The organism is Actinomadura rubrisoli (assembly GCF_004349215.1).
Lineage (GTDB): Bacteria > Actinomycetota > Actinomycetes > Streptosporangiales > Streptosporangiaceae > Spirillospora > Spirillospora rubrisoli.
In genome coordinates, this window is record NZ_SMKU01000035.1 from 1 (window position 1) to 43,068 (window position 43,068).

General features: G+C 74.0%; 37 protein-coding genes and 1 pseudogene. 23 read left to right on the top strand and 15 right to left on the bottom strand.

Going from position 1 to position 43,068, the window contains the following annotated elements; genetic code table 11:
- From E1298_RS10140 to E1298_RS10150, 3 genes are all read right to left on the bottom strand, one after another.
- Window positions 1-1,060: sensor histidine kinase (locus E1298_RS10140; RefSeq protein ID WP_131891626.1), on the bottom strand; the 1,060-nt coding region annotated here is incomplete at its 3' end.
- Window positions 1,015-2,424: a sensor histidine kinase gene (locus E1298_RS10145; protein WP_131891629.1), complete on the bottom strand. Its 1,410-nt coding sequence runs from the start codon at window positions 2,422-2,424 to the stop codon at window positions 1,015-1,017. The genes E1298_RS10140 and E1298_RS10145, both read right to left, overlap by 46 nt.
- Window positions 2,421-3,077: a response regulator transcription factor gene (locus E1298_RS10150; RefSeq protein WP_131891632.1), complete on the bottom strand. Its 657-nt coding sequence runs from the start codon at window positions 3,075-3,077 to the stop codon at window positions 2,421-2,423. The genes E1298_RS10145 and E1298_RS10150 overlap by 4 nt, the downstream gene beginning before the upstream one ends.
- A gap of 160 nt (window positions 3,078-3,237) precedes the next feature.
- Between E1298_RS10150 and E1298_RS10155 the strand changes: the two genes are divergently transcribed.
- From E1298_RS10155 to E1298_RS10170, 4 genes are read left to right on the top strand one after another with little or no spacing between them, the layout of a single operon-like run.
- Window positions 3,238-3,801, top strand: coding sequence for a hypothetical protein (locus tag E1298_RS10155; RefSeq protein WP_131891635.1), 564 nt, complete (start codon window positions 3,238-3,240; stop codon window positions 3,799-3,801).
- 14 nt (window positions 3,802-3,815) lie between these two features.
- Window positions 3,816-4,844 (top strand): peptidoglycan-binding protein, encoded by a 1,029-nt coding sequence (locus tag E1298_RS10160; protein ID WP_207944545.1) that lies wholly within the window; start codon window positions 3,816-3,818, stop codon window positions 4,842-4,844.
- Window positions 4,841-5,527, top strand: coding sequence for an ABC transporter ATP-binding protein (locus tag E1298_RS10165; protein ID WP_131891641.1), 687 nt, complete (start codon window positions 4,841-4,843; stop codon window positions 5,525-5,527). The genes E1298_RS10160 and E1298_RS10165 overlap by 4 nt, the downstream gene beginning before the upstream one ends.
- Window positions 5,524-6,792, top strand: a complete 1,269-nt coding sequence (locus tag E1298_RS10170) for an ABC transporter permease (protein WP_131891644.1) — start codon at window positions 5,524-5,526, stop codon at window positions 6,790-6,792. Before E1298_RS10165 ends, E1298_RS10170 begins: the two co-directional genes overlap by 4 nt.
- 421 nt (window positions 6,793-7,213) lie before the next feature.
- Here E1298_RS10170 and E1298_RS10175 read toward each other — a convergent pair whose 3' ends face one another.
- Window positions 7,214-8,512: an alpha/beta fold hydrolase gene (locus E1298_RS10175; protein WP_131891647.1), complete on the bottom strand. Its 1,299-nt coding sequence runs from the start codon at window positions 8,510-8,512 to the stop codon at window positions 7,214-7,216.
- 134 nt (window positions 8,513-8,646) lie between these two features.
- Here E1298_RS10175 and E1298_RS10180 point away from each other — a divergent pair, with 134 nt between their 5' ends.
- Genes E1298_RS10180 through dinB form a run of 3 tightly spaced genes read left to right on the top strand, consistent with a single transcriptional unit; the run spans window position 8,647 to window position 11,685 of the window.
- Entirely contained in the window at window positions 8,647-9,804 is a 1,158-nt protein-coding gene (locus E1298_RS10180) for a sensor histidine kinase (RefSeq protein ID WP_131891650.1), read from the top strand.
- A complete protein-coding gene (locus tag E1298_RS10185) occupies window positions 9,801-10,484 on the top strand; it encodes a response regulator (protein WP_243725494.1) in 684 nt (227 codons plus the stop codon). Before E1298_RS10180 ends, E1298_RS10185 begins: the two co-directional genes overlap by 4 nt.
- Window positions 10,485-10,509: 25 nt before the next feature.
- Window positions 10,510-11,685 carry a DNA polymerase IV gene (gene dinB / locus E1298_RS10190; protein ID WP_243725495.1) on the top strand — a complete coding sequence of 392 codons (1,176 nt, stop codon included), beginning with the start codon at window positions 10,510-10,512 and terminating at the stop codon, window positions 11,683-11,685.
- Window positions 11,686-11,702: 17 nt separating this feature from the next.
- Here dinB and hpaD read toward each other — a convergent pair whose 3' ends face one another.
- The 4 genes from hpaD to E1298_RS10210 form a co-directional block, all read right to left on the bottom strand.
- Window positions 11,703-12,719, bottom strand: a complete 1,017-nt coding sequence (hpaD, locus tag E1298_RS10195) for a 3,4-dihydroxyphenylacetate 2,3-dioxygenase (RefSeq protein WP_131891659.1) — start codon at window positions 12,717-12,719, stop codon at window positions 11,703-11,705.
- Between the two features lie 9 nt (window positions 12,720-12,728).
- A complete protein-coding gene (hpaE, locus tag E1298_RS10200; protein ID WP_131891662.1) occupies window positions 12,729-14,225 on the bottom strand; it encodes a 5-carboxymethyl-2-hydroxymuconate semialdehyde dehydrogenase in 1,497 nt (498 codons plus the stop codon).
- 64 nt (window positions 14,226-14,289) lie between these two features.
- Entirely contained in the window at window positions 14,290-15,210 is a 921-nt protein-coding gene (dapA, locus tag E1298_RS10205; protein WP_131891665.1) for a 4-hydroxy-tetrahydrodipicolinate synthase, read from the bottom strand.
- 47 nt (window positions 15,211-15,257) lie between these two features.
- Window positions 15,258-16,688, bottom strand: coding sequence for a fumarylacetoacetate hydrolase family protein (locus E1298_RS10210; protein WP_131891668.1), 1,431 nt, complete (start codon window positions 16,686-16,688; stop codon window positions 15,258-15,260).
- A gap of 197 nt (window positions 16,689-16,885) precedes the next feature.
- Between E1298_RS10210 and E1298_RS10215 the strand changes: the two genes are divergently transcribed.
- A complete protein-coding gene (locus E1298_RS10215; protein WP_131891670.1) occupies window positions 16,886-17,626 on the top strand; it encodes an alpha/beta fold hydrolase in 741 nt (246 codons plus the stop codon).
- Between the two features lie 53 nt (window positions 17,627-17,679).
- Window positions 17,680-18,366 (top strand): GntR family transcriptional regulator, encoded by a 687-nt coding sequence (locus E1298_RS10220; protein WP_131891673.1) that lies wholly within the window; start codon window positions 17,680-17,682, stop codon window positions 18,364-18,366.
- An 86-nt stretch (window positions 18,367-18,452) separates the two neighbouring features.
- On the opposite strand, the gene E1298_RS10225 is transcribed toward E1298_RS10220, so the two are convergent.
- Both E1298_RS10225 and E1298_RS10230 read right to left on the bottom strand, forming a co-directional pair.
- Entirely contained in the window at window positions 18,453-19,190 is a 738-nt protein-coding gene (locus E1298_RS10225) for an SDR family NAD(P)-dependent oxidoreductase (protein ID WP_131891676.1), read from the bottom strand.
- Window positions 19,187-20,176 carry a class I SAM-dependent methyltransferase gene (locus tag E1298_RS10230; RefSeq protein WP_131891679.1) on the bottom strand — a complete coding sequence of 330 codons (990 nt, stop codon included), beginning with the start codon at window positions 20,174-20,176 and terminating at the stop codon, window positions 19,187-19,189. The genes E1298_RS10225 and E1298_RS10230 overlap by 4 nt, the downstream gene beginning before the upstream one ends.
- Before the next feature lie 104 nt (window positions 20,177-20,280).
- On the opposite strand from E1298_RS10230, the gene E1298_RS10235 reads away from it, so the two are divergent.
- Window positions 20,281-21,273 (top strand): aldo/keto reductase, encoded by a 993-nt coding sequence (locus tag E1298_RS10235; protein WP_131891682.1) that lies wholly within the window; start codon window positions 20,281-20,283, stop codon window positions 21,271-21,273.
- A 62-nt stretch (window positions 21,274-21,335) separates the two neighbouring features.
- Here E1298_RS10235 and E1298_RS10240 read toward each other — a convergent pair whose 3' ends face one another.
- On the bottom strand, window positions 21,336-22,712 hold the full coding sequence (locus E1298_RS10240; RefSeq protein WP_131891685.1) for an amidohydrolase: 1,377 nt from the start codon (window positions 22,710-22,712) through the stop codon (window positions 21,336-21,338).
- 119 nt (window positions 22,713-22,831) lie between these two features.
- Between E1298_RS10240 and E1298_RS10245 the strand changes: the two genes are divergently transcribed.
- The 7 genes from E1298_RS10245 (at window position 22,832) to E1298_RS10275 (ending at window position 30,514) form a co-directional block, all read left to right on the top strand.
- Window positions 22,832-23,779, top strand: a complete 948-nt coding sequence (locus E1298_RS10245; RefSeq protein WP_131891687.1) for an alpha/beta hydrolase — start codon at window positions 22,832-22,834, stop codon at window positions 23,777-23,779.
- The gene (locus E1298_RS10250; RefSeq protein ID WP_131891690.1) at window positions 23,779-24,531 is read left to right on the top strand and encodes an ABC transporter ATP-binding protein; all 753 of its coding nucleotides are present in this window, start codon (window positions 23,779-23,781) and stop codon (window positions 24,529-24,531) included. The genes E1298_RS10245 and E1298_RS10250 overlap by 1 nt, the downstream gene beginning before the upstream one ends.
- Complete coding sequence (locus E1298_RS10255; RefSeq protein WP_131891693.1) at window positions 24,528-26,282, top strand: branched-chain amino acid ABC transporter ATP-binding protein/permease; 1,755 nt, start codon at window positions 24,528-24,530, stop codon at window positions 26,280-26,282. The genes E1298_RS10250 and E1298_RS10255 overlap by 4 nt, the downstream gene beginning before the upstream one ends.
- A gap of 46 nt (window positions 26,283-26,328) precedes the next feature.
- Window positions 26,329-27,486 carry an ABC transporter substrate-binding protein gene (locus tag E1298_RS10260; RefSeq protein WP_207944546.1) on the top strand — a complete coding sequence of 386 codons (1,158 nt, stop codon included), beginning with the start codon at window positions 26,329-26,331 and terminating at the stop codon, window positions 27,484-27,486.
- A gap of 61 nt (window positions 27,487-27,547) precedes the next feature.
- A complete protein-coding gene (locus tag E1298_RS10265) occupies window positions 27,548-28,420 on the top strand; it encodes a branched-chain amino acid ABC transporter permease (RefSeq protein WP_131891696.1) in 873 nt (290 codons plus the stop codon).
- Window positions 28,421-28,439: 19 nt separating this feature from the next.
- Window positions 28,440-29,546 (top strand): zinc-binding dehydrogenase, encoded by a 1,107-nt coding sequence (locus E1298_RS10270; protein WP_131891698.1) that lies wholly within the window; start codon window positions 28,440-28,442, stop codon window positions 29,544-29,546.
- Window positions 29,547-29,554: 8 nt separating this feature from the next.
- Complete coding sequence (locus tag E1298_RS10275; RefSeq protein ID WP_243725496.1) at window positions 29,555-30,514, top strand: aldo/keto reductase; 960 nt, start codon at window positions 29,555-29,557, stop codon at window positions 30,512-30,514.
- Window positions 30,515-30,634: 120 nt separating this feature from the next.
- On the opposite strand, the gene E1298_RS10280 is transcribed toward E1298_RS10275, so the two are convergent.
- The gene (locus E1298_RS10280) at window positions 30,635-31,264 is read right to left on the bottom strand and encodes a hypothetical protein (protein WP_131891702.1); all 630 of its coding nucleotides are present in this window, start codon (window positions 31,262-31,264) and stop codon (window positions 30,635-30,637) included.
- Between the two features lie 732 nt (window positions 31,265-31,996).
- Between E1298_RS10280 and E1298_RS10285 the strand changes: the two genes are divergently transcribed.
- The 3 genes from E1298_RS10285 to E1298_RS51550 all read left to right on the top strand — a co-directional run bounded on the left by E1298_RS10285 (window position 31,997) and on the right by E1298_RS51550 (window position 36,579).
- A complete protein-coding gene (locus E1298_RS10285; protein ID WP_165975396.1) occupies window positions 31,997-33,802 on the top strand; it encodes a sensor histidine kinase in 1,806 nt (601 codons plus the stop codon).
- Window positions 33,793-34,467 carry a response regulator transcription factor gene (locus E1298_RS10290; RefSeq protein WP_131891708.1) on the top strand — a complete coding sequence of 225 codons (675 nt, stop codon included), beginning with the start codon at window positions 33,793-33,795 and terminating at the stop codon, window positions 34,465-34,467. The genes E1298_RS10285 and E1298_RS10290 overlap by 10 nt, the downstream gene beginning before the upstream one ends.
- Window positions 34,468-34,797: 330 nt before the next feature.
- The gene (locus E1298_RS51550) at window positions 34,798-36,579 is read left to right on the top strand and encodes a sensor histidine kinase (protein WP_341770611.1); all 1,782 of its coding nucleotides are present in this window, start codon (window positions 34,798-34,800) and stop codon (window positions 36,577-36,579) included.
- A 51-nt stretch (window positions 36,580-36,630) separates the two neighbouring features.
- Here E1298_RS51550 and E1298_RS10295 read toward each other — a convergent pair.
- Window positions 36,631-37,491, bottom strand: a pseudogene (locus tag E1298_RS10295) (EamA family transporter); the annotation flags it as partial.
- Here E1298_RS10295 and E1298_RS10300 point away from each other — a divergent pair.
- Complete coding sequence (locus tag E1298_RS10300; RefSeq protein WP_131891714.1) at window positions 37,490-38,395, top strand: LysR family transcriptional regulator; 906 nt, start codon at window positions 37,490-37,492, stop codon at window positions 38,393-38,395. The pseudogene E1298_RS10295 and the gene E1298_RS10300 overlap by 2 nt on opposite strands.
- A 31-nt stretch (window positions 38,396-38,426) precedes the next feature.
- Here the strand turns inward: E1298_RS10300 and E1298_RS10305 are convergent, their stop codons facing one another.
- Window positions 38,427-40,064: an ABC transporter permease gene (locus E1298_RS10305; protein WP_131891717.1), complete on the bottom strand. Its 1,638-nt coding sequence runs from the start codon at window positions 40,062-40,064 to the stop codon at window positions 38,427-38,429.
- Window positions 40,061-40,990: an ABC transporter ATP-binding protein gene (locus E1298_RS10310; protein ID WP_131891720.1), complete on the bottom strand. Its 930-nt coding sequence runs from the start codon at window positions 40,988-40,990 to the stop codon at window positions 40,061-40,063. Before E1298_RS10310 ends, E1298_RS10305 begins: the two co-directional genes overlap by 4 nt.
- Window positions 40,991-41,103: 113 nt before the next feature.
- Between E1298_RS10310 and E1298_RS10315 the strand changes: the two genes are divergently transcribed.
- Both E1298_RS10315 and E1298_RS10320 read left to right on the top strand, forming a co-directional pair.
- Entirely contained in the window at window positions 41,104-41,610 is a 507-nt protein-coding gene (locus tag E1298_RS10315; protein WP_243725497.1) for a GbsR/MarR family transcriptional regulator, read from the top strand.
- Window positions 41,611-41,728: 118 nt separating this feature from the next.
- Window positions 41,729-43,068 (top strand): coiled-coil domain-containing protein (locus E1298_RS10320; protein WP_243725498.1); only part of this gene is annotated, 1,340 nt, incomplete at its 3' end.

Here is a 43,068-nt window from a genome sequence, read left to right on the forward strand (position 1 = left end):
CCGACCTCCCATCAAGGTGCTCGCCACCGCGCCGTCCATCGCCAGGCCGCCCGCTGTCGCCGTGCCTGGCGTCTTGGCGCCCCCCATCCCAGCGCCCGCCGTCGTGGCGCCCGCTGTCGCGGGGGCGGGACTCGGCGGGCCGTCCGTTGTCGGTGACCTCTACCGTCAGCTCGTCGCCCCAGCGCACGGTGACACGGACCGCGGTCGCCCCCGCGGCGTGCTTGCGGACGTTCGTCAATGCCTCCTGGACGATCCGGAAGGCCGCCACGCCGACCTCCGGCGCGACCGGCCGGGGCTCGCCCTCCACGGTCAGCGTCGCCGGGACCCCGGACCCGGTCACCAACTCGGGCAGCGTCGCGAGGCCCGGCTGCGCGCCGCCCCCGGGGACGTCGCGCAGGGCGTCCAGGAGCGAGCGCAGCTGGGTGAGCGCGCCGCGCCCGATGTCCGCGATGCGTTCGAACGCCTCGTCGGCCCGCTCCGGACCGCCGAGGGGGGCGGCCTCGGCCTGGACGACCATCAGCCCGACCGAGTGGGTGACGATGTCGTGCATGTCGCGGGCGATCCGCGTCCGCTCGCGGACGACCGCCGCCGCCCGCTCCTGCTCCAGCCGCCGCGCCCGCTCGGCGTGCTCGGCGGCCTGGGCGCGCCGGGCCTGCTCGGCCGTCCCCAGCGCGAACGCGGCGGCGAACGCCGTTCCGAGCAGCGGATAGACGTCGGCGTCCTCGTCCGGCAGGACGATCGAGACGTACACGGCGACCGCGAGGATCGGCACCGACAGCAGCCGCAGCAGCGGCCGGCTCNGCGCCGCGATCGTGTAGGCGGACACGAGCGGCCCCCAGGGCAGCAGCAGCGGCTTCTGCCACACCACCAGCGCGGTCATGGCGAGCCCGACGATGAGCCCGGTCAGCAGCGGCGCCCGGCGCCGCCACAGCACCGGGACCGACGCGAGGACGGCCAGCGCCACCACCCACCACGGGCGCGCCGACACGAGCGCCGGCCCGACCGTGGCCAGGGTCACCGCCAGCGCCACCAGGCGGTCGAAGGTCCGGGTGTCGCCCATGCGCTCCAGTCTCGGGGACGCCCGCCGCCTCGCACGTCACCCGCGCGAATGAGAACCGATCTCATCCTCGCGCCCCCGCCCGACCGCGACGACGCGCCGCGCCCCGTCCGCAGTGGCCACTCGTGCGGGTGGTCGTTCGGTAGGCGGCTTGGCAGGCGGACGGTGACCATCAGGCCGCCGCCCTGGCACGGGAGGGCGGCCACCGCTCCGCCGTGCGCGGTCGCGATGGCGCGGACGATCGACAGGCCGAGCCCGGAGCCGCGGTCCGAGCGCACCCGGTCGTTGCCCAGCCGCCGGAACGGCTCGAAGATCGTCTCGACCTCGTAGTGCGGGACGACCGGGCCGGTGTTGGTGACGGTGAGCTCGGCCCAGCCGTCGCGGCCGCGCGTGGAGACCGACAGTTCGCCGCCGTCGCGGTTGTGCCGGATCGCGTTCTCGACCAGGTTCTGGACGAGCCGCTCCACCAGCACGGGGTCGCCCGCCGTGGGCGCAGGGCCGAGCCTTCGGTCGGCCGTCAGCCCCCGCGGCCCGGCCTCGGGGGCGGACTGGTCGAGGACGTGCCCGGCGACGTCCGCCAGGTCCAGCGGGCTCGCGTCCACCATGACGTTCTCGCCGCCCGCGAGCGTGAGCAGCCCGTCGATGAGCCGCTCATGGCGCCCGTTGACGACCAGCAGCGACTCGCCCAGCCGTTTGACGTCGTCGGTAGCGTCGGGGCGGCGCAGTGCGACGTCGACGAGCGTCCGGTTGATGGCGAGCGGGGTGCGCAACTCGTGCGAGGCGTTCGCGACGAACCGCCGCTGGACGTCGAACGACCTGGCGAGCCGTCCGAGCATGGTGTCGAAGGTGTCGGCCAGCTCCTTGACGTCGTCGCGCGGCCCCTCGTAGGCGATGCGCTCGGTCAGGTCGTGGCTGCGCGCCACCCGCCCCGCCGTCTCGGTGATCTTGTGGACGGGACGCAGCGCCCGGTCGGCCAGCAGCCAGCCCAGCCCGAGCCCCGCCGCGCCCACCAGCCCCAAGGCGACGCCGCCCTGGGTCAGCAGCGCGTTCAGCGTCTTGTTCTGGGAGTCCTTGGCGGTCTTGGCCAGGTCCGTCTGGAACCTTTTGACCGAGACCGTCCCCGAGGGCGGCAGCGGCTCCGCCCGGCCCGTGAACTCCGGCCCCTGCGCCGGATTCCGCCCCTCGCCGGGCGCCTTCTCGTAGACCCGGTCGGTCGCGACCGGCTCCGGCGCCTGCTGGAGGCTGTTGCGGACGAGCAGGTAGGTCAGCCCCAGCAGGACGATGCCGGCGGACAGGAACAGCCCGGTGTACAGCAGGGTGAGCCGCATCCGGATCGTCAGCCGGAGCCTCTCGGCGAGCGTCGTCATGGAATGCGGTACCCCACTCCCGGGACGGTTTCGATGACCGGCGGGTCGCCGAGCTTGCGGCGGAGCTTCATCAGCGTCACCCGGACGGTGTTGGTGAACGGGTCGGTGTGCTCGTCCCACACCTTCTCCAGGAGGCGCTCGGCCGAGACGATCGTCCCGTCGGCGCGCAGCAACTCGGCGAGCAGGCCGAACTCCTTGCGCGCGAGGTGGACGAACCGGCCGTCGCGGTGGACCTCCCGGCGCGCCGGGTCGAGCCGGATCCCGGAGCGCTCCAGCAGGGGCGGGGACGGGGGGCTGGCGCGCCGGCCGAGGGCGAGGATCCGCGCCACCAGCTCCTCGAACGCGAACGGCTTGGTCAGGTAGTCGTCCGCGCCGAGCCGGAGCCCGTCGACCCGCGCGGGGACGGCCACGGCCGCGGTGAGCATCAGCACCCGGACGAGCGCGCCGGACTCCACCACGGCGCGGCAGACGTCGTCGCCGTGCACCACCGGCAGGTCCCGGTCGAGGACCAGCACGTCGTAGTCGTTCACGCCGAGCCGCTCCAGCGCGGCGTCCCCGTCGTACACCACGTCCACGGCCAGGGCCTCGGCTCTCAGCCCCTCCGCGATCGAATCGGCGAGCATCCGCTCGTCCTCGGCGATCAGTACGCGCACGTCTGCCGTCCTCCAGCCCCTGTCCGTCTGCCGCACAGCTTCGGGCAACGCGCGTAACGCCGGCATAACGAGATGTGGTTACGCCGGGGTTATCGGGCGGGGGCTGGACTGGCGGTCGCCGCCGGGCGCCCGTCCGGCGGGACGACAGGGAGACCGACCGATGCGACGACAGACGTTCGCGGCGCTGGCCCTGGTGCCGGCGCTCGGCCTCGGGTTGCAGGCGTGCGGGGGCGACGGCAAGGGGACCGCGGCCACCGGGACCGCCAAGGCCGTCAGCGACCAGCAGAAGATGCGCCAGTACGCCCAGTGCATGCGCGCCAACGGCGTGGACATGGACGATCCGTCGGGGGACGGCAAGGTCACGACGAGGATGTCGAAGAAGCCCGGCGCGAAGGGCAAGGACGGTCCCGACGAGGGGCCCGGCGGCATGGACGACGCGCAGAAGAAGTGTCGGCACCTCATGCCGAACGGCGGGAAGCCGCCGAAGCCCAAGCCGGAGGAGATCGCCAAGCAGCGCGCCTACTCCAAGTGCATGCGCGACAACGGCATCGCCGCGTTCCCCGACCCGGACCCCGACGGCGGAATCAAGATCAAGATGGACCGGGGCTCGGACATGGATCCGCAGGGCCAGAAGTTCAAGAACGCCGACAAGGCGTGCAAGAAGTACGCGCCGGACCGCGGTCCCGGCGGGGCCGGGGCCGGCAAGTCCGGGATCGACAGTTGACCAGGAGGCGCACCGTGGTCCTGGGCGCCGCCGGGGTGGTCGTGGCCGGCGGCGCGGGCCTCGCCACCGCCGGGCTGGGCGGTGACGGCGGACCGGCCGCCGCGCGCAGCGGCCTGCCGCCCGCGACCGCGCCGATCGAGAAGACGACGCTGGTCGAGACCCAGCAGGTGGACGGCACGCTCGGCTACGGCACCGCCCGCACCGCCGCCGGCGCCGGCCGGGGGACGCTGACCTGGCTCGCCGGGGCCGGGTCGGTGATCTCCCGGGGACGGCCGGTCTACCGGGTCGACAACAAGCCGGTCCCGCTGCTGTACGGCTCGCTGCCGCTCTACCGGACCCTGTCCACCGGCACGAAGGGCCCGGACGTCTACCAGTTCGAGCGGAACTTGCAGGCCCTCGGCTACACCGGGTTCACCGTCGACAAGACCTACGGCTCCGCCACGGCGGACGCGGTGGAGCGCTGGCAGGAGGACCTCGGGGTCACCGAGACCGGGACGGTCGCGCCCGGCTCGGCGATGATCGCCTCCGGGGAGATCCGGGTGGCCGAGCGGAAGGCGAACGTCGGCGACCGGATGGGCGGCCCGCTGCTCACCTACACCGGCACCACCCGGGTCGTCAGCGTCGATCTCGACGTGGAGTACCAGCGGCTCGCGAGGAAGGGGGCGACGGTGGAGATCGGGCTGCCGGACGGCGGCTCGACCAAGGGCACGATCACGTCCGTGGGGAAGGTCGCCAAGGAGGGCCAGGGCGACGACCAGCCGACGACCGTCGCGGTCACGATCGCCGTCCGCGGCCAGCGGTCGCTCGGCACCTACGACAAGGCGCCGGTGGACGTGGACCTCACCGCCAACCGGCACCCGGACGTCCTGGCCGTGCCGATCGGCGCGCTGCTCGCCAAGGGCGACGGCGGCTACGCGGTGCAGGTCGTCCAGAACGGCGCGGTCAGGACGGTCCCGGTCGAGACCGGCGTGTTCACCGAGGGCAAGGTCGAGATCTCCGGTCCCGGCCTGACCGAGGGCATGAACGTGGGGGTGCCCGCATGAGCCCCGTCGTGGAGCTCCGGGAGGTCACCAGGACCTATCCGGGCGGCGTGACGGCGCTGGACGCGGTGTCGCTGACGGTCGAGGCGCGCGAGCTCGTCGCGATCGTCGGGCCGTCCGGCTCCGGCAAGTCGACCATGCTGCACCTGCTGGGCACGCTCGACCGGCCGAGCGCCGGGACCGTCCTCGTCGAGGGACGGGACGTGTCGGCGCTGCCGGACCGGCGGCTGTCGGCGCTGCGCGCCCGGCGGATCGGCTTCGTCTTCCAGCAGTTCCACCTGGCCGCCGGGGTCAGCGCGCTGGACAACGTCGCCGACGGCCTGCTGTACGGGGGAGCCGCCCCGGCGCGGCGGCGGCGCCTGGCCCGCGCGGCGTTGGAGCGGGTCGGGCTCGGGCACCGCCTCGGCCACCGCCCGCACCAGCTGTCGGGTGGCGAGAAGCAGCGGGTCGCGATAGCCCGCGCGGTCGTCGGCGAGCCGGCGATGCTGCTCGCGGACGAGCCGACCGGCGCGCTGGACTCCGCGTCGGGCACGGGCGTCCTCGACCTGCTGCGGGAGCTGGCCGGAGCCGGGACCACCGTCATCCTGATCACCCACGACCGGGACATCGCCGCCCTGCTGCCCCGCCAGGTGCAGATGCGCGACGGCCGGATCGTCGGCGACGACGCCTGGGCGGAGGCGCGATGAGGCGCAGGAGAGAAGGCGGCGCGCACGGAGGCGGCGCGCACGGGGGCGGTGCGACCGGGGGCGGTGCGACCGGGGGCGGCGACGCCCCGGCGCGGCTGCGGCCGCGGGACGTGCTGCGGGTCGGCGCCGCCGGGCTGCGGGCCCGCCCGATGCGGGTGTTCCTGTCCGCCCTCGGGATCGCGATCGGCATCGCCGCCATGATCGGCGTGGTCGGGATCTCCACCTCCAGCCGGGCGCAGCTCCAGGACACCCTGGACCGGCTCGGCACCGACCTGCTGACGGTGGGGCCCGGCCAGGACCTGTTCGGCGACGACGCGAAGCTGCCCGAGGAGTCGGTCGGCATGGTCACCCGGATGGCGGACGTGGCGTCGGCGTCGGCGACCGGGAAGCTGGCCGACACCCGCGTCTACCGCAACGACCGCATCCCGGAGGGGGAGAGCGGCGGGGTCACCGTGCTGGCGGCCCGCCTCGACCTGCCGCGCACGATCGGCCTCACGATGTCGGCGGGGTCCTGGCTCAACGCCGGGACGGCCAGGTACCCGGCGGTCGTCCTCGGCTCGGAGACGGCCGCGCGGCTCGGCGTGTCCACGCCGAACGTCCAGGTGTGGCTCGGTTCGCGGTGGTTCACCGTCGTCGGCGTCCTGAACCCCAACGGCCTCGCGCCGGAGCTGGACTCGGCCGCGCTGGTGGGCTGGGAGGCGGCCGCGTCCCACCTCGGCTTCGACGGCCACCCCACCACGATCTACGCCCGGGCCGACAAGGGGTCGGTGGCGCGCGTGCGGGACCTGCTCGCCGCCACCGCCAGCCCCGAGTCGCCGAACGAGGTGCAGGTCAGCCGCCCGTCCGACGCCCTGGCGGCCGAGAACGCCACGAACGAGGCGTTCACCGGGCTGCTCCTCGGCCTCGGCGGGGTGGCGCTGCTGGTCGGCGGCGTCGGCGTCGCCAACACGATGGTGATCTCGGTGCTGGAGCGCCGCGCCGAGATCGGCCTGCGCCGCTCCCTCGGCGCCACCCGCGGCCAGATCAGGTTGCAGTTCCTCACCGAGTCGCAGTTGCTGGCCGCGCTCGGCGGCCTCGGCGGCGTCGCGCTCGGCATCGTGGTGACGGCGGTGTTCGCGGTGACGCAGGGCTGGCCGACCGTGGTGCCGCCGTGGGCGATGGCGGGCGGCGTCCTCGCCACCCTGGTCATCGGCGGGATCGCCGGCCTGTACCCCGCGATCCGCGCCGCGCGCCTCGCGCCCACCGAGGCCCTCGCCGCCGCCTGACCGCCTCGCCTGAGCGGCCTCGCGGGGGCGGGCTCAGGCGAGGCGGTCCCTCCGGCCCTTGAACGCGTCCTCGGCGATCCCGTGCTCCTCCGTCTGAGGCGCGGGAGGCCGGTGATTTCTCAACGCACCGGTCCTGACCAGCGGTGGCAACAACTGTAAATACGCGATCACTTAAGGTGATCAAGCGTGCGCGCTAGGGTCGAGACCCCGCCCCGCCTGCGGTTCTGGGCCAGTTGCCCCCGGCGTGGACCGCGGACGGGGCGCGCAGAGGGGTCCGGCCCACACAGCCGGGACACCAGGCCGCCGGGATCCAACCGGGACAGTCCTTCCTTGCACCCCGGCCCGGCGGCCACCCCCCTCGGGCGCCGGAGGGCGGCCAGGCGGCCAAGGCGGCCAAGGCGGCCAGGGCGGCCGGGCGTGGTCACGGCGAGGGCGGCAGCGGCCGGCCGGTCAGGAACGCCGTCACGGCGGCGCGGTAGAACGCGGGCTGCTCGGCCTCGATCACGTGGCCCGCGCCCCGCACCTGGACGAGCTTCGCGCCGGGCAGGGTGTCGCGGTACTCGCGGGCCAGCTCCGGCTTCTTGTAGTCGCACTCGCCGCGCAGGACCAGCGCCGGGGTCGCCGTCCCGCGCAGCGCCGGACGCGGGTCGGGGACCTTCAGGGCGTCGTCGGAGGTCAGCTGGTTGGAGTAGAACCCCGAACGCGAGGACGCCTCGTGCAGCGGGCGCTCGGGGTAGCAGGTCGCCGCCGACCCGACCGTGGACAGCAGCCGGTTGAACAGGGGGTCGATCTCCTCGTCCGGGACGAGGTCGTGGGCGGCGCGGGGGTCCACCGCCATGAGCAGCGACCAGGCGATCAGCCGGGGCCTGTTCTCCAGCCCGTCCATCTCCCGGCGCTGGACGGGGGTGAGGCGGTCCCACAGCTCGCCCTCGCCCGACTTCTCCCATTCCGGCGCCCACAGGGCGCCCGGCGACACCAGGACCATCCGGGCGACGCCGCCGGGATGGGCCGCGAGGTACTGGGCCGCGAGCGTCGCGCCCCACGAGCTGCCGACCAGGACGAGCCGCTCGGCCCCGATCCGCCGCCGGATGGCCTCCAGGTCGGCGATCTGCCGCGCCACGGTGTACCCGGTGGGGTCCTTCAGCCGCTGCGAGCGCCCGGAGCCGAGCTGGTCGTAGGTGTAGACGTCGAACCCGTCCGCGGCCAGCTCCCGGTCGAGGTCGTCGGGGCCCGAGCCGGGCGTCCCGGGCCCGCCGTGCAGGCGCACCACCGGCGCCGGACGGGCCCGGCCGTGCGCGGGGGTCAGCGTGTAGGCGATGCGGGAACCGGTGGACAACTGCCAGTAGCGGGTGTTCTGGGCGGGCAGCGCGGCCGCCGGGATGTCGAGGGGCCGGAAGAAGGTGACCGCCATGGCGAGGGTCGCCAGGACCGCGGTCGCCCCGGTGACGAGCGCCGCGGCGAGCCGCCCGCGCCTGCGGAACGCCAGCCGGCCGCCGGGCAGGGCCAGCGCCCCGGTGACCAGGACCATGGCGGCCACGCCGATCACCGCGCTCGGCGCGACGGCGGCGCGCAGCGCGGCGGCGAGCAGGAACGCGACGACGCCGGCCGGGGGACCCAGCAGGACGGCGGCGGCGAGGAGCGCCCTGCCGCCGACGCGGCGGCGCACGCGGGGCCGCGGGTGGGCCGGGGCGATGGACGTGAAGGTGGTCTGCTCTGTCATGCCGGTGACGCTAGGGACGGGCCCCCGCCGCGATCGTCCCTCGGCCGGTACCCATTTCGTCCCCCCGCGGGGGGACGGCCCGCCCTCCACCCGGAGGATCCCGCGGGCCACCGGCCTTCCGTACGCTGACCTGCATGGGGTCACAGCGATGGCGGCCGGATCGGCGCGCCGACCGCGGATGGGGCTGGATCGGCATCGACGTCTTCGTCGCCTACGTCTCGGCGACGATCACCGTCGGCGCGTCCGACGTCACCGCGTCGGCCACCCACGGGCCGGCCGTGGTGCGGATCGCGGCCGTGGTGTGGTTCGCCGCGATTGCGGGCCGCAGGCTCGCACCGGCGACCGCGTTGTGGGCCGCGGCGGCCGCGACGGTCGCGGTGGCGCTGACCGGCTACCCGCTGACCAACGTGTCCGCGGCGTCCGCGCTGGCCCTGACGATGGTCGTGCAGACCCGTCCCCGGGGCCGCGCGGCGGAGCTGTCCGCCCTGCCGGTGGCCGCGGCGCTCGTTGCGCTGGCCACCGAGAACATCCCGGCGTTCGTGTTCGGCGCCGTGCTGCACGGCGGCGCGCTGGTCGTCGGGGACGCCGCCCGGTCGCGGTGGGAGGCGGCGCGGGCGCTGCGGGCGCGCGAGGTCGAGCGGATCGCCGCGCTCCGCGAGCGGACCCTCGCCGACGAGCGCGCCCGGATGGCCCGCGAGCTGCACGACGCCGTCGGCCACGCGGTCACGATCATGGTGACCCACGCGGGCGCGGCCCGCCTCTCCCTCGGCTCCGGGCAGGAAGCCGGTGCCGGGCAGGACGTCGTCCGGTCGTCCCTGAGCCGGATCGAGGCCGCCGGGCGCGCCGCCCTCGCCGATCTCGACCGCGTTCTCGGCCTGCTCGGCCCGCAGGAGCGGCCGCCCGGCCTGGCCGAAGCGGTGCGCGGGCTGGTCGCCGTGCTGCCGGACGGCCTGCGGGCCGAGGTCGAGATCGCCGAGGACCTGCCGGACGTGCCCGGGCCGGTCGCCGAGGCCCTGCGCCGCATCGTCCAGGAGTCGCTCACCAACGTCGTCCGACACGCCTCCGCGACGACCGTGCGGGTGCGCGTGGCCCGCGACGGCGACGCCGTAGAGGTGGCGGTCGCCGACGACGGGACGGGCGCTGCGCGCGGGCCGTCCCGGGCGGGACGGGGCCTGGCCGGGATGCGCGAGCGCGCCCGCGGGATCGGCGGCACCTGCGACGCCGGGCCCGCGCCCGGCGGGGGATGGCGGGTCGACGTCCGCGTCCCGCTCACCGGGCGGGCCGCCGCGTGATCCGGGTCGTGATCGCCGACGACGAGGAGCTGATGCGCGGCGGCCTGCGCGTCATGCTGGAGACCCAGCCCGACATCACGGTCGTCGGCGAGGCCGCCGACGGCGCGCGCGCCGTCCTGCTCGCCCGGACCACCGCGCCCGACGTCGTCCTGATGGACGTGCGGATGCCCGTCAAGGACGGCGTCGCCGCCACCGCCGAGATCACAGCCGCGGGGACCGCGACCCGCGTCCTGGTGCTGACCACCTTCGAGCTGGACGAGTACGTGTTCGCCGCCGTCCGCGCGGGCGCGAGCGGCTTCCTGCTCAAGCGCACCCCGCCGGAGACCCTCATCGAGGGGATCCGGACGATCGCCGCGGGGGAGGGGCTCCTCGGCCCCTCGGTGACCCGGCGGCTCCTCGGCGAGTTCGCCCGCACCTCGCCCCCGCCCCCGGGCCCGGAGGTCCGGCGCCGCCTGGACCGGCTGACCGGGCGGGAGCGGGAGGTGCTGCTGCTGATGGCCCGCGGCCTGTCCAACGCCGAGATCTCCCGCCTCCTCCACGTCGCGGAGGCCACGACGAAGACGCACGTCAAGCGCATCCTCGCCAAGCTCGCGCTCCGCGACCGGATCCAGGCGGTGGTGTTCGCCTACGACCACGGGCTCGTCCGCCCCCGACCGGGTGAGCCCGGCGAGGCACCCTGATCCCGGGCTATGCGAACATATGTTCGTGTCCGCCGGAGCGACGATCCTGCATGCCGACCTGGACGCGTTCTACGCGTCGGTCGAGCAGCGCGACGACCCCGCCCTGCGCGGGCGGCCGGTGATCGTCGGGGCGGGCGTGGTCCTGGCGGCCAGCTACGAGGCCAAGGCGTACGGGGTGCGGACCGCGATGAGCGGCGGGCAGGCCCGGCGGCTCTGCCCGCGCGCGATCGTCGTCCGGCCCCGGATGAGCGCCTACACCGCGGCGAGCCGCGCGGTGTTCGCGGTGTTCCGGGCCACGACCCCGCTGGTCGAGGGCCTGTCGATCGACGAGGCGTTCCTCGACGTGGACGGGCTGCGCGGCGAGCCCGCCGGGATCGCGGCGCGGCTGCGGCGGGACGTCGCCGAGGAGATCGGGCTGCCGATCACGGTCGGGGTGGCGCGCACCAAGTTCCTCGCCAAGGTGGCCAGCGGCGTCGCCAAGCCGGACGGGCTGCTGGTGGTGCCGCCGGACGGCGAGCTGGACTTCCTGCGCCCGCTGCCCGTCCGGCGGCTGTGGGGCGTCGGGCCCGCCACCGCGGCCAAGCTCGCGAACCTCGGCATCGGGACGGTCGGCGACGTGGCGGACGCGCCGGAGGGCACGCTGGTGTCGCTGCTCGGCCCGGCGGCCGGGCGGCACCTGTCGGCCCTGGCCCGCAACCGCGACCCGCGCCCCGTCCGCACCGGGGTCCGGCGCCGCTCGATGGGCGCGCAGCGGGCGCTGGGCCGCCGCCGGCGGTCCCGCGCGGAGGTGGAGGTCATCGTGGTCGGGCTGGTCGACCGGCTCGCGGGCAGGCTGCGGGCGGCCCGGCGGGTGTGCCGGACGGTCACGCTGCGCCTGCGGTTCGACGACTTCGCCCGGGCCACCCGCTCGCACACGCTGCCCCAGGCCACCGCCGAGACCCCGGTGATCCTGGACGCGGCGCGGGACCTGCTCGCCGCAGCCGCACCCATGATCGGCAGCCGGGGCCTCACGCTGGTCGGGGTGTCCCTCGGCAACCTGCACGACGACGCCGCCGTGCAGCTCGCGCTCCCGTTCGACCAGGCGATGGCGCTGGACGCGGCGGTCGACGGCGTCCGCGACCGGTTCGGCTCGTCCGCGATCACGCGCGCCGCCCTGCTGGGCCACGACCAGGCCCCGCCCATGCCAATGCTCCCCGACTGACCCGCCCGGGGCCGTTCTCATTCCTGGGTCGTGATTCCCAGGCCGTCGGCGCCCACCTGGACGGCCGACTCGTCCAGGACGGCCTCGCGGATCGGCTGCATCCGCCCGTCCAGGTCCAGGACGGGGGAGGCCTCCTTGTACCAGGACTCGATGACCGCGTTGCCCCAGAAGTCGCGGCGGCGGTCGTCGTGGACGTTCCACCGGTACGTCTCGTGGTCGGGGTCGCCGGTGTAGTAGTCGGAGGTGTAGATCTCCACGCGGTGGCCGTCGGGGTCGCGGAGGTAGACGTAGAAGGCGTTGGAGACGCCGTGGCGGCCCGGGCCGCGCTCGATGTGGTGCTCCTTGCCGAGCGAGCCGAAGACGTCGGCGGTGTGCAGGACCTGGTGGGACTCGTGGGTCGCCATCCCGATGTGGTGCAGGCGGGGCCCGGCCCCGCCGGTGAACGCCACGTCGTGGACGGTCTGCTTGCGGAACATCCACGCCGCGTACAGCTCGTGCTGGTCGCCCTCGATGGTCTCCGAGCACCCGAATCCGAGGGACCGGTAGTGCTCGTAGGCGGCGGGGATGTCGGGCGTGCAGATGTTGAAGTGGTCCAGCCGGGCGATGCGGGCGCCGCGGTGCAGGTCGTAGCGCTGGATGAGGCGCTCGCCGCGGGCGATGCCGTGGAAGAACTCCACCGTGAACCCGAGCGGGTCGACGACGCGGACCGCGTCGCCGACGCCGTGGGTGCCCGTCCCGGCGGGGACGCGGCGGACCGGCCGCCCGAGCCCGCCGAAGAACCGCTCGGCGCGGTCGAGGTCCTCGGGGGCGCGGACCCGGTAGGCCAGATGGTCGAGCGCGGCGGCCGGTCCGGCGCGCAGGACGAGGGAGTGGTGGGTCAGCTCGTCGGTGCCCCGCAGGTAGAGGGTGTCGCCGTCCTCGTGCTGGACGTGCAGGCCGAGCATGTTCACCCAGAACCAGCGGGCCGCGGCCAGGTCCGTGACGGCCAGCTGCGCGTAGGCGGACCGGATGACATCGGGGGGAGGAGTGTTCACGGGCCCTCCTTAGGCTCCGAAGCGAGGCGTGTGGACCTCGCCGAGCATGACGTGCACGATCTTGGACTCGGAGAAGAAGTCGATGCTGTGCGCGCCGCCCTCGCGTCCGACGCCCGAATCCTTGACACCGCCGAACGGGGTTCGCAGGTCGCGGACGTTATGCGAGTTGACCCAGACCATACCCGAGGCGACCGCGTGGGCGATGCGGTGGCCGCGCTTGAGGTCGCCCGTCCAGACGTAGGCGGCGAGGCCGTAGCGGGTGGCGTTGGCCAGCTCGATCGCCTCGGCCTCGTCGTCGAAGGGCGCGGCGGCCACGACCGGGCCGAAGATCTCCTCCTGGAAGATCCGGGCGTCGCGGGGGACGTCGGCGAAGACGGTGGGCTGGAGGTAGTTGCCCTCGGGCAGGTGGCCGGGGCGGCCGCCGCCCGCGATCAGCTTGGCCTCCCGCTGGCCGATCTCGACGTAGTCCAGCACCCGGGCGTAGTGCTCGGGGTGGACGAGCGCGCCGACCTCGGTGGCGGGGTCGGACGGCGGCCCGACCCTGACCTTCTCGGCGCGCTCGGCGAGGCGGCGGGTGAACTCCTCGTAGACGGGGCTCTCCACCAGGACGCGGGAGCCCGCCGTGCAGCGCTCCCCGTTCAGGGAGAACACCCCGAACAGGACCGAGTCCAGGGCCGCGTCGAGGTCGGCGTCGGCGAACACCACCACGGGCGACTTGCCGCCCAGCTCCATCGACAGGGCCTTCAGGCCGTCGGCGGAGCAGCGCATGATGTGGCGGCCGGTGTCGGTGGAGCCGGTGAACGACAGCAGCGGCACGTCCGGGTGGTCGACGAGGGCCTGTCCGGCCACCTCGCCGATCCCGTGGACGATGTTGACCACCCCGGCGGGGACGCCGGCCTCGGTGAAGATCTCCGGCCACAGGCCCGCCGACAGCGGCGTCCACTCGGCGGGCTTGAGCACCAGGGTGCAGCCGGACGCCAGCGCCGGGGCGAGCTTCCAGCTCTCCAGCATGAACGGGGTGTTCCAGGGGGTGATCAGCCCGGCGACCCCGGCGGCGGTCCGCACGACGTAGTTGATCTGCTGGTCGCCGACCCGGTACGCCTCCTCGCCGAGCGCGACGATCACGTCGGCGAAGTAGCGGAAGTTCTCGGCGGCGCGGCGGGCCTGGCCCCGCGCCTGCGTGATCGGCAGGCCGGAGTCGAAGGACTCCAGCTCGGCCAGCCGGTCCTCGCGCGCCTCGACCGCGTCGGCGATGCGGATGAGGATGGTGGCGCGCTCGCGGTTGCCCAGCGCCGACCAGCCGGGGAACGCCGCGCCCGCCGCGGCGACGGCGCGGTCGACGTCGGCGGGGCCGCCCGCGGCGGCGGTGGCGTAGCGGGTGTTGGAGACGGGGTCGGTGACGTCGAAGACCGCGCCGCCGGCGCTGTCGGCGAACTCGCCGCCGATCCAGTGCCGGATGTGCTCCGGCAGGCCGGCGGGGCGGGCGGAGGTGGAGGGGACGGGCATCGATGCTCTCTTCCGGGTCGGTTGCGGGCGGCGGGAACGCGGGGCGGACCGCCGTGGGAGCGGGTCAGATCGCCGCGGTGAGGTCGCCGCCCTGGTCGAGCAGGGCGCGGATGCGCGCCAGGGCCTCGTCGGACGGCGCGGCGAGCGGCGGCCGGACGTGCCCGGACGGGATCCGCCCCTGCCGCTCCAGCACCCACTTGGCGGGCGCCGGGTTGGTCTCGACGAACAGCAGGTCGACGAGGGGGTGCAGGCGGTAGTGCAGGTCGCGGGCGGCGGCGTGGTCCCCGGCCGTCCACAGCTCGTACATCCGGGCGACGGCCGCGGGCGCGAGGTTGGTGACGGCGCTGACGAACCCGGCGCCGCCGAGGGCGAGCAGGGGCAGGCACAGCAGCTCGATGCCGGACCAGACGAGCAGCTCGGGCCCGCAGGCGTGCAGGACGCGGGAGAAGTGCTCGAAGTCCTTGGTCGTCTCCTTGATCCCGACGATGTTGTCGAAGTCGGCGAAGAGCCGGCGGACGGTCTCGGGGGCGATGTCCACGGCCGTCCTGGACGGGACGTTGTAGACCACGAGCGGCAGGTCGGGGAACTCGCGCGCGACGGTGGCGTACCAGCGGTACAGGGCCTCCTGCGTGGGCCGCGCGTAGTAGGGGGTGATCACCAGGGCGGCGTCCGCGCCGGCGTCGCGGGCGGCGGCGGTGAGCTCCAGGGTCTCCTCCAGCTTGGCCGCGCCGGTCCCCGGCAGGAACGGGACGCGGTCGGCGACCTCGTCCGCGGCGGTGCGGATGGCCAGAACGCGCTCGGCGACCGTCTGGCTGCTGGGCTCCCCGGTCGAGCCGCCGAGCGAGATCCCGTGCGAGCCGGACTCCAGCTGCCAGCGGATCAGTCCGCGCAGCGCGTCGTGGTCGACGGCCCCCTCGGTCGTGAACGGCGTGACGACGGGCGCGATGGACCCGCGGATGGTGGACGGGTCGGTGCGGAACTTCACGTGGTCTGCTCCTCGGATCGGTGGGAGGTCGGATCGGGGGGAGGCGGTCAGCGGCCCTCGCGGCGCCAGGTCTCGTACTCCTCGCGCCGGCCGGGACCGAGCGGGTAGAGGCCCTCGATGGGCTCGCCGGCGGCGACGCGCTCGGTGATGAAGCGTTCCTGCGCCTCCTGCTCGATCGCGTCCTCGACGAGGTCGGCGACGAGATCGGGAGGGACGACGACCACGCCGTCGGCGTCGCCGACCAGGATGTCGCCCGGCTGCACCAGCGCCCCGCCGCAGGCGATCGGGACGCCGGTGTCCCAGGGGACGTGGCGGCGGCCGAGGACGGCGGGGTGGGCGCCGCCGTGGAAGACGGGCAGGCCGAGGCCCGCGACCGTCGCGCTGTCGCGCAGGCCCCCGTCGGTGACGACCCCGGCCGCGCCGCGCATCCTGGCCCGCAGCGCCAGGATGTCGCCGATCGTGCCCGAGGACGGGTCGCGCCGCGCGTCCATGACCAGGACCTGGCCTGGGCGCAGCTCCTCGATGGCGCGCTTCTGGGCGTTCATGCCGCCGCCGTACCGCTTGAACAGGTCCTCGCGGAGCGGAAGGTAACGCAGCGTGTGCGCGGTCCCGACCATCTTGGCGTCGCCGTCCGCGGGGTGGACACCGTCGATGGTCATGTGCTGGAGGCCGCGCTTGCGGAGCTGGGAGCTGAGGGTGGCGGTCGACAGGCCGCGCAGCGCCTCGGCGGTCGCCTCGTCCAGTGCGGGCCTCGCCTCGTGCGCCGGGCCCCAGGCGTCCGCGCGCACCGCGTCGTCGACGCGGGGCATGGCGCCCCAGCCTTCGAGCGGGCGGTCCGCCTCGGACACCGTGTTGCGGAGCCGTCCGGTGGACAGGTCCCCGGCGGTCACCTCGACCTCGACGGTGTCGCCGGGGGAGACGACCGACGCCCCGCCCGGGGTGCCGGTGAGGATGACGTCACCGGCCTCCAGGGTGACGAGCCGGGAGAGGTCGGCGATCAGCGTGGCGAACGGGAACAGGAGTGTGTCGGTCGTGTCGTCCTGCACCCGCTCCCCGTTCACCCAGGTGCTCACGCGCAGCGCGGCGGGGTCGAGCCGCCGCGCGTCGAGCAGGCGCGGGCCGATCGGGGTGAAGCCGTCGGAGCCCTTGGAGCGCAGGTTGGAGCCGCGGTCGGCGTAGCGCAGGTCGTGGACGCCCGCGTCGTTGGCCGCGGTCACCCACCCGACGTGCCGCCACGCCTCGCCGGGGGTGACCCGGCGCGCGCGCTCGCCGATGACCAGGGCGATCTCGCCCTCGAAGGTCATCAGCTCGCAGCCGGCCGGGCGGACCAGCGCGTCGCCGGTCCCCGCGAGGGAGGACGGCGGCTTGAGGAAGTACGAGGGCTCGGCCGGGACGCGTCCGCGCTCCTTCGCCCGGGAGGGGAAGTTGAGGTGGACGGCGATGATCTTCGAGGGCCGGTTGCCCAGGGGGTGCGGCACAGGGGCTCTCCTGTTGGGAACGGAAGCGAACCTCAGGGGTCAAAAGTAAATCGTATATGAAGTCATGCACGATGACGAGGGTGCAATGTGAGTCACTTCGATCGTTCCAACCAGGCGGGCACGGAGGAGGGGGAGCGACCCGCCCGTACAGTATGATCGCAAATCGTATGCGAAATCCTCTAGGAGGTGCTTGAAGGATGCGGGACACAGCCGGTCTGGCCGCACGCACGCTCACGCCCAGCAGGCCCGCCGACGCGCCGCCCGTGCTCCTCGTGCACGGCTTCGGCTCCGACGGTGCCGCCGATTGGATCGACACCGGGATCGCCGGCGCCCTCACCGATGCCGGGCGCACCGTCATTGTCCCCGACCTGCGCGGCCACGGGGACAGCCCGGTTCCGAGCACCTCCGCGGAGGTGACCGCGCCCGCGCTGGCCGCCGACCTCGTGGCCGTCATGGACGAGGCGGGCGCCGCGACGTTCGACGTCGCCGGATACTCGCTCGGCGCCCGGATCGCCTGGGAGCTGCCCTCCGCGGCGCCCGGACGCGTCGAGCGCGCCGTGCTCGGCGGCCTCAGCCCGGCCGAGCCTTTCACCGCCGTTGACATCGAGGCCCTGCACCGCGCCGTCCAGGACGGCACCGAATGCGACGATCCCTTCACCGGGGCCATCGCGGGCATGGTGAAAGCGCACGGCGACCGCGCCGCCGGGCTCGCGCTGTGCGTGGAGGGGCTGCGCGCGACCCCGTTCGCCGGAGGGCCGTGGAACGCGAAGGTTCTGCCTGTCCTCGTCGTCGGCGAGAATGATGAGCTGACACAGGGAATCGACGGCCTCGCCGAGTCGGTGGGCGGGGCGAGGCTGGTCACCGTGCCCGGCGCCCACCACGAGGTGCTCGCCGGCGCGCGGTTCCGCGACACGGTCCTGGACGTGCTGGCGCGGTGACCGGACCGGCGAGCGAGACCGGGGGGTTGCGGTCCGAGGATGAGGAGAACCGGGTGAGTTCCGCGAAGAAGCAGGACCAGGGCAAGGAGTCGAAGGCCGAGTTCTGCTACGAGCTGTTGCGGTCGCGCATCCTCGACGGCACGTACGTGCCGGGCTACCGGCTGGTCATCAACCAGCTCGCCCAGGAGACCGGGGTCAGCACGATCCCGCTGCGCGAGGCGCTGCGCCGCCTGCAGTCCGACGGCCTGGTCGAGGTCGTCCGCAACGTGGGCGCACGGGTGGCGGTCTTCGACGCCGAGCAGGTGGAGCACACCCTGCAGATCCTCGCCCGGCTGGAGGGGTACGCGACGGCGATCTCGGCCCCGGTGATGGCCGCGGCGCAGATCGCCGCCTCCCGCAAGATCAACGACCGGATGGTGGAGGCGCTGGAGGAGTTCGACCCGACCGCGTTCACCGCGCTCAACCGGGAGTTCCACTTCTCCATCTACGAGCACTGCCCGGACGGCCACCTCCGCTCGCTGCTGGAGGCCGAGTGGACGCGCCTGGACCACATGCGCCGCTCCACCTTCACCTACGTCCCGGGCCGGGCGCGCCGGTCGGTGGTCGAGCACCGGCACATTCTCGACCTCATCGCGGCGGGCGCCGACCCCACCGAGATCGAGCGCGTGGCCTGCGCCCACAAGAACGCCACCGCCGACGCGCTCCACAGCGCCCACCCCGGGCAGCCGCACGCGCACTGACCGGGCCTCACGCCCGCCGACCGGGCAAAAGAACGCGCCGTTCCCGCCGGGCGAAGGTGGGGAACGGCGCGTTCGGTCTTCCACGGTCAGGTGAGCAGCTGGCCGCCGTCCACCTGGACCACGGCGCCGGTGATGTGGCCGGCCTGGTCGGAGGCCAGGAACAGCACGAGCGGCGCGATGTCGTCCGTGGTGCCGATCTTGGCGAGCGGGATGCGGCTCTCCCACGCCGCGCGCGCCTGCGGGTCGTCCATCAGCCCGGCCGTCATCGGCGTGTGGACGGGGCCGGGCGCCACGCCGTTGACCCGGATGCCGTGCGCGGCGAGCTCCAGGGCGCTGGTGCGGGTCAGGGCGTCCACCGCGGCCTTGGTGGCCTCGTAGTGGCCGAGCCCGGGAGTGGGCTGCCGGGCGCCGATCGAGCTGATGTTGACGATGCGCCCGCCCCGCCCGGCCTCGATCATCCCGGCCGCGACGGCCTGGGTGACGGTGAAGGTGCCGCGCAGGTTCACCGCCACGACGGTGTCGAAGACCTCCAGGGGCAGCGACACCAGCGGGCCGCCGCCCGCCACGACGCCGGCGTTGTTCACCAGCACCTCGACCGGCCCCAGCGCCCCGGTCACCTCCGCCACCGCGGACCGGACGGACTCCGCGTCGGTGACGTCCATGGTCACGGCGCGGGCGTCCAGCTCCTTGGCGGCCCGGGCGGCGGCGACCTCGTCGCGGTCGCCGATGACGACCCGGTCGCCGGCCGCCGCGAACGCCTCGGCCACCGCGCGCCCGATGCCGCTGGCGCCGCCGGTGACCAGGACGGTCCGCCCGGCGGTCACCGGGCCTCCGCGATGATGATCCGCGGGCTGCCGGGCAGCGCCCGCGTCTCCACCGGCTCCCAGCCCGCCCCGGCCAGCCAGCCGCGCACCTCGTCCTCGGGGTAGACGACCGTCCCGTCGATGACCAGGTACTCGCCCGCGTGCACCGCGTCCAGGACGCGCTGCTCGGGGGCGTCGTCCAGGAAGAAGTCGAGCAGGACGAGCCTGGCGCCGGGAGCGGCGGCGCGCCGGGCCCGCCTGACGATCTCCTGGTTGTCCTCCGCGCCGTACCGGTGCACGACGTGCTCCAGCAGGACCAGGTCGTATCCCTCGGGGACGTCGCCGGTCAGCGGGTCGGTCTGCACGACCTCGGCGCGGTCGCCCACACCCGCGTCCTCCAGGACCTTGCGGGCGAACTCCACGAGGTCGCCGCCGGAAAGGAACGTTCCCTGCGCCTTCTCGGCCGCGCGCAGCGCCTCGGCGAGGAAGGAGCCCGACAGGCCGCCGAAGTCCAGGATCCGCGCGTACGGGGTGAAGTCGAAGTTCTGCGCGAGCATCCGGGCGTGCAGGGAGTTGTAGGTCATGACGCCGCCGAGGAAGGTCTGCATCCGGTCGCCGGCCAGGTCGAGCGCGGCGGGCTCGGCGGTGCGGGCGGTCTCCCCGAACCCGAGCCAGTGCCCGTAGCTGATCGCGTCGAGGAACGCCAGGAACGGGCGCAGGTCGATGTCGCCGCCGCCGCCCAGGTAGAACTCGGTGCCGGCGGAGTTGGCGTACTGGCCGTTCACACGGGTCAGCAGCCCGAGCCCCGCCATGGTGTCGGCGAGGATCCGGGCGGTGCGCTCGGGCAGCCCGGTCCGGCCGGCCAGCTCGGGCGCGGTCGCCGGGCCGTCCGCGAGCGCGGCGAACAGGCCGGCCTCGCTCGCGGCGAACAGCTGCTTGGCGGCCATGTAGCCGGTGGCGACGCCAAGGATGCCGGACGGGTCGGCGCCCGGGGAGGTATGCGACATGAACACGTCTCCTTCTGGGTAAAGAATATGCCAGATGCTATACGATCGCCTGCATCACGGCCAGGGGCAGGGCCCGCGGCCACTCACCTCATGGGAGGTCAGCGATGGAGTTCGCAGAACGGGTGCCCAGGCGGCGGCTCGGTGTGGACGGCCCGGAGGTCCCCCTCCTGGCGCTCGGCTCCTGGAACACCTGGGACCGGATGGAGCGCGAGGACGCCGCCGCGCTGGTGCGCCTCGCGGTCGACCGCGGCGTCGACCTGTTCGACGTCGCGCACTACGACTTCGGGCCGCACGCCGAGAACGCCGTGACGGACGTCCTGTTCGGCGAGGCCGTCCGCGACGCCGGGCTCGCGCGCGAGGACTACCTGCTGTGCGGCAAGCTCTGGCTCTGGGAGTACCCCGCATCCACCTTCGCCGAACAGATCAAGGTCTCCCTCGGCCGGATCGGCACCGACCGGGCCGACATGGTCGTCGTCGGCGACTTCATGGAGCGGCCCGACCTGCGCGCCGTGGTGACAGACGTGTCCGAGCTGGTCAGGGCCGGGCGGTTCGCGTCCTGGGGGGTGAACAACTGGTCGGCGGGCGATGTGCTGTTCGCGGCCCGGTTCGCCGTCGCCGAGGGCCTGGTGCCGCCCTCGTTCGCCCAGCTGAAGTACAGCCTGGCCCGCCGCTCGGTGCCCGAGGGGGAGCCCTACGGGAAGCTGTTCGCGAACGAGGGCCTCGGCCTCCAGGCGTCGGACGTGCTGGAGGGCGGCATCCTCGCGGGGCGGCCCAACCCCCAGCGCAAGATCGGCGCGGACCCGGGCGGCATCCGCGACCGGATCCGCGCCTCCCTCCCGGAGGTCGTGCGCGTGGCCGAGCGGTTCGGCGCGACCCCCGCGCAGCTCGCCATCGCCTACTGCCTGACCCATCCCGCCGTGGCCAACGTCCTGGTCGGCGTCAGCCGGCTGGCCCAGCTTGAGGACAACCTCGCCGCCCTCCGCCTCGCCGCCCGGTACGGCGACGAGCTGCGCGACGCGGCCGCCGGCCTGTGGCTCGACCGGGGAGTGGTCGACCCGGCGGCCTCCTGGGGCACCGACGCCCCAGGAGGCCGCTGACCCCGGGCGGGGAGCGGGGTCTGGGCCCGCGCGGGGGGCTGGGCCCGCGCGGGGACAGGGCTTCAGGCTTCGTGGACGACCTCGCCGCCCAGGACGGTCATCGCGACCGGGACGGACGGGAGCGCCTGCGGCTCGACGTCGAACAGGTCGCCGTCCAGGACGCACAGGTCGGCGACCTTGCCCGCCTCGATCGAGCCCTTCCATCCCTCCGCGCCGTCCTGCCAGGCGGGGGTGATGGTGTAGGCGCGCAGGGCCTCGGCGAGCGCGAGCCGCTGGGCCTCCCCGCGGGCGGCGCCGTCCAGGCCGCGGCGGGTCACGGCCGCGGCCAGGCCCGCGCGCCAGTCCGGCGTGAGCACCGGGGCGTCCGAGCTGAGGCACAGCCGGATCCCGGCGTCCAGCGCGTCGCGGGTGGGCCACGCGTCCCGCAGGGCGTCCTCGCCGAGCGCGTCCGCGAGCATGGGCTCGGTCGCGACGGGGATGCCGGCCTGGGTGTTCAGCCCGATCCCGGCGGCGGCGAGGACGGTCAGCGTCCGGGGGGTGAGCAGGTCGCCGTGGATGATGTAGTGGCGGGCGTCGCGGCCGTCCCGCCCGAGGGCGGTGGCGAACGCGTCCGCGACGACCCGGGTGGCGCGGTCGCCCGTGGCGTGCACGCCGACCTGGTGCCCGGCGTCGTGCGCCGCGTCGATCATCGCGCGCAGGGCGGCCTCCCGCTCCTCGTCCGAGCCGCCGTCGACGAGCAGCGAGCCGTGCCCGCCCCCGGTGTAGGGACGGTCGGTCCAGGCGGTCCGCATCGGCGGGATGCCGTCGGCGAAGATCTTCACGCCGGCCACCCGGAACAGCCCGGGGACGTCGGCGGGCGGGGCGAAGTCGCGCAGCCCCTTCTCCAGCTCCGCCGCCGAGCCGGGCCCGTCCAGTTCCCCGAACAGCAGCAGCGCGGTGACCCTCGCCTTCAGCGCGCCCTCGGCGGCCAGCTCGGCGTACTCGCGCAGGGCGGCGGAGCCGAAGCAGCCGCTGGCGCCGTCGTCCTCGCCCGGCCCGAGGCCCGGCTCGGTGTAGCTGGTGATCCCGAACGAGGCGAGCAGATCGGCGGTGCGCAGGATCGCCCGCCGCCGGTCGGCCGCGGTCTCCAGCCGGGGCGCGGCGTCGTGCGCGTGGTCGCCGGAACCGGCAAGCTGGTCCATGAGCAGGCTCGGCCACATCGCGCCGAGCCAGACGCCGTGCAGGTGCGAGTCGTTGATCCCGGGCACGACCGTCCGTCCGTCCAGCCGGACGACCCGCGTGTCCCGTCCGGCCAGCGGCGCGATCTCCCCGTCGGTGCCGACGCGCACGATGCGGCGGCCGCTCACCGCGATCGCCTCGGCGACCCGGTCCCCGTCGTCGACGGTGTGGATCCGTCCGCCGGTGAAGACGAGGTCGGCCGCCGTACATTCCTCGGTCATATCGCGCTCCAACTCTGGACACCGCTGATGGGATGCAATTAACGTACACGGAATCAGATACGATTTTGGAGTGCCCGACCCCCCGGGGAGCGGGCACACCGGGCCTTCGGAGGTAAACGATGCCCCTGGATCCCGAGGCGCGGCAGATCATCGACCGCACTCCTGCCGAGGACCCGAACCAGGCGGCCGAACTGCCCGACGCGGCGACCATGCGCGAGCAGTTCCGCCTGATGTGGACCATGCCGGACGACCTCCCGCCCGTCGGCGGCGTCGCCGACACCACGATCCCCGGACCGGCGGGCGACATCCCCGTCCGCGTCTACACCCCCGAGGGGCAGGGCCCGTTCCCCGCGTTCGTCTGGTACCACGGCGGCGGCTGGACGATCGGCACCCTTGACGAGAACGAGTTCGCCTGCCGGACCGTCTGCGCCGACGCCGAGGTCGTCGTGGTCTCCGTCGACTACCGCCTCGCCCCTGAGAACCCCTTTCCCGCCGCCGCCGACGACGCCTACGCCGTCGTGAGCTGGCTGGCCGAGCACGGCGGCGAGTTCGGCGCCGACCCGGCACGGATCGCCGTGGGCGGGGAGAGCGCCGGCGGCAACCTCGCCGCCGTCGTCGCGCTCAAGGCCCGCGACCTCGGCGGCCCGGCCCTCGGCCTGCAGATCCTCGTCTCGCCGGTCCTCGGCCACCCGGACGACGGCCGCGCGTCGTACGAACAGTTCTCGGAAGGCTACTTTCTCTCCAAAGCGAGCATGGAGTGGTTTTTCACGACGTATCCTTCCGACGCGCGCGACCTGAACGATCCCTACCTGCTGCCGCTGCGCGCCCGGAACCTTGAGGGGCTGCCGCGCGCGCTCATCCTGGGAGCAGAGTACGACGTGCTCCGCGACGAGGGGGAGGAGTACGGCAAGGAGCTGGAGGCGGCGGGCGTGGACACCGAGGTGGTCCGCTACGACGGGTTGATCCACGGCTTCTTCGGCCTGCTCGCCACCGAGCTGACGGCGGCGAAGGACGCGCACGCGCGGGCCGTCGCCGCGCTGCGGTCGGCGTTCTCCGGCGGCGCGTGATGGCCGCGCCCGCCCTCGCCCTGGAGGGCGTCGCCGTGAACCGGGCCGACGTGCCGGTGATCCACGACGTCACGCTCGACGCCGCCCCGGGCGAGGTCACGGTCATCCTCGGCGCGAACGGGGCCGGCAAGACCACGCTCATGGACGGCATCGCCGGGCTGGCCCCCGTCAAGTCCGGCACCATCCGGCTGGACGGCACGGCCATCGAGAAGCTCGCCCCGTACCGGCGGGCGAGGGCGGGCCTCGGCTACGTGGAGCAGGCCCGCACCACGTTCCGGACGCTGACGGTCGAGCAGAACCTGCTGGTCTCCCAGTCCGGCGGCGGCGAGCTCGCCACCGCCTACAAGCTTTTCCCCGAGCTGGACAAGCGACGCAACCTCCAGGCCGGGTTCCTGTCCGGCGGGGAGCAGCAGATGGTCGTCCTCGGCCGCGCGCTGGTGTCCGAGCCGAAGGTGATCCTGATCGACGAGATGTCGCTGGGACTGGCGCCGATGGTGGTGCGCCGGCTCATGGCGACGATCGGCGAGCTCGCCGGCATGGGGATCGCGGTGGTGCTCATCGAGCAGTTCGCGAACCTCGCGCTGGAGGTCGGCACCCGCGCCCACGTGCTGCGCAAGGGCGGTGTCGTGTTCTCCGGGCCGTGCTCGGAGCTGCGCGGCGACGACGAGCGGCTGCACCGGCTCTACTTCGGCGGGCCGCCACTGACCAGCGCCGACCGGGACGCCGGGGCGGCAGAGAGCGAGCGGCCATGAACCTCGTCGACAAGCGCGGCCTCGGCATCGGGATCGGCCTGGCCGCGCTGGCCTGCGTCGCCCTCCCGGCGGTGCTGTCGCCGTACTGGATCTACCTCGCGATCAGCGCCGTCGTGAGCGCCGTGATCATGCAGAGCTACGGCGTGATCGTCGGCCGGGTCGGCGTCATGTCGCTGTGCCAGATGTCGTTCGCAGCGATCGGCGCGTGGGTCGTCCTGCGGCTGAACGTGGCGGACGCGCCGGGCGGGTTCTTCGTCTGGCTGGTGCTCGGCGGCCTGGCGGCGGTGCCCGTCGGCGTCGCGATCGGGCTGCCCGCGCTGCGCATCCGCGGGGTCAACCTCGCCGTCGTCACCTTCGGCTTCGCGGTCTCGGCCGACATCGTGTGGAACGTCAACCCGTTCCCCGGCGCCCAGGACCTGAAGATGCTGGACCGGCCTGAGCCGTTCGTCACCGACGGCTCGTACTTCGTGTTCGTGACGATCGTGTTCACCGTGCTCGCGGTCGTGCTCGGCGTGATCGGCAAGACCCGGCTCGGGCTGTCGTGGTACGAGCTGCGGCACTCCGAGCGGTCCGCCGCCTCGCACGGCGTCTCGGTGGCCCGGAGCAAGCTCGCGGCGTTCGCGATCAGCGCGTTCGTCGCCGGTATCGGCGGCGGCCTGCTGGTCGGGCAGCTCAGCACGGTGGTGCCGAGCAACTTCGCGATGGGCCAGTCCCTCGCGCTGTTCGCCGTCGCCATCATGATCGGCCCGCACCACCCGGAGGGCGCGGTGATAGGCGGGATCTTCGGCGCGATCATGCCGACGATCATGGAGAAGGTGTCGCTGCCGCAGGACTTCGGCGGCGTGCTGTTCGGCGTGGGCGCCCTGCTGGCGCTGCGCAGCGGGCTGAGCCACACCGACCTCACCCGGATGCGCAAGCGCGAGCGCGGCGCCCGCAAGCTGATGAAGGACGCCGGCATCGGAGCGGAGGAGGGGGCAGAGAAGGCCGCCGAGCCCGCGCCGCCGCTCCCGGCGGTGCCGCGCGACCCCGGCGACCGGAAGCCGCTGCTGTCGGTGACGGGCCTGACCGTCCGGTTCGGGGAGGTCGTCGCGCTCGAAGCCGTCGACCTGACCGTCCCAGAGGGCGCCGTCGTCGGGCTGATCGGGCCCAACGGCGCGGGCAAGTCCACTTTCATCTCCGCCGTGACCGGCTTCGTCGCCGGGTACGGGGGGACGGTGGAGCTGGCCGGCGCGCGGCTGGACAAGCACGGCCCCAGCGTCCGGGCCAGGCGCGGCCTGCGCCGCACCTTCCAGACGACCGCCATCGCCCCGGAGCTCACCCAGTACGAGTACCTGGCGATCGGCTCCGGACGCCGGCTGCCCCGCGCCGACGCCGACGAGCTGCTGGAGTTCTTCGGCTGCCCGCCCGGCGAGGTCCCGGTGTCCATCGTCGACGCCGGCACCCGGCGGCTCCTGGACGTGGCGGCGGCCATCGCCGCCCGGCCCAAGGTCGCGCTGCTGGACGAGCCGGCCGCCGGGCAGTCGGCCGCCGAGTCGCTGCGGCTCGGCGCCCGGCTCACCCAGGTGCCCGAGCGGTTCGGGGTGTCGATCCTGCTGGTCGAGCACGACATGGAACTCGTGCAGGCGACCTGCGAGCAGGTCACCGTCCTGGACTTCGGGCATGTGATCGCCTCCGGCCCCACCGGCGACGTCCTCGCGGACGCCGCCGTCCGGGCCGCCTATCTGGGTGCCGCGGATGTCCCGGCGTCCTGACCAAGACCCCGCCAGCCGTCCCACCCTGCGAACAAGGGCCTCAGCCATGAAACTCACCTATATGTCCGCCGCGGCCGCCACCGTGCTCGCCGTGTCCCTCACCGCCGGCTGCAACTCCTCCGACAGCGGCACCGACGGGCCGATCAAGGTCGGCGCGATCAACGGCATCACCGGGCTGTTCCAGACCCCGGAGGTCCCGAAGGCCGTCAAGGCCGTCTTCGAGGAGGTCAACGCCGCCGGCGGCATCAACGGCCGCAAGCTGGAGCTGATCAGCAAGGACGACGCGATGGACCCCTCGCGGTCCGGGCAGGCCGCCCGCGAGCTGATCCAGTCCAACGGCGTCGTCGCGCTCGCCGGCTCGTCCAGCGCCGTGGACTGCGGCCTGAACCGCGCCACCTACAGCAAGAACAAGATCGTCTCGATTCCGGCGATCGGCGTCGACCCGGCCTGCTTCTCCAGCCCGAACATCGCGCCGGTCAACCCCGGCCCGTACGCGCTGACCACGGCGATGCTGTACTACGCCTCCGAGACGCTCAAGCGCGACAAGGTGTGCCTCGACTACACCGTCCTGCCCGGCAGCGGCGGCGGCATCGAGGGCGCCATCAAGAAGTGGACGGAGCTCACCGGCAAGACCCTCACCCACAAGAACCTCGCCGTCGGCCAGGGCGACCCGACCCGCTACCTGGTCGCCGACAAGAACGCCGGCTGCCAGGCCGTGCTCTACAACGCCACCGTCGGCCCGTGGTTCGCGCAGGCCCGCACCCAGGGCATGCAGAAGGTCGACTTCATCCTGGCGGCCAACAGCTACACCGACGCCAACGCCAAGACCATCCCCGCGGACATGACGTCCTACGCGGGCACCGAGTGGCAGCCCTACACCGACCCGACCCTCCCGGGCAACGACCGCTGGGCGAAGATCATCGAGAAGAACGGCATCCAGAAGACGGCGTTCAGCCAGGGCGCGGTCATGGCGGCGGACATCTTCGTCCAGGTCCTCAAGACCATCAAGGGCGACATCACCCGCGAGTCGGTGACCAAGGCGTTCAAGGAGATGAAGCCGATCAACTACCCGATGGTCGGGACCCCGTACGTGTTCGGGCCGGGCAACGAGCACAACCCGATCCAGGGCAGCCGGTTCGTCAAGGCCGAAAAGGGCGGCTGGAAGGTCCTTCCCGGCGGCTTCACCGTTCCGGGCAAGAGCTGAGCCCCGTCCCTCCGGGCGCGCGCGGCACCCGCGCGCGCCCGGCCCCACCCGGAGGAACCCGATGGTGAACTCTGTGATCGCCGGGCTGACCAGCGGCGGCGGCTACGCCCTGCTCGGCCTGTGCGTCGTCCTGACCTACCGGCTGGTCGCCGTCGTCAACTTCGCGATGACCGCGGTCGGCGCGATGGGCGCGTTCGTGATGGTGTCGCTCACCGACGAGGGCATGAACGTCTGGCCCGCCCTGCTGATCGGCGCGCTGTCGGCCGCGCTGCTGTCCGGGCTGCTCGGCGCGGCGCTGGTCCGCTGGTTCGCCGGGCACCGGGAGCGGACGAAGGCGGCCGTCACGGTCGCGCTGTTCGTCGCGCTGAGCGCGATCGGGCTGCGGCTGTTCGGCGGCACCAGCACCGGCGCGCACCGCTTCCCGAACCCGTTCGGCGACCCCGTCTTCACCGTCGGCAGCGTCGTCGTCCCGCAGTCGGTCCTCGTCTCGCTGGCGTTCGCGGTGCTCATCACCCTCGCGGTCGGCCTCCTGCTCACCCGGACGCGGATCGGGCTGAAGCTCCAGGCGCTGTCGGAGCGGCCGAGCACCGCCGAGGTCGTCGGCATCCCCGCGCCCCGGCTCGCCGTGGGCGTGTGGGCGGGCGTCGGCGCCATCACGATGCTGGTGATCGTGCTGGTCGCGCCCCGGCTCGGCGGCGACTTCGGGACCCTGTCCGGGCTGATCAGCACCGCTCTGGCCGTCGCGATGGTCGGCGCGTTCCGGAGCCTGCCGCTGACGCTGGTCGGCGGCCTGATCCTGGGCTGCCTGGAGGGGATGTCGTCCGCGCTGGACTCCATCCAGAAGTACCAGGGCGTCGTGCCCTTCCTGGTGATCCTCGTGCTCCTGTGGTGGCGCAGCCGCCGCGAGGTCTGGGACACCGCCCACAGCAGATGACGAACCGAGGAGACGCGATATGCCCGACCTGACATCGACCAGGGCGGCGGTCCTGCGCGAGCACGGCGCCGACCTGAGCGTCGAGGAGCTCCCGCTCCCCGCCGAGTGCGAGCCCGGCGCCGCCATCGTCCGCGTGGACTGCGCGACGCTGTGCGCGACCGACGTGCACCTGTGGTCCGGCGCCATGTCGTTCCCGGACATGCTCCCGATCGTGCTCGGCCACGAGATGATGGGCACCGTGTGCGCCGTCGGGCCGGGGACGCGCGACGCGCTCGGCCGCACCGTCAAGGTGGGCGACCGGATCGGCTGGTCGGAGTCGGTGTGCGGGCACTGCTACGGCTGCACCGTCCTGCGCAACCCGGTCGCCTGCGCCGAGCGGGGCTACGGGTTCCTGCAGCGCGCCGACCGCTGGCCCTACGCCACGGGCGGGCTCGCCGCGCACAACTACGTGACGCCGGGCGCGCTGAAGGTCGTGCTGCCCGACGACGTGAAGGACACCTGGGCCGCCGCCGCGGGCTGCGCGGTCAAGACCGTCCTGCACGCCTTCGACCGGGCCGGGGGGGTCCGCCCCGGCTCGACCGTGCTCGTGCAGGGCGCGGGCGCGCTCGGGATCGTCGCCACGGCCGTCGCCGGCGTCTCGGGCGCCGGCAAGGTCATCACGGTCGGCGCCCCCGACGCCCGCCTCGACCTGGCCCGCAGTTTCGGCGCGGACCTGACGATCGGGCTGGACGGCGACGCCGACGCGCGGCTCGCCACCGTCATGGACGCCACCGGGGGGCGCGGCGCCGAGCTCGTCCTGGACCTCGCCGGGGCGCCCGGCGTGGGCGCGGAGGCGGTGAACATGGCCGCGTTCGGCGGCCGCTTCGTCATCGTCGGCACCACCGGCCCGCAGCCGGACGAACTCTCGCTCGGAACGATCATGGGCAAGGAGCTGAACGTCCTCGGCTCGCTGAACGGCGACGTCGGCGACTACCACCGCTCGGTCGAGTTCCTGCGCACGTTCCAGGACCGCTTCGCCTGGGACGACCTTTTCAGCGCCCCGGAGGGCCTCGAAGGGGCCTCCGACGCGCTCGCCGCGATGGGGCGGCTCGAACAGGTCAAGGCCGTCATCCACCCCCACCGATGAGGAAAACCGTGCCCACCACCATCCCCCGCCGCCGTCTCGGCACCGCCGGGCCCGAGGCGTCCGTCCTGTCCCTCGGCTCCTGGCACACCTACGACCGCATGGACTTCGGCGACGCCGTCGCGATGGTCCGCCACGCCGTCGACTCCGGGATCAACCTCTTCGACGTCGCCGTCTACGGGATGCCGGGCCACCCGCCGGTGTTCACCGACGTGCTGTTCTCGGCGATCGTCCGCGCCGGGGGGATCGCCAGGGACGACTACCTGCTGTCCACCAAGCTGTGGCTGGAGGGGTATCCCCAGCAGTCCCTGCGCGACCAGCTCGCCAACGCGCTGTTCCGGGTCGGCGCCGACCACGCCGACGTCGCCGTCCTCGGCGACATCCGGCGCGACGACCTGGACCTGCGCCGCCTGGCCGAGGACCTGGCCGAGCTGGAGCGGGAGGGCCTGCTCGGCTGCTGGGGCGTCAACAACTGGTCGGCCACCGCCGTCCGGACGATCCGGGGGCACGCCCTCGCCGCGGGCTCGCCGGGGCCCCAGCTCGCCCAGCTGAAGTACAGCCCGTGCCGCCGCTCCATCCCCGACGGGGAGCCGTTCGCCGCCGTCTTCGCCGAGGGCGTGTCGATGCAGGCGTCGGACGTGCTGGAGGGCGGCATCCTCGCCGGCAACACCGCGCCGTCCCGCCAGATCGGCAAGGACCCGGGCGAGGTGCGCCCGCGCATCGTCGAGGCGGCCAAGGGCCTCGCCGAGCTCGCGGCGGAGCTGGACGCGACCCCCGCCCAGCTCTGCGTCGCCTTCACCCTCACGCACCCGTCCACGAGCACGGTGCTGTTCGGAGCCAGCCGCATGCGGCAGCTGACCGACAACATCGCGGCGCTCGACATCCTGGACCGCGTGGGGTCCTCCCGGCTCCGCTCGCTGATGGACCCGTTCTGGGTGGACCGCGACATCGTCGACCCCGAAGGCCCGTAACCCCTGATCCCTGGACCCCCGTCTAGCGCGGCACCCGGCGCCCTGGGACCGAAGGCCCGGGTCTCCTCCCCAAGGGTGCCGTAGGCGGGGGTCCAGTCCTCGTCAGACGGAGCCCGACTATTAGTTCACTATCTGGAGGGTGAAGGCTTCTAGCATCAGGCCCCTGCCTGTCGTGCCGAGTTCTATACGGAGAGGGCTGTCGTAGTTGTTCGCGACTACACCCAGCCAATCCCAGTCCTGCACATGCGCCTGCCCGACCTCCTTGGTCGGGCCCCCGACCCAGAAGCGGAGCGCTTCCATCGGCCGGTTCTGTCCTTCCGTGCCGACATGGAGCCATTGGTCACGGGCACACTGTTCTCCCTGCCAATCCTTATCCCGGATGTGGGCCTCTACGCAGAATGTCGCACCTGACACCGCGACGTTCACCGCTTCGATGGCCAGGTTTCGTCCCACGGTGCCGGCAATGCCGCCGTTGCACGTCACGTTCTGCCAGTTCAGGTAGGCGACGTGGGCCTGATAGCACACCGAGTAGGCCGCCGCTCCGCGCCGGGCGACCTCGGCTTTCAGCGCCTGCTGCACCGTCACCCCCTTCCCGTATGTCATCGGGCCGGACGTCCGTCCCGTCGCGGTGGCCGGCCGTTCCTGAGCGATTCCGGCATCGGCCAGGCCGGTGAGGCCGAGCACGGCTCCGGTGGACAATGCCACCAGCGCCTTCATCGCCTTGCCGCCCGTGTGGATGAACCTGTTCATCGATCCTCCTGTTGATCTCGGTGGCCTCGTCCGCGACGGCAGGAGTTCGCAATTTGCACCGCGGCGAACCCATCGAAACCCGACGTCACGAAAGCCTCCCGACTAACATCAACAATCCTTGGTCCGAAATGGTCAGGCAAGGCCCCACAGGCCCATCTTGGTCGGCCTGGCTAGTGCTGAGGAACCACAGAGCCCTTGTCAAGGGGCCGCCCGTGTTTCCGCCGAGAATCCAGCACATTTTGACTATCCGCGTCCGGGCACCGACCAAGAACTCCCGCGAGCGGCCGGAAGTGCAAGCGCCCGCCGAGGTGGGCCAGGACGGAGCGGGATGCCCGGGGGCCCGCAGCGCCGCCGGGCCGTCCGCTGCCGGCTCGTGCCGTAGGCGGAAGTCCGCCCGGGCTGTGCACATCCAGGCGAACCCGGGCCCGGGCCCGGGTTTCCACCGGTCATTTGCCGAGGGAGCATTTCGGTGCAAAGCACCATGCGCGCATCGATCGGATAACGCCCTCTACAAGCGCGCGGCGAAGTCGGGGACACTTTCGGTGCACTTGCGGAGGCGGTCCGTGACGCCTCCGCGCGCCGCGTCCGCGCCGCGTCCGAGGCCCGCCGGGCCGAAGCCGCGCCCGGCCGGAACCCGCTCGGCATCGAAGTCCGGGAAAGCACGGATGCAGACCCGTGGGTTTCCGGTGGTGGGGCGAGCCCGCGGGTCCGAGCATGGAAAGGGTGGTCGTGGTGATTTCCGCCCCGCGGCGGCGCCTGACGCCGCCGTGGTACGGCGCGGAGGCGAGACGCGCCCTCGCCGTCGGTCTCGCCGCGGCGGGAGTGGCGCTGGTCTCGGGCTGGCCGTACTGGCAGGAGCACCGGATCTCCGCCGCGGTCACGCTCACCAGCAGCGCCGCCATCGCGATCGAGGGCGTCCTGCTGGCGACCGGCGGCCGCACGCGGCCCACGGGCCGGCTGTTCGTGCTGGCGGCCTTCGCCTGGGCCCTGAACTGGCTGGCGAGCTGGGACGCGGGCCCCGGGCCGCTGCTGTCGCCGTACATGCAGGCCCAGTTCTACCTCGCGCTCGGCGCCGGCGTGCTGCTGTACCCGGGCGGGCGGCTGGAGTGCCTCGCCGACCGGATCTGGCTGATCGCGGCATGCATGATCCTCTGGGTGTGCCCGACGGCGCTCTGGGTCTTCTCCGAGCCGGAGTGGGCGGCGTTCCGGGGCAGGACGGTGTGGTGGCCCGCGCTGTACCCCGACATGGAGGTGTTCCGGGTCGTCCTGAAGGCGTCCGCCGCGCTCTACCTGCTCCTGGCCCTGTCGTTCGTCGTCGTCCTGCTGCTCAGGCTGCCGAGGATGGGCCGGTTGAAGCGCGCCCTCACCCTGCCGGTGACCGGCGCCCTGACGTTCGTGGGCATCTCCGCCGCGCTGTCCCAGCGGCCGATCATGGAGGCGTCGGTCACGCTGGACGACCTGCTGAGGGTGTACGCGCTGCAGGGCGCGGTGGTGATCCTGGTCCCGCTCACCCTCCTGGCGTCCGGGGTGCGGATCCGCGTCGCCGAGCTGACGGTCGCGGGCCGGATGCTGCGGCTCACCGCGCCGGTGACGGTGGAGCGCGTCCGCGGCGCCCTGCGGGACGTCCTGCACGACCCCACGCTGGAGCTGTGGTTCTGGGCCCCGGTCGAGGGCGTCTACGTCGACACCGATGGACGTCCCGTGGCCGTCGACGACTCCGGGGGAGACCACGCCGAAGCGTGGGGAAACCCGGCCGGCGGGGACGCGGGCCGCTGGCGGCGCAAGGTGCTGACCGCCGCCGGCGACCCGCTGGCGATCGTGGAGCTGGGCGGCTCGCTGCGCGACCACGGCTCCCTGGTGGAGGCCGCGCTCGTCGCCGGCGGAAGGGCGCTGGAGACCGCGCGGCTCCAGGCGACCGTGCACGCCAACCTCGAACAGGTCCGCTCCGCCTATGAGCGCCTCGTCCGGGCCGAGGCCGTGGAGCGCGAGCGCCTCGCCCGCGACCTGCACGACGGCGCGCAGCAGCGGCTGCTGGCGCTCGGCGCGATGCTCGCGACCCTGGAGGCGGTCTCGGGCGAGGCCGCGGTGAAGGAGCACACGCGGACCTGCCGCCGCGAGCTGATGGCGGCGCTGGCCGAGCTGCGTTCGCTGGCCCGGGAGGTGCAGCCGGCGCTGCTCGTCCAGGACGGCCTCGGCCCCGCGCTGGAGGTGGTCGCCGAGCGGATCGGCACCCGCATCCGGCTGGACGTGGAGCCGCGGCGCTATTCCCGGGAGATCGAGTCGACGCTTTACGCGGTGCTGTGCGAGGCGCTGTCGTACGCTGTCGACCGCGCGCGTGCGACCAGCGTGTCCGTGCGGGTCCGTCCCGACGGGCGCGAGCTGGTCGTGGAGGTCAGCGACGACGGCGGGAGCCCCGGCGATCCCGCCGCCGAGCTGGCCGGCCTGTCCGGCCGGATCAGGGCGCTGCGCGGCCACGTGCACGTCGACGGCGATCCCGACCGGGGCACGACGGTAAGGATGGTCCTGCCATGCGAGTAGCCGTGGCCGAGGACAGCGGGATCTTCCGGCAGGCGCTGGTCACCCTGCTCACCACGGTCGGCATCGAGGTCGTGGTCTCCGCCGCGTCCGGCGAGGAGCTGCTGGCCCGCGTGGCCGACGACCCGCCCGACGTGGCGATCCTCGACCTGCACATGCCGCCCACCTACACCAACGAGGGCGTCGTCGCCGCCCGGCGGCTCCTGCGCCTGCACGGCGGCCTCGGCGTGCTCGTCCTCTCGGCCTTCAACGAGACGCCGCAGGCGATGGAGCTGTTCCGCGACCAGCCGCGCGGCGTCGGGTACCTGCTGAAGGACCACGTCACCGACGTCGACAACCTGCGCTCGGCGCTGGAGCGGGTGATGCGCGGCGAGGTCGTCATCGACCCGGACGTGGTCAGCCGGCTCGTCGAGGCCCGGCACCACGAGCAGGAGCTGGCGCGGCTGTCGGACCGCGAGCGGGAGGTCCTCGCGCTGATGGCCGAGGGCCACTCCAACGCGGGCATCGGCAAGCGGCTGCACCTGTCCGCGCGGACGGTCGAGGACCACGTACGCGCGATCTTCACCAAGCTCGGGATCACCTCGTCCAGCGGGCCGTCCGGCCCGCAGGACAGCAACAAGCGGGTGCTGGCGGTGCTGACCTGGCTGCGGGCCGCCGAGACGCGCTGATCCGTCCTGGACGGGCCGGGTCCGTGCCGGCGCGGCGCGGTCTGTACTGGATGGTTCGTCCCATATGTCCCGCGCATCAATCGGGTAACGGGCCCTCGCGCTGACCGGCGCTGTGGGGAAGACTGACGGTGCGAGTCCGGTCGCGTTGCGTGATCCCGGTGGCGGCCCTCGTGCGCCACCGGGACGTGTCACGGATCCGCGCCTCAGGTCCGTGCCCAAGGTCTTCCGGCGCTCCCCATCCTCCCGTCGCCGCGACCCTCGGCACATCCGGGAAAACCCGTTGTCCGGCCGGTGGTTTCCCGGTACGGCCGGTCACGAAAAGGGGTGGTGGTGAGGTCCGTTCGCTGGCGGACGCCGCTGTGGTTCGGCACGCCGGTCCGCCTCGCCGTCGGCGCCGGCGCGGCGGTGGCCGCGGCGACGCTGGGGTGCGGCTGGCCGTACTGGCGCGGTCATCCCGTCGCCGCGGCGGTCACGCTGCTCGCCTGCGGCGCGTTCGCCGTCGCCGGCGGCGTGCTGGCCGCCGGGCGGCCCCGGCGGCCCGGGCACCGGTCCGGCGCGGCGTTCCTCGCCGCCTCCGTCGCCTGGGCGATCACCTGGGTGGGGAGCTGGAACACGGGCGCGGCGCCGCTCGTGTCGGTCTTCGCGCAGTCGCTGTTCTACCTGACGGCCGGGGTGGGCGTCGTGCTGTACCCGTCAGGACGGCTGGAGCGCCTCACCGAGCGGCTGTGGCTCGGCGCCCTCGCCGTCATCCTGATCGGCGGCCAGGCACTGCTCTGCGCCACGTCCCATCCTGGGTGGAACGGCTTCGCCGCCTCGGTGGCGTGGCCGACCGTGTTCCCCGACCGGACGCTCTTCGACGGCGTCCAGCGCGTCTCGACGGTCCTGCACGCGATGCTCGTCGCCGCCCTGGTGGCCATCCTGGCGGCCCGGCTGCCGCGCACGAGCCGCCTGGAGCACCGGTTCACCGTGCCGGTCGCCGTCGCCATGATGGTCGGCGCCGCCGGCGCGGTCGCGAGCCAGGGCTCGCTGGTCCGCGCCGACCTGCGGCTGGACGACGTGCTCGGCGTGTACCTGGTCCAGGGCGTCTTCGCCACCGTCCTGCCGCTGGTGTTCCTGGCCACCGCCCTGCGCGGGCGGCTGGCCGAGCTGACCGTCGCCGAGCGGATGCAGCGCCTCACCGAGCCGGTGTCGATCGAGAAGGTGCGGGACGCCCTGCGCGGCGTGCTGCGCGACGCCACCCTCGACCTGTGGTTCTGGATCCCGGCCGACGAGACCTACGTGGACGTCGCCGGCCGCCCCGTCGACGACGCCTCGCGGCCGGCCGGCCCGGACCGCTGGCGGCACGAGGTGCGCACGTCCGGCGGGGAGCCCCTGGCCACCGTGGAGCTCGCCGCCGCGCTCCGCGGCCACGAGCCGCTGGTCGACGCGGCGCTGGCGGCGGGCGGCCGGGCCCTGGAGACCGCGCAGCTCCACGCGACCGCGCAGGCCCACCTGGAGCGGGCCCGCGCCGCGCGCGAGCGCCTCGTCCGCGTGCAGGCCGCCGAGCGCGAGCGGCTCGCGGCCGACCTGCAGCGCAGCGCGCAGCGGCGGCTGCGCGCCCTGGAGACGATGCTGGAGGCGCTGGAGTCGTCGGCGGCCGAGCCGTCCGCCCGCGACCAGGCGGCCGGCTGCCGCCGCGAGCTCGCCGAGGCGGTGGCCGAGCTGGACGACCTGGCGCGGGGCGTGCACCCGGCGATCCTCGCCGACGCGGGCCTCGGCCCGGCGCTGGGGCTGGTCGCCGCGCGCTCGGCGGTGCCCGTCCGCCTCGACCTGCCCGACCGGCGGTTCCCGCCCGAGATCGAGTCAACGCTGTACTTCGCACTCTGCGAGGCGGTCACCAACGCCGTCAAGCACGCCCGCGCCGGGTCCATCGAGCTCAGCGTCCGGACGGGCCCGGACGGCGTCGTCGCCGAGGTCCGCGACGACGGCGCCGGCGGCGCCGCCCCCGTCACGGGCGGCGGCCTGTCCGGCCTCACCGACCGTGTCGGCGCCCTCCGCGGCCGCGTGGACATCGACAGCCCGGCCGGAGCCGGGACGAGGGTCACCATCACCCTCCCCGCCCCCGCCGGGTGACGCCGCCGTCCGCAGCGCGGCCGCCGCGGCGCCCGCGGACGCGGCGGAGACGCACGCGATGGCGAGCCAGGACGGCCACGCCAGGTGCTCCCCGAGCAGGACGAGCCCGGCGACCGCGCCCGCCGCGGGTTCCAGGCTCACCATCACCGCGACCACGCGCTCGGGCAGCCGGCGCAGCGCGGCCATATCGAGCGACCACGGCACGACGGCCGAGAGCAGGGCGACGCCGAGCCCGGCCACCAGCACGTGCGGGCGCGGCACGGCGTCTCCGGCGGTCGGCGCGAAGGGGAGGACGAGCAGCGCCGCGACGAGTACGGCCCAGGCCAGCGGCGCACCGCCGGCGGCGCTCGCTCCGGCGCGCTTGTTCAGCACGAGGTAGGCCGCCATGCACGCGCCGGAGCCCAGGGCGAGCGCCGCGCCCGCGAGCGGGACGGGGGATCCCAGCGGGTCGGAGAGCAGGAACACGCCCGTCCCGGCGAGCGCCGCCCACAGCAGGTCGGCCGGGCGCCGCGCCTTCGCCAGCGCGAGCGCCAGGGGGCCGAGGAACTGGAACGCCGAGGCGATCCCGACCGGCAGGCGGTCCATCGCCGGGTAGATGAGCTGCATCCCGGCGATGGCGGCGCCCAGGGCCGCGATCAGGCCGAGCGACTCGCGGCGGGGCGGCCGGGGACGCCAGATGAGCAGGAGGGCCAGCGCCGTGAACGCCAGGCGCAGCGCGACCACGCCCGCCGGGCCGGCCGCCGAGGACAACCCCTTCCCGCAGGCCATCCCCGCCTGCACCGACACCACGCTGCCGAGGACCAGCAGCGGGGCGGGGACCGTGGATCTGATCGTCATGCGGCCAGTCTGGGATCGGCCGACCATTCGGGTCCATCGAAAGATTTCGCACACTATCGTGTTGAATGGACACATGATCGACCCTCGACTGCAGACGCTCCGCGTCCTGCGCGAGCGCGGCACGGTGACCGCCGCCGCCGAGGCCCTGCACCTCACCCCCTCGACGGTGTCGCAGCAGCTCCGCCAGCTCGCGCGCGACCTCGGCGTCGACCTGCTGGAGGCGCAGGGCCGGCGGGTGCGGCTGACCGCGGCGGCGCACACGGTGCTGCGCCACGCCGACGTCCTGTACGCGCAGTGGGAGTGCGCCCGCGCGGACCTGGCCGACCACCGGGCGGGGATATCCGGGCAGGTGCGGTTCATCAGCGTGTCCAGCGCCCTGGCCGCGCTCGTGGCCCCGGCCGCCGCCCGGCTGCGCGCCGAGCACCCGTGCCTGGCCGTCCACATGAGCGAGAAGGACAGCGACGACGCCGCCCACCTGCTCCTCGCCCGGCACGCCGACATCGCCGTGGTCATCCCGAGCGAGCGGACGCCCGCGCCGGACGACGCGCGCTTCGGCCAGTGGCCGGTGCTCGACGAGCCGCAGGACCTGCTCGTCCCGGCGGGGCATCCGCTCGCCGCCGCCGGGACGGCCCGCCTCGCCGACGCGGCGGAGGAGTCCTGGATCGGCTCGCCGGACCGCTCCGACCAGCACCGGCTCCTGCTCGCCTCGTGCGCCGCCGGCGGCTACGCGCCCCATATCGCCCACGAGGCCAACGAGTGGTTCGCCGTCTCGGCGCTGGTCGCGCGCGGATTCGGCGTCGCCCTGATCCCCCGGCTGGCGCCGCTGCCGCCGGCGGACGAGGTCGTCCGCGTCCCGCTGCGGGGCGAGGTGGTGCCGAGGCGCCGCGTCATCGCCTGCGTCCGCCGCGGCAGCGAGGACCAGCCGCCCATCGCCCGCGCCCTCGAAGCGCTCCAGGACGCCGCCCGCGAACGCGCCTGACCGCCGCCCTCGCGCGTGGACGGGGGCGGGATCAGCCGATGTCGCGGCGGCGGAAGGCGGCCAGGCCCGCCGCCGCGACGGCCAGCGCGACGGCCGTCAGCGCGACGAGCGGCAGCGCGCTGAACGTGCCGCCCGGCACCTTCGGCGTGTGCGTGAACGGCGAGACGTCCAGGACGGCCTGGGGCAGGTCGAGCAGCGGCCCCACCTGGCCGAGGAGCAGGCAGACCGCCAGCACGCCCCAGCCCGCCTGCGTGAGGCGCGGCAGGAGGCCGAACAGCAGGACGGTCACCGCGGCGACGACCCACACCGAGGGCAGCTGCGCGAGCCCGGCGCCCAGCAGCCGGAGGAACTGCCCGCCCAGGTCGTCCGAGCGCAGGCCGTGCACGAACCCGATGGCGACGCCGGCCAGGGTGAGCAGGACGGCCGTGCCCGCGACCGTGACGGCGAGCTGGGCGAGGGCCCAGCGCACCCGTCCGACCGCGGTGGCGAGCACCGGCTCCAGCCGCTGCTCGGCCTCCTCGGCCCGCATCCTCAGCACGCCCTGCACCGCGTAGGTGGCGGCGAGCAGCGCCATCAGGCCCATGGCGGTGGCGAGGAACGCGTCCGTGATGTCCTGCTGCCCGCCCATCTCGCGGATGCTCTTCGCCGTCGAGTCGCTGTCGCCCACCAGGTCGCCCACGCCGTCCGCGACCCCGCCGATGGCCAGGCCGTACACCAGGAACCCGGCCGCCCAGCCGGTGAGGGCGCCGCGCTGGAGCCGCCACGACAGGGCGAGGGGGCTCCGCAGCGACGGCGCGGCCCGGTCCGGGCCGAGCGAGGGCGCCAGGATCCCGGCGCCCAGGTCGCGGCGCTCGGTCAGCGCGTACGCGGCGGCGGCCAGGACCACGAACGCGGCCAGGGGCAGCAGCAGGACGGCCCACTGCTCGTCCGCGCAGGGCCGCACCCGCTGCGCCCACCCGATCGGCGACAGCCACGACAGCCACCGCGCCGATCCGACGTCGGCCAGGCCGCGGACGAGGAAGGCCGTGCCGAGGACGGCGAACGCCAGCCCGTTGGCGAGCCGGGACGTCTCGGCGAGCTGCGCGGTGACCGCCGCGACCCCCGAGAACACCAGCCCGGCCCCGAGCAGGGACAGGCCGTAGGCGGCCGCCCCGGCCGCCGGGACCCCGAAGGCGATCATCACGGCGGCCGTCACGGCGGCGATGGCCGCCGCGGCCGTCCCGGCCACCAGCAGCGCGGCGGTCAGCGGCGCGCGGCGCCCGACGACGGCGGAGCCGACCAGTTCCAGCCGCCCGGTCTCCTCCTCGGCGCGCGTGTGGCGGACCACGAGCAGGACGCACATGATGGAGGTCAGCGCGGCGCCCGTCGCGCCGACCCGCCAGGCGCTGAGCCCGCCCACGGTGTGGTCGTTGAGGACCGGCCCGTACATCGCCTTCGCGGACGGGTTGTCGTTGATCCCGCGCGCGAACTTGGCGAGCGCCGCCGGAGAGTCGTAGGTGTTGTCGAAGCTGTAGACGGTGCTGGCGACCAGCGCGGTCAGCGCGTAGATCCAGGCCGGCACCATGATCCGGTCGCGGCGCAGCCCCATCTTCAGCAGCAGCCCGGTCCCGGCCAGCCGGTCGCCGCGCACGCCGGCCGGTGCCGCCGGCCGCAGGGTGGCCGTGGTCATGACGCCTCCGCGTCGGTGAGGTCGTCCTGGTAGTGGCGCAGGAACAGCTCTTCCAGGGTGGGCGGCCTGCTGGTCAGGCTCCGCACCCCGGCCCGGGTCAGCTGCCGCAGCGCCGTGTCGAGATGCGCGGTGTCGACCTCGAATCTGACCCTGTCGCCGTCCACTTGGAGGTCGTGGACGCCGGGTAGGGCGGCGATTCCGTCGGGTGGTGTGGCGAGTTCGGCGTTGATGGAGGTGCGGGTGAGGTGGCGTAGGTCGTTGAGTGTTCCGGTTTCGGCGGTGCGGCCTTTGCGGATGATGGTGATGCGGTCGCAGAGGGCTTCGACTTCGCTGAGGATGTGGCTGGACAGCAGGATGGTGCGTCCGTTGTGTTTTTCTTCGTGGATGGTTTCGCGGAAGGCCTCTTCCATGAGGGGGTCCAGGCCGGTGGTGGGTTCGTCGAGGATGAGGAGTTCGGCGTCGGAGGCGAGGGCGGCGATGAGGGCGACTTTTTGGCGGTTGCCTTTGGAGTAGGCGCGGCCTTTCTTTTTGGGGTCGAGGTCGAAGCGGTGCAGGAGTTGGGTGCGGCGGTCGGGGTCGGGGCGGTTGGTGGTGCCGTCTGTGGGGTTGCCGTGTAGGCGGGTGAGGAGGTCGATGACCTCGCCGCCGGTGAGGTTGGGCCAGAGGGTGACGTCGCCGGGGACGTAGGCCAGGCGGCGGTGCAGGGTGGTGGCGTGGTGCCAGGGGTCGCCGTCCAGGAGGCGGGTGGTGCCGGTGTCGGCGCGGATGAGGCCGAGCAGGATGCGGATGGTGGTGGATTTCCCGGCGCCGTTGGGGCCGAGGAAGCCGTGTACCTCGCCGGTCCGCACGGTCAGGTCCAGGCCGTCGAGCGCGCGCGTCCGGCCGAACGTCTTCACCAGGCCGGACACCGAGATGGCGGTTTGCATGCTTTGGAAACTACACTGACTTCATGAACTTGTGAAGATTATGAAGTCTGCAAAGCACATATATACTGGTCGTGAACGATCCGGCGAGGCGGTCGACCAGGGAGATGATGCGCGTGACGGAGGCGACGGAGTCCGAGCGGGACGCTGAGGGCGTTCAGCGGTTCATCGAGCGTTTCGCCTCCCAGATGGTGGACGCCGGGTGGCAGCGCATGCCCGCCCGCGTCTTCGCCGCGCTGATGTCCACCGACTCCGGCGCGCTCACGGCCGCCGAGCTGGCCGAGCGGCTCCAGGTGAGCCCCGCCGCGATCTCGGGGGCCGTCCGCCACCTGACGTCGGTGAGCATGGCCGTCCGCGAGCGCGACCCCGGCTCGCGGCGCGACATCTTCCGCGTCCGCGACGACGTGTGGCAGGACGCGATGTTCGGCCGCGACCGCATCCTCAACCTGTTCGAGGAGAGCCTCCACGAGGGCGCGGAGACGGTCGGCCCAGGCACCCCGGCGGGGCGGCGCCTCATCGAATCCGCGGATTTCTTCTCGTTCCTGCAGAAGGAGCTGAGCGCCATGATGGACCGCTGGCGCGTGCAGCGGGACGCCTTGCGGGCGGGCCACTCCGAGTCCTGACGTCCTCCGTCGGACCGCAGGTGGGACGCGTTTTGTGAAGCCGGCGGCGGTATGAGCGGCCCCACATGTACCACCCAAGTCACTGCAGCCACGGCGACTAGTGCGTATGGTTCATTCCATGCCTAACAGCGAAGAGCGCGACAATAGCGGCCCCGAGGAGACGGCCGCGACTCCCGACGCCGCGGTCGCCGAGGGCGGGGAGCGTCAGGACGCCGCGTCCGCGGCGCAGGAGAGCGAGCCCGATGCCGAGGGCCCGCAGGGCGGAGCGCCGGAGTCCGGCCCGTCCACGGAAACGGCGGTCGCCCGGCTGGGCGAGCCCGTCACGGTCTGGCCGTGCGCCAACTGCGGGCGCCCCGTCCCGCAGCCCAGGGGGGCCGTCCGCTCCGTCCGCTACTGCCAGGACAACGAGGGCGGCTGCGCCCGCGAGGCGCGCGAGCGCCGCGAGCGCGGCCGGGACGCGCCGGGCCTGACCGGCCAGGTCGCCTCCACGTGGGAGATGGTCGAGCGCCTGGAGAAGGCCGCCGACCTGCTCGCCGACTCGCTGGCCTCCGAGCTGAGCGTGGCCGGCGTCGAGCGGCGCGTCGCCGAGGTGCGGGCCGAGGCGTCCCGCGAACTCGCCATAGCGCAGAGCGAGCGCGACGCGTCCCAGCGCAAGGCAGAGGAGGCGTGGCACGAGGCGTCGACCGCCCGCAAGCGCGCCGAGGACTCCGAGCAGGAGGCGGGCCAGGCCCGCGAGGAGGCCAAGCTCGCCACCGCCAAGCGCGACGCCGCGCAGCAGGCGTGGGAGGAGGCCCACCAGATCGCGCAGCAGTCCATGAGCGCGAAGCTGGCCGCCGAGAGCGAGCGGGACCGCATCGCCGCCCGCGAGACCGAGCTGCTCGCCGCGCTGGAGGCCGCGCGCGCCGAGCTCGTCACCCTGCACGCCAAGCTCGCCGAGGCCGAGGGCGCCGTCGAGTCGCAGCGCGTCGAGGCCGCCGTCGCCCGGCAGGGCGCCGAGGACCTGCGCAACGCCATGCGCGACACCGAGGCGCAGCGGCAGCGCGCCATGCAGGCCGCCAGCAAGGCCGAGGCCGAGCGCACCGCCGCGCTGCGCACGCAGTCCGAGGCCGAGGCCGAGCTCGTCCGCGCCAACGCCCGCGCCGAGGAGGCCGCCAAGGAGCGCGACGCCGCCCAGGGGCAGGCCCAGGCCGCCCTCGCCGAGCGCGACGAGCTGAACAACAAGATCAACGACCAGTCGGTGCAGCTGCGGCAGCTGTCCCAGTCGGTCGCCGAGCAGCAGGCCGCGCTGACCGCCCTCGCCGAGGAGCGCGACGCCGCCCGCGCCGAGGCCGACCGGGCCCGCCGCCAGGTCGACCAGTTCACCCACAACACCCTGTCGTCCAACATCCCGCCCGGCGGACGGATGCAGGGCGGCGGCACCCCGGCGCCCCCGGCCGGGATCTCCCACAACGGGGGCCC

Coding starts and splice junctions, on each gene's coding strand:
- E1298_RS10260 (WP_207944546.1), top strand. CDS start 26,329: ATGAAACTCACCTATATGTCCGCCGCGGCCGCCACCGTGCTCGCCGTG.
- E1298_RS10265 (WP_131891696.1), top strand. CDS start 27,548: ATGGTGAACTCTGTGATCGCCGGGCTGACCAGCGGCGGCGGCTACGCC.
- E1298_RS10175 (WP_131891647.1), bottom strand. CDS start 8,512: ATGACAGAGCAGACCACCTTCACGTCCATCGCCCCGGCCCACCCGCGG.
- E1298_RS10280 (WP_131891702.1), bottom strand. CDS start 31,264: ATGAACAGGTTCATCCACACGGGCGGCAAGGCGATGAAGGCGCTGGTG.
- E1298_RS10300 (WP_131891714.1), top strand. CDS start 37,490: ATGATCGACCCTCGACTGCAGACGCTCCGCGTCCTGCGCGAGCGCGGC.
- E1298_RS10250 (WP_131891690.1), top strand. CDS start 23,779: ATGGCCGCGCCCGCCCTCGCCCTGGAGGGCGTCGCCGTGAACCGGGCC.
- E1298_RS10290 (WP_131891708.1), top strand. CDS start 33,793: ATGCGAGTAGCCGTGGCCGAGGACAGCGGGATCTTCCGGCAGGCGCTG.
- E1298_RS10310 (WP_131891720.1), bottom strand. CDS start 40,990: ATGCAAACCGCCATCTCGGTGTCCGGCCTGGTGAAGACGTTCGGCCGG.
- E1298_RS10165 (WP_131891641.1), top strand. CDS start 4,841: ATGAGCCCCGTCGTGGAGCTCCGGGAGGTCACCAGGACCTATCCGGGC.
- E1298_RS10305 (WP_131891717.1), bottom strand. CDS start 40,064: ATGACCACGGCCACCCTGCGGCCGGCGGCACCGGCCGGCGTGCGCGGC.
- E1298_RS10145 (WP_131891629.1), bottom strand. CDS start 2,424: ATGACGACGCTCGCCGAGAGGCTCCGGCTGACGATCCGGATGCGGCTC.
- E1298_RS10180 (WP_131891650.1), top strand. CDS start 8,647: ATGGGGTCACAGCGATGGCGGCCGGATCGGCGCGCCGACCGCGGATGG.
- E1298_RS10240 (WP_131891685.1), bottom strand. CDS start 22,712: ATGACCGAGGAATGTACGGCGGCCGACCTCGTCTTCACCGGCGGACGG.
- E1298_RS10235 (WP_131891682.1), top strand. CDS start 20,281: ATGGAGTTCGCAGAACGGGTGCCCAGGCGGCGGCTCGGTGTGGACGGC.
- E1298_RS10270 (WP_131891698.1), top strand. CDS start 28,440: ATGCCCGACCTGACATCGACCAGGGCGGCGGTCCTGCGCGAGCACGGC.
- E1298_RS10170 (WP_131891644.1), top strand. CDS start 5,524: ATGAGGCGCAGGAGAGAAGGCGGCGCGCACGGAGGCGGCGCGCACGGG.
- E1298_RS10215 (WP_131891670.1), top strand. CDS start 16,886: ATGCGGGACACAGCCGGTCTGGCCGCACGCACGCTCACGCCCAGCAGG.
- E1298_RS10230 (WP_131891679.1), bottom strand. CDS start 20,176: ATGTCGCATACCTCCCCGGGCGCCGACCCGTCCGGCATCCTTGGCGTC.
- E1298_RS10255 (WP_131891693.1), top strand. CDS start 24,528: ATGAACCTCGTCGACAAGCGCGGCCTCGGCATCGGGATCGGCCTGGCC.
- E1298_RS10245 (WP_131891687.1), top strand. CDS start 22,832: ATGCCCCTGGATCCCGAGGCGCGGCAGATCATCGACCGCACTCCTGCC.
- E1298_RS10155 (WP_131891635.1), top strand. CDS start 3,238: ATGCGACGACAGACGTTCGCGGCGCTGGCCCTGGTGCCGGCGCTCGGC.
- hpaE (WP_131891662.1), bottom strand. CDS start 14,225: ATGCCCGTCCCCTCCACCTCCGCCCGCCCCGCCGGCCTGCCGGAGCAC.